48 protein-coding genes (1 of these 48 running past the window's edge) are annotated in these 57,175 nt (G+C 63.4%); 23 read left to right on the top strand and 25 right to left on the bottom strand.

The genetic code is table 11. From position 1 onward, the window contains the following. Positions 1-114: 114 nt before the first annotated feature. From M5C71_RS15835 to M5C71_RS15825, 3 genes are all read left to right on the top strand, one after another. A complete protein-coding gene (locus M5C71_RS15835) occupies positions 115-1,236 on the top strand; it encodes an alkene reductase (RefSeq protein WP_248768205.1) in 1,122 nt (373 codons plus the stop codon). A 94-nt stretch (positions 1,237-1,330) separates the two neighbouring features. Then, complete coding sequence (locus M5C71_RS15830; protein ID WP_103498313.1) at positions 1,331-1,876, top strand: ester cyclase; 546 nt, start codon at positions 1,331-1,333, stop codon at positions 1,874-1,876. A 64-nt stretch (positions 1,877-1,940) separates the two neighbouring features. Next, positions 1,941-2,363: a VOC family protein gene (locus M5C71_RS15825; RefSeq protein ID WP_248768204.1), complete on the top strand. Its 423-nt coding sequence runs from the start codon at positions 1,941-1,943 to the stop codon at positions 2,361-2,363. Positions 2,364-2,430: 67 nt separating this feature from the next. On the opposite strand, the gene M5C71_RS15820 is transcribed toward M5C71_RS15825, so the two are convergent. Beyond that, a complete protein-coding gene (locus tag M5C71_RS15820; protein WP_248768203.1) occupies positions 2,431-3,396 on the bottom strand; it encodes a Dyp-type peroxidase in 966 nt (321 codons plus the stop codon). A 154-nt stretch (positions 3,397-3,550) separates the two neighbouring features. On the opposite strand from M5C71_RS15820, the gene M5C71_RS15815 reads away from it, so the two are divergent. Further along, complete coding sequence (locus M5C71_RS15815) at positions 3,551-3,751, top strand: hypothetical protein (protein WP_103498316.1); 201 nt, start codon at positions 3,551-3,553, stop codon at positions 3,749-3,751. Positions 3,752-3,914: 163 nt separating this feature from the next. On the opposite strand, the gene M5C71_RS15810 is transcribed toward M5C71_RS15815, so the two are convergent. Then, positions 3,915-4,835, bottom strand: a complete 921-nt coding sequence (locus M5C71_RS15810) for a MurR/RpiR family transcriptional regulator (protein ID WP_100941621.1) — start codon at positions 4,833-4,835, stop codon at positions 3,915-3,917. A gap of 280 nt (positions 4,836-5,115) precedes the next feature. On the opposite strand from M5C71_RS15810, the gene iolC reads away from it, so the two are divergent. The 10 genes from iolC (at position 5,116) to M5C71_RS15760 (ending at position 18,097) form a co-directional block, all read left to right on the top strand. Further along, the gene (gene iolC, locus M5C71_RS15805; RefSeq protein WP_103498317.1) at positions 5,116-7,059 is read left to right on the top strand and encodes a 5-dehydro-2-deoxygluconokinase; all 1,944 of its coding nucleotides are present in this window, start codon (positions 5,116-5,118) and stop codon (positions 7,057-7,059) included. Positions 7,060-7,126: 67 nt separating this feature from the next. Continuing rightward, entirely contained in the window at positions 7,127-8,020 is an 894-nt protein-coding gene (gene iolE / locus M5C71_RS15800) for a myo-inosose-2 dehydratase (RefSeq protein WP_248747708.1), read from the top strand. After that, positions 8,017-8,826 carry a 5-deoxy-glucuronate isomerase gene (iolB, locus tag M5C71_RS15795; RefSeq protein WP_103498319.1) on the top strand — a complete coding sequence of 270 codons (810 nt, stop codon included), beginning with the start codon at positions 8,017-8,019 and terminating at the stop codon, positions 8,824-8,826. The genes iolE and iolB overlap by 4 nt, the downstream gene beginning before the upstream one ends. A 40-nt stretch (positions 8,827-8,866) precedes the next feature. Beyond that, positions 8,867-10,369 (top strand): CoA-acylating methylmalonate-semialdehyde dehydrogenase, encoded by a 1,503-nt coding sequence (locus M5C71_RS15790; RefSeq protein WP_248747707.1) that lies wholly within the window; start codon positions 8,867-8,869, stop codon positions 10,367-10,369. A gap of 35 nt (positions 10,370-10,404) precedes the next feature. Continuing rightward, positions 10,405-11,235, top strand: coding sequence for a TIM barrel protein (locus M5C71_RS15785; RefSeq protein WP_103498321.1), 831 nt, complete (start codon positions 10,405-10,407; stop codon positions 11,233-11,235). Next, positions 11,232-13,163 carry a 3D-(3,5/4)-trihydroxycyclohexane-1,2-dione acylhydrolase (decyclizing) gene (iolD, locus tag M5C71_RS15780; protein ID WP_248768202.1) on the top strand — a complete coding sequence of 644 codons (1,932 nt, stop codon included), beginning with the start codon at positions 11,232-11,234 and terminating at the stop codon, positions 13,161-13,163. The genes M5C71_RS15785 and iolD overlap by 4 nt, the downstream gene beginning before the upstream one ends. Positions 13,164-13,205: 42 nt before the next feature. Next, positions 13,206-14,216, top strand: a complete 1,011-nt coding sequence (locus M5C71_RS15775) for a Gfo/Idh/MocA family oxidoreductase (protein ID WP_248768201.1) — start codon at positions 13,206-13,208, stop codon at positions 14,214-14,216. Positions 14,217-14,442: 226 nt separating this feature from the next. Beyond that, positions 14,443-15,369 carry a sugar ABC transporter substrate-binding protein gene (locus tag M5C71_RS15770; RefSeq protein WP_248768200.1) on the top strand — a complete coding sequence of 309 codons (927 nt, stop codon included), beginning with the start codon at positions 14,443-14,445 and terminating at the stop codon, positions 15,367-15,369. A 70-nt stretch (positions 15,370-15,439) separates the two neighbouring features. Further along, on the top strand, positions 15,440-17,008 hold the full coding sequence (locus tag M5C71_RS15765; RefSeq protein WP_248768199.1) for a sugar ABC transporter ATP-binding protein: 1,569 nt from the start codon (positions 15,440-15,442) through the stop codon (positions 17,006-17,008). A 66-nt stretch (positions 17,009-17,074) separates the two neighbouring features. Next, positions 17,075-18,097, top strand: coding sequence for an ABC transporter permease (locus tag M5C71_RS15760; RefSeq protein WP_100941611.1), 1,023 nt, complete (start codon positions 17,075-17,077; stop codon positions 18,095-18,097). A 57-nt stretch (positions 18,098-18,154) separates the two neighbouring features. Here the strand turns inward: M5C71_RS15760 and M5C71_RS15755 are convergent, their stop codons facing one another. Next, a complete protein-coding gene (locus tag M5C71_RS15755; protein ID WP_248768198.1) occupies positions 18,155-19,177 on the bottom strand; it encodes a glycosyltransferase family 9 protein in 1,023 nt (340 codons plus the stop codon). A 225-nt stretch (positions 19,178-19,402) separates the two neighbouring features. Here M5C71_RS15755 and M5C71_RS15750 point away from each other — a divergent pair, with 225 nt between their 5' ends. After that, positions 19,403-21,025 carry a methyl-accepting chemotaxis protein gene (locus M5C71_RS15750; RefSeq protein ID WP_248768197.1) on the top strand — a complete coding sequence of 541 codons (1,623 nt, stop codon included), beginning with the start codon at positions 19,403-19,405 and terminating at the stop codon, positions 21,023-21,025. Positions 21,026-21,037: 12 nt separating this feature from the next. Here the strand turns inward: M5C71_RS15750 and M5C71_RS15745 are convergent, their stop codons facing one another. From M5C71_RS15745 to M5C71_RS15670, 16 genes are all read right to left on the bottom strand, one after another. Further along, positions 21,038-21,907: a DUF6282 family protein gene (locus M5C71_RS15745; RefSeq protein ID WP_103495124.1), complete on the bottom strand. Its 870-nt coding sequence runs from the start codon at positions 21,905-21,907 to the stop codon at positions 21,038-21,040. After that, positions 21,904-22,683, bottom strand: a complete 780-nt coding sequence (locus tag M5C71_RS15740; RefSeq protein ID WP_103495123.1) for an alpha/beta fold hydrolase — start codon at positions 22,681-22,683, stop codon at positions 21,904-21,906. Before M5C71_RS15740 ends, M5C71_RS15745 begins: the two co-directional genes overlap by 4 nt. A gap of 34 nt (positions 22,684-22,717) precedes the next feature. Continuing rightward, positions 22,718-23,692, bottom strand: a complete 975-nt coding sequence (locus M5C71_RS15735; protein WP_349294014.1) for a nitronate monooxygenase — start codon at positions 23,690-23,692, stop codon at positions 22,718-22,720. An 81-nt stretch (positions 23,693-23,773) separates the two neighbouring features. Next, positions 23,774-24,142, bottom strand: coding sequence for an antibiotic biosynthesis monooxygenase (locus M5C71_RS15730; RefSeq protein WP_103495121.1), 369 nt, complete (start codon positions 24,140-24,142; stop codon positions 23,774-23,776). A gap of 35 nt (positions 24,143-24,177) precedes the next feature. After that, complete coding sequence (locus M5C71_RS15725; protein ID WP_103495120.1) at positions 24,178-24,708, bottom strand: flavin reductase family protein; 531 nt, start codon at positions 24,706-24,708, stop codon at positions 24,178-24,180. Next, complete coding sequence (locus tag M5C71_RS15720; protein WP_248768196.1) at positions 24,705-25,880, bottom strand: LLM class flavin-dependent oxidoreductase; 1,176 nt, start codon at positions 25,878-25,880, stop codon at positions 24,705-24,707. Before M5C71_RS15720 ends, M5C71_RS15725 begins: the two co-directional genes overlap by 4 nt. Before the next feature lie 45 nt (positions 25,881-25,925). Further along, on the bottom strand, positions 25,926-26,633 hold the full coding sequence (locus M5C71_RS15715; RefSeq protein ID WP_248768195.1) for an RraA family protein: 708 nt from the start codon (positions 26,631-26,633) through the stop codon (positions 25,926-25,928). Then, a complete protein-coding gene (locus M5C71_RS15710; RefSeq protein WP_248768194.1) occupies positions 26,630-27,832 on the bottom strand; it encodes an isocitrate/isopropylmalate family dehydrogenase in 1,203 nt (400 codons plus the stop codon). Before M5C71_RS15710 ends, M5C71_RS15715 begins: the two co-directional genes overlap by 4 nt. Further along, on the bottom strand, positions 27,832-28,860 hold the full coding sequence (locus M5C71_RS15705; protein WP_103495116.1) for a nucleoid-structuring protein H-NS: 1,029 nt from the start codon (positions 28,858-28,860) through the stop codon (positions 27,832-27,834). The genes M5C71_RS15710 and M5C71_RS15705 overlap by 1 nt, the downstream gene beginning before the upstream one ends. A gap of 459 nt (positions 28,861-29,319) precedes the next feature. Next, entirely contained in the window at positions 29,320-30,249 is a 930-nt protein-coding gene (locus M5C71_RS15700) for a LysR family transcriptional regulator (protein WP_103495115.1), read from the bottom strand. 154 nt (positions 30,250-30,403) lie between these two features. Then, positions 30,404-31,588: an MFS transporter gene (locus tag M5C71_RS15695; protein WP_248768193.1), complete on the bottom strand. Its 1,185-nt coding sequence runs from the start codon at positions 31,586-31,588 to the stop codon at positions 30,404-30,406. After that, positions 31,585-32,586 carry a zinc-dependent alcohol dehydrogenase family protein gene (locus M5C71_RS15690; protein ID WP_248768192.1) on the bottom strand — a complete coding sequence of 334 codons (1,002 nt, stop codon included), beginning with the start codon at positions 32,584-32,586 and terminating at the stop codon, positions 31,585-31,587. Before M5C71_RS15690 ends, M5C71_RS15695 begins: the two co-directional genes overlap by 4 nt. Before the next feature lie 79 nt (positions 32,587-32,665). Beyond that, positions 32,666-35,851: a multidrug efflux RND transporter permease subunit gene (locus tag M5C71_RS15685; protein WP_248768191.1), complete on the bottom strand. Its 3,186-nt coding sequence runs from the start codon at positions 35,849-35,851 to the stop codon at positions 32,666-32,668. Beyond that, positions 35,848-37,032 carry an efflux RND transporter periplasmic adaptor subunit gene (locus M5C71_RS15680; protein WP_248768190.1) on the bottom strand — a complete coding sequence of 395 codons (1,185 nt, stop codon included), beginning with the start codon at positions 37,030-37,032 and terminating at the stop codon, positions 35,848-35,850. Before M5C71_RS15680 ends, M5C71_RS15685 begins: the two co-directional genes overlap by 4 nt. Before the next feature lie 41 nt (positions 37,033-37,073). After that, entirely contained in the window at positions 37,074-38,222 is a 1,149-nt protein-coding gene (locus M5C71_RS15675) for an acyltransferase (RefSeq protein ID WP_248768189.1), read from the bottom strand. Between the two features lie 226 nt (positions 38,223-38,448). Next, a complete protein-coding gene (locus M5C71_RS15670) occupies positions 38,449-39,639 on the bottom strand; it encodes a serine hydrolase domain-containing protein (RefSeq protein ID WP_248768188.1) in 1,191 nt (396 codons plus the stop codon). Positions 39,640-39,764: 125 nt separating this feature from the next. Here M5C71_RS15670 and M5C71_RS15665 point away from each other — a divergent pair, with 125 nt between their 5' ends. Further along, a complete protein-coding gene (locus tag M5C71_RS15665) occupies positions 39,765-40,676 on the top strand; it encodes a LysR family transcriptional regulator (protein ID WP_248768187.1) in 912 nt (303 codons plus the stop codon). Here the strand turns inward: M5C71_RS15665 and M5C71_RS15660 are convergent. Then, on the bottom strand, positions 40,663-41,472 hold the full coding sequence (locus M5C71_RS15660; protein ID WP_103495107.1) for a DUF1460 domain-containing protein: 810 nt from the start codon (positions 41,470-41,472) through the stop codon (positions 40,663-40,665). The genes M5C71_RS15665 and M5C71_RS15660 overlap by 14 nt on opposite strands. 229 nt (positions 41,473-41,701) lie before the next feature. Here M5C71_RS15660 and M5C71_RS15655 point away from each other — a divergent pair, with 229 nt between their 5' ends. Both M5C71_RS15655 and M5C71_RS15650 read left to right on the top strand, forming a co-directional pair. Beyond that, the gene (locus tag M5C71_RS15655) at positions 41,702-41,917 is read left to right on the top strand and encodes a TOBE domain-containing protein (protein ID WP_100941607.1); all 216 of its coding nucleotides are present in this window, start codon (positions 41,702-41,704) and stop codon (positions 41,915-41,917) included. A 17-nt stretch (positions 41,918-41,934) separates the two neighbouring features. Further along, on the top strand, positions 41,935-43,014 hold the full coding sequence (locus M5C71_RS15650; protein WP_152741404.1) for a sigma-54 dependent transcriptional regulator: 1,080 nt from the start codon (positions 41,935-41,937) through the stop codon (positions 43,012-43,014). A gap of 152 nt (positions 43,015-43,166) precedes the next feature. Here the strand turns inward: M5C71_RS15650 and M5C71_RS15645 are convergent, their stop codons facing one another. The 4 genes from M5C71_RS15645 to M5C71_RS15630 form a co-directional block, all read right to left on the bottom strand. Then, complete coding sequence (locus tag M5C71_RS15645) at positions 43,167-44,306, bottom strand: LLM class flavin-dependent oxidoreductase (RefSeq protein ID WP_248768186.1); 1,140 nt, start codon at positions 44,304-44,306, stop codon at positions 43,167-43,169. Next, the gene (locus M5C71_RS15640; RefSeq protein ID WP_248768185.1) at positions 44,296-45,312 is read right to left on the bottom strand and encodes an LLM class flavin-dependent oxidoreductase; all 1,017 of its coding nucleotides are present in this window, start codon (positions 45,310-45,312) and stop codon (positions 44,296-44,298) included. The genes M5C71_RS15645 and M5C71_RS15640 overlap by 11 nt, the downstream gene beginning before the upstream one ends. A gap of 75 nt (positions 45,313-45,387) precedes the next feature. Next, complete coding sequence (locus M5C71_RS15635) at positions 45,388-46,716, bottom strand: LLM class flavin-dependent oxidoreductase (RefSeq protein WP_248768184.1); 1,329 nt, start codon at positions 46,714-46,716, stop codon at positions 45,388-45,390. Positions 46,717-46,780: 64 nt separating this feature from the next. Continuing rightward, on the bottom strand, positions 46,781-49,216 hold the full coding sequence (locus M5C71_RS15630; protein ID WP_248768183.1) for a TonB-dependent receptor: 2,436 nt from the start codon (positions 49,214-49,216) through the stop codon (positions 46,781-46,783). Positions 49,217-49,690: 474 nt separating this feature from the next. Between M5C71_RS15630 and M5C71_RS15625 the strand changes: the two genes are divergently transcribed. Next, positions 49,691-50,701, top strand: a complete 1,011-nt coding sequence (locus tag M5C71_RS15625; protein ID WP_248747685.1) for a P1 family peptidase — start codon at positions 49,691-49,693, stop codon at positions 50,699-50,701. A gap of 68 nt (positions 50,702-50,769) precedes the next feature. On the opposite strand, the gene M5C71_RS15620 is transcribed toward M5C71_RS15625, so the two are convergent. Beyond that, positions 50,770-52,149: a tetratricopeptide repeat protein gene (locus M5C71_RS15620; RefSeq protein ID WP_248768182.1), complete on the bottom strand. Its 1,380-nt coding sequence runs from the start codon at positions 52,147-52,149 to the stop codon at positions 50,770-50,772. A 328-nt stretch (positions 52,150-52,477) separates the two neighbouring features. Here M5C71_RS15620 and M5C71_RS15615 point away from each other — a divergent pair, with 328 nt between their 5' ends. The 4 genes in view from M5C71_RS15615 to M5C71_RS15600 are tightly spaced (each overlapping or abutting the next) and all read left to right on the top strand, a layout consistent with a single transcriptional unit that may run on beyond the window. Then, the gene (locus tag M5C71_RS15615; RefSeq protein ID WP_248768181.1) at positions 52,478-54,088 is read left to right on the top strand and encodes an ABC transporter substrate-binding protein; all 1,611 of its coding nucleotides are present in this window, start codon (positions 52,478-52,480) and stop codon (positions 54,086-54,088) included. Next, entirely contained in the window at positions 54,085-55,074 is a 990-nt protein-coding gene (locus M5C71_RS15610) for an ABC transporter permease (RefSeq protein WP_248747682.1), read from the top strand. The genes M5C71_RS15615 and M5C71_RS15610 overlap by 4 nt, the downstream gene beginning before the upstream one ends. Further along, positions 55,074-55,922 carry an ABC transporter permease gene (locus tag M5C71_RS15605; protein WP_177101819.1) on the top strand — a complete coding sequence of 283 codons (849 nt, stop codon included), beginning with the start codon at positions 55,074-55,076 and terminating at the stop codon, positions 55,920-55,922. Before M5C71_RS15610 ends, M5C71_RS15605 begins: the two co-directional genes overlap by 1 nt. Next, on the top strand, positions 55,919-57,175 hold the 5' portion of the coding sequence (locus M5C71_RS15600) for an ABC transporter ATP-binding protein (RefSeq protein WP_248768180.1). Its footprint extends 387 nt past the window's final position; the window shows 1,257 of its 1,644 coding nt (coding positions 1-1,257); the start codon lies at positions 55,919-55,921; its stop codon lies off the right edge, out of view. The genes M5C71_RS15605 and M5C71_RS15600 overlap by 4 nt, the downstream gene beginning before the upstream one ends.

The following is a 57,175-nucleotide window of genomic DNA, read 5'->3' as shown; positions in this document are numbered from 1 at the left end:
GTTCAATAATCTATCTACCAATAGCCGCATTCTAATCCTAAAGGCAAGAGGCAACACTTCACACACCGGATCAGAAAACCTCTGTTCATCCCATCCCTTGTTTGGAGCCTTGCCATGACTGCTGACTCAGCCCTGTTCACACCGACACTTGTAGGCGAACAATCCGTCCCTCACCGCGTCGTGATGGCGCCGATGACACGCGCCCGCAGCACCCAGCCGGGTGACATCCCCAATGCGCTGAACGCCCGTTACTATGCACAGCGGGCGTCGGCGGCCCTGATCGTCTCGGAGGCGGCGCAGATCTCGCCGCAAGGCAAGGGCTACTCCTTTACTCCGGGGATTCATAGCCAGGATCAGGTGGCCGGATGGCGCTTGATCACCGATGCCGTACATGCCGCGGGTGGGCGCATCTTTCTGCAGCTTTGGCATGTCGGCCGGATATCCCATCCCGATTTCCACAACGGCGAGTTGCCGGTGGCGCCTTCGGCGGTTCCCTTCGAAGCCAAGATCTGGAAGGTGAATCCTGCGACTGGTCTGGGCGAGATGGTGGATTGCCCGACACCGCGTGCGTTGGCCAAAGAAGAAATCCACGGCATCGTCAACGACTTCCGCATCGCCGCGCGCAACGCCATGGACGCGGGCTTCGACGGTGTCGAGATTCACGGTGCGAACGGCTACCTCGTCGACCAGTTTCTGCGCACTACCGCCAATACCCGAACCGATGAATACGGCGGCTCGCGGGAGAACAGGCTGCGTTTCCTCAAGGAAGTGGTCAGTGCCGTTGCAGAGGAAGTGGGGGCTGAACGCACGGCCATTCGCCTGGCTCCCTTCCTGACCGCACGCGGTATGGACTGCCCCGATATTCTGCCGACGATCCTTGAGGCCACTGCGTTCCTGCAAACGCTGGGCATTGCCTACCTGCATCTGGTCGAGGCCGATTGGGAAGACGCGCCGCAGTTCACCGAAGCGTTCCGGGCCGATATCCGGGCGCGTTTCCAACGGCCCATCATCGTTGCCGGCAAGTACGATCTGAAGCGGGCCAATTGGGTCATCGACAAGGGGTACGCCGATCTGGTCGCCTTTGGCCGTCCTTTCGTTGCCAACCCTGACCTGCCAAGACGCCTGCTGGAAAATCTCCCCCTGGCCGAGTTTGCCGGCGACACGCTGTTCGGCGGTGACGAGCGCGGTTACTCGGACTATCCCGCGTGGCCGGCGTACAACGACGCTATTGCCTGATACAGGCACAAAAAAACGCCTCCCGTGGGGGAGCGCGTGAGGGACTGAATCGTCACGGTCTCGCGTGTTTACCCTTTATCAAGGAATCCTGATCATGCAACAACGTTCCAACCTGTTTCGTTTCCGCGTCGCGACCGTGTTCTTCACCCTGGCACTGTCGGGCGCCGTATCTGCCGCGCCCGTGGAGTTGGTGAAGCCCGGCGTCCTGGTCGTAGACAAGAGTCTTGCGCCCGCGCAACTGAAGATCATGGAAACCGCCGCCCGACGTTATGACACGTTCTGGAATACCGGCGACGAAACCTTCGCCCGTGAAGCGCTGGCGGGCAACTTTATCGACAAGACCCCGCCTGCCGGCCGTAAGCAGGGGCCGGAGGGGCCCTTGCTGGCCTCACGGGCGTTTCGTGGCGCGGTGCCTGACCTCCGTTGCGAGGTCGAGCAAATGATCATCGCCGGCGACCGGGTGGTGGCTCACCTGCATTTTCGCGGACACTTCACCGGCACCTTTGGCAAGATCAACGGCAGCGGTCAAACCGTGGATTTCATCGCTACCGATATCTACCAGATTGAAAACGGCAAGATCACCGCAAACTGGCACATCGAAGATAACCTCGCGCTGATGAAGCAACTGGGGGCGTTATGAAGGGCAGAGTGATGGGGGCATCAATGAGCGGAATATTTATCAATCGATCAGCAGGGTGCCGAGCATGACGATTCAACATCTCGATCACTTCACGCTGCGCACCGCCAAAGTCGCTGAGACAGTGGCGTTCTTTCGTGATGCTATCGGGCTCGAGGAGGGCTGGCGTCCTGCATTCCCATTCCCGGGCAGTTGGCTCTACTCGGCGGGCCGCCCACTGTTGCATATTGCCAACCTGGAAAGCCGTGGCGCGGAGCTTGACGCCTATCTTGGAACCCGCGCCGTTGCAGCGGGCTCGGGTGCGCTTGATCACGTCGCGTTCCGCTGCAGCGACCTGCAGAGTCATCGGCAACGCCTGCTTGACCTGGGCTTGCGCTTCAGTGAGCGTGTGGTGCCCGACCTCTTGGAACATCAGGTGTTCGTGGAGGATCCGAATGGCGTAAAAGTCGAGCTGATTTTTGCATGCCCGGCCCATAGCCCTGGGATTTGAGGTTTCCTCTCTCGGGCGGTCGTGATGCATCCTTGAGCGTCGGGTGCAGGATGCATCCTCGCACGGCCTACGGTTTGCGCTCTGCCAGCTCCTCCAGCAGATCGGCGGAAGGCACAAAGAACAGGCCGCCGGTGACCGCAGTGCTGAAATCCAGCAGGCGATCATAGTTGCCCGCCGGCCTGCCGACGAACATGTTCTCGAGCATCTGCTCGACGGGGGCGGGGGAGCGCGCATAGCCGATGAAATAGGTGCCGAACTCGCCCGCGCCAGGCCGGCCAAAGGGCATGTTGTCGCGCAGGATCTTCACTTCCTGGCCGCCTTCGTCGAGGGTGGTCAGTGAACTGTGGGAGCAGCTCGGCTTGACCGACTCATCAAGTTCGATATCGGACAGTTTGGTGCGGCCGATAATACGTTCCTGCGCCTCGACGGTCAGTCCGTTCCACGCCGTCATATTGTGCAGGTACTTTTGCACCAGCACATAACTGCCGTTGGTAAACGCCGGGTCTTCATCGCCGACCATGGTGAAGTCGACCGCCTCGTGACCGGCCGGGTTTTCCGTGCCGTCGACAAAGCCGACCATGCTGCGCATATCGAAATAACGAAAGCCCTGGACTTCATCGACCACCGTGATCGCATCGCCAAGATGGGTGAGCAATTGCGTGGCCAACTCGAAACACAGGTCCATCTGATCGGCGCGGATATGCAGCAGGATATCGCCGGGTGTCGCGACCGCTCGCCGGCCCTCGACGCCCATCTCGCGAAAGGCGTGCAGCGAGGCCGGGCGTGGGCCGCCGAACAAACGGTCCCAGGCGCTGGAGCCAAAACCGCAGACACAGGACAGATTGCCGGCGGGCACACGCTTGCCGACGGACCGCGTCAGGGCGGCGACATCTTCGCACCAGCCGCGCACCTTCTCGGCCGCCTCGCTGCCGGGGGCCAAGGTGGCGACGATGAATATCGCGCTGCTGGTGATGGGGCTATAGACCGCTTGCGGGTCAGGCTTGCGCTCGGCCGATGGCGAAAGGATTGTCATTGAAGGCTCCACAGGCTGCGGGACAGGTTTGAAAGAGTGGAAAATAGCAGATTGCGGTTCTGAGGCTACAATCGAGTGAAGAGCGCGCAAACGCAGTGGAGAAAACCCAGGCGCAGCCGATACACTGCTGTCCTGATTTCTCGAGTGCGTTTCGATGACCCTCACCGACGCTGTCCTCATCCTCCTGCTGGCGGCCCGTATCCATGGTACGGATGAAGCCGTGCGGGCATCGGCCAAGAGCTGTGTAAAGAAACTGCCCCGTGGCAAGCGCGAGTTGATCTACAACGTGATCAACAGCCGCAGCCCGATGGAGATGGTGGCGTTAATGGCCGAGAACCTGCAGCTGGACGACTAGGCTCTGTACGGAAACTGCCTGCGCGACGATCATGCTGCGTTAAAAACAGGCTCGGAATGCTCATTTAGTGGACTAAACTCCGCTTCCTCGCCTGTTTTTGCCTTGCCTGATCGCCGCTCGGCGAGTTTTCGTACAGACCCTAGGCAACCTGGTCGCTGCCGGGCTAGTCGTCGAAGCCGACCTGCTCGTGAATCCCGTCCACCTTCAATTCCAGTCGATAGGCCACGGCGATAAACAGCGCCTGGCACAGGCACAGGCTCGCGCTCAAGGAACGGAAGGCGAACGAGCTGCCCTCATTGACCAGCAGCGCCGTGCTGGCGCGCTTGACCAGCGGCGACAGGTTGCTGTCGGTAATGGTCAGGGTCTTCGCCTGGTGCAATTGCGCGATCCGCAGGCACTGCTGGGTTTCCTTGGCGTACGGCGAGAAGCTGATGGCAATCACCAGGTCGTTGGCGCGCACGCTGCGCATCTGTTCGCGGTAGCTGCCGCCCAGACCCGAAACCAGGTGAATACGCTTGTTGGTGTGCTGCAGGTTGTAGACCAGGTAATCGGCCACCGCGAATGAGCGACGCACTCCCACCACATAGATGTTGTCGGCATTCACCACCAGGTCCACGGCGGCGTCGAATGCCTGGTCGTCCAGTTCCAGGCCCAGGCGTTCGATACCCGACAGCGTGGCATTGATGCATTCGCGCGCCAGGTCGGCGGCGCTGGCTTTCTGCGACTTGTTGTCGATCAGGCTGCGAATCCGCTGCTGGTAGTTCTGTGCCGGTGTGGTCTTGTGGGTATAGGCCTGGCGAAACAACGCCTGCATTTCACTGAAACCGCTGAAACCGAAACGCTGGGAAAAACGCACGATGGCCGAGGGATGCACTTCGCATTCCTGGGCGATATCGCTGATGCGGTCGACCATGATCCGGTCGCTCTGCTGGCTCATATAGGTGGCGATGCGCTTGAGCTGGCGTGGCAGGCTTTCGTATTCCTCGGTGATCAGCTGCAGCAGGCGTTCGGCATTGATCGGAGGGCTGGCGATATCGCCCTCGGGTGCGCTGTCGGTCATGGCCGGCTGATCGGTGCGGGACATAGAAAATCCTTCTGGTGTGTGCTTGTGGCTGGGTAGCTGCGCCTAGTCTACAGGGGCGACGCCAATAAAATCTTGAGTGCGGAGTCAGGTAGAGCGATGCTGAAACGATCCACCTTGTAGGCTCCGTCCCATTCGAGTGTAATGGAAAATATATTCCATATAAAAAATAATAGAAAATATATTGAATCTCGCCCTGAGACGTTCTAGTCTGGCCTCACACCAAAAGTGTTCGTGCCTTCATCGCGGCGAACGCAGGCTGATAAAAATAACAGGAGCCAGCATGGGCCAGACTCGTTTTGCCAGTGGGCGTCAATTGGATCTGATCTGCCTCGGGCGCCTTGGCGTCGACCTCTATGCGCAGCAAGTCGGGGCGCGACTGGAGGATGTCTCGAGCTTTGCCAAATACCTCGGCGGGTCCTCCGCCAACATCGCTTTCGGCACCGCCCGCCTGGGGGTGAAGTCGGCGATGTTGAGTCGGGTAGGGGACGACCATATGGGGCGCTTCCTGGTCGAATCCCTGGCCCGTGAAGGTTGCGACACCCGCGGTATCAAGGTAGACCCGGAACGTCTGACCGCCATGGTGCTGCTCGGTCTCAAGGACCGCGAAACCTTCCCTCTGGTGTTCTACCGCGAGAACTGCGCCGACATGGCCCTGCGCGCCGAAGACATCCGCGAGGACTTCGTTGCCTCCAGCAAGGCCTTGCTGATCACCGGCACTCACTTCTCCACCGCCGGGGTCTACAAGGCCAGTATCCAGGCCCTGGACTACGCGGAAAAACACAACGTCCGGCGCGTGCTCGATATCGATTACCGCCCGGTGCTCTGGGGGCTGACCGGCAAGGCCGACGGCGAAACCCGTTTTGTCGCCGACCAGCAGGTCAGCCAACATGTGCAAGCCATCCTTCCACGCTTCGACCTGATTGTGGGCACTGAAGAGGAGTTCCTGATCGCCGGTGGCAGCCAGGACTTGCTCACGGCACTGCGCACCGTGCGCGGGCTGACCGCCGCGACCCTGGTGGTCAAGCTCGGCGCACAAGGCTGCACGGTGATTCACGGGCCGATTCCGGCGCGGCTCGAAGACGGTGCCATTTATCCGGGCGTACGGGTCGAAGTGCTCAACGTGCTGGGCGCCGGCGATGCCTTTATGTCGGGTTTCCTCTGCGGTTGGCTGGAGGAGGCCAGCGATGAACGCTGCTGCCAACTGGCCAATGCCTGTGGCGGTCTGGTGGTGTCACGGCATGCCTGCGCCCCGGCGATGCCGACCCGCGCCGAACTCGATTACCTGTTCAACAGCCCGGTGCCGATCACCCGGCCCGACCAGGACATGACCCTGCAACGCCTGCATCAGGTCAGTGTGCCGCGCAAAGCCTGGCGGCAACTGTTTATCTTTGCCTTCGACCATCGCGGGCAACTGGTGGAACTGGCCCATAAGGGCGGCCGTGACCTCAATAGCATCGGTGAGCTCAAGCTGCTGTTTATCAAGGCTGTGGAGCGGGTCGAGGCCGAGCTGCGTCAACAGGGGATCGAGGCGGACGTCGGTCTGCTGGCCGATCAGCGCTTTGGCCAGGATTCCTTGAACGCCGCCACCGGTCGTGGCTGGTGGGTGGCGCGTCCGGTGGAAGTCCAGGGTTCCCGGCCGCTGGCCTTCGAACAGGGCCGCTCCATCGGCAGCAACCTGATTGCCTGGCCCCAGGAGCAGATCATCAAGTGCCTGGTGCAATTCCATCCGGATGACGAGCCGATGCTGCGTCTGGAACAGGAAGCGCAGATCAAGGCGCTGTACCAGGCGTCGCAGGTCAGCGGCCATGAGTTGCTGCTGGAAATCATCCCGCCCAAGGATCATCCATCGACCTACCCCGATGTGCTGTATCGCGCCCTCAAGCGCCTCTACAACCTGGATATCTACCCGGCCTGGTGGAAGATCGAAGCGCAAAGCGCCGCCGAATGGGAACAACTCGATGCCCTGATCCAGGAGCGCGATCCCTATTGCCGAGGCGTGGTGCTGCTGGGCCTGAACGCGCCGGCCGCGACCTTGGCGCAAGGTTTCCAGCAGGCCAGCCGGAGCCGGACTTGCCGGGGCTTTGCCGTCGGCCGGACGATTTTCCAGGAACCCAGCCGGGCCTGGATGGCCGGTGAAATCGATGATGAAGCCTTGATCCAGCAGGTGCAGGCGACGTTTGTCGGTCTGATCGACGCTTGGCGTTCGGCGCGTAACGGTTTGTAGGCACCAGGCTTTGACGACAACGGGTGCGATTTTCAACGGTATATAGAAAACAATAAAAGGTGCAGCCATGCCCGCTATCCGAATTGGCATCAACCCGATCTCCTGGAGTAACGACGACCTGCCTTCCCTCGGCGGCGAGACACCGCTGAGCACCGCCCTGAGCGAAGGCAAGGCCATCGGCTACGAAGGGTTCGAGCTCAACGGCAAATTTCCCAAGGACGCCAAGGGCGTCGGCGATGTGCTGCGGCCGTACGACCTGGCACTGGTCTCCGGCTGGTACTCCAGCCGCCTGGCCCGGCGTTCGGCGGCCGAGGAAATCGACGCCATCGCCAGCCATGTCGAGTTGCTTGCCCAGAACGGCGCCAAGGTGCTGGTCTACGGCGAAGTCGCCGACTCCATTCAAGGCCAGCGCATTGCGCTGGTGGAGCGCCCACGGTTTCACAGTGAACAGGCCTGGCAGGAATACGCCGACAAACTCACCGAGCTGGCGCGCTTCACTCTGTCCCATGGCGTGCGCCTGGCCTATCACCACCATATGGGCGCCTACGTCGAGTCGCCGGCCGACATCGATAAATTGATGGCGCTGACCGGCAACGAAGTCGGCCTGCTGTTCGATTCGGGCCATTGCTACATGGGCGGCGGCGAGCCGCTGGAGGTGCTGCGCAAACATATCGGGCGGATCTGCCACGTGCATTTCAAGGACGTGCGCAAACCGGTGGTGCAACTGGCGCGCAACAACCTCTGGAGTTTCCCGGACTGCATCGTCAACGGCACCTTCACCGTGCCCGGCGACGGCGATATCGACTTTGCCGCGCTGCTGGATGTGTTGCTGGCCGCCGATTATCACGGTTGGCTGGTGGTCGAGGCCGAACAGGACCCGGCTGTCGCACCGAGCTATATCTACGCCAAGAAAGGCTTCGACACCTTGCGTGGTTTGCTCGACCGGAGGACCGGACAATGAGCCTGCTGGTCAAGAGTCACGCCAAGGGCCGGACCCTGGTCGAATTGGCGCCCGGTGTCCTGGAATATGTCGGCTTCGCCGCCTATCGCCTGAGCCTGGGGGAAAACCTGCCGGTCAGCGCCGGTGATAAGGAGCTGTGCCTGGTGCTGCTTGGCGGTCGGGTCAGCATCAAGGGCGAAGCGCCGGGGCAGGGCGCCTTTGACTGGGACAATATCGGCGATCGCCAGTCGGTGTTCGAAGATAAGTCCCCCTATGCAGTCTACCTGCCGCCCGGCAGCCAGGCCCAGGTGGTGGCCTTGAGCGATGTGCAGATTGCCGTCTGTGCCGCGCCCGGCTCAACAGCGGCGGGTCATGGCCCACGGCTGATCACCCCGCAGAGCATGAAGCGCAGCGTGCGCGGCAAAGGCGCCAACACCCGTTATGTCTGCGACATCCTGCCGGACACCGAGCCTGCGCACTCGCTGCTGGTGGTGGAAGTGCGCACGCCGTCCGGGCACTCGTCGAGCTACCCGCCGCACAAGCACGACACCGACGACCTGCCGCACCAGAGCTTTCTCGAAGAGACCTATTACCACCAGGTCAATCCGCCCCAGGGCTTCGTCTTTCAGCGTGTCTACACCGATGACCGTTCCATCGACCAGGCCATGGCCGTGGAAAACAGCGACCTGGTGGTGGTGCCCAAGGGGTATCACCCGGTCAGCGTGCCCTACGGCTACGAGTCGTATTACCTGAACGTGATGGCCGGCCCCAAGCGCGTCTGGCAGTTCCATAACGACCCACGGCACAGCTGGTTGCTGGACCTGTAGGTCCGGCGGCATTTCAACTTTCGGATGGAGAATAAAAATAATGAGTGAGGCTCCGGTTTTAGGCCATTACATCAACGGCCAGGTGCGCGACAGCGGTAGCGAGCGTTTCAGCAATGTCTTCAATCCGGCCACCGGCAGCGTGCAGGCGCGGGTCGGGCTGGCCAGCCAGCAGACCGTCGATGACGCCGTCGCCAGTGCCTTGAAGGCGTTCCCGGCCTGGTCCGAGCAGTCGTCCCTGCGCCGCTCGCGGGTAATGTTCAAGTTCAAGGAACTGCTGGATAAACATCACGATGAACTCGCCGAAATCATCTGCCGGGAACATGGCAAGGTGTTTTCCGACGCCAAGGGTGAAGTCACCCGGGGTATCGAGATCGTCGAATACGCCTGCGGCGCGCCGAATCTGCTGAAAACCGATTTCAGCGACAATATCGGCGGTGGCATCGACAACTGGAACCTGCGCCAGCCCCTGGGCGTCTGCGCTGGGGTCACGCCGTTCAACTTCCCGGTGATGGTGCCGTTGTGGATGATCCCGCTGGCACTGGTCACCGGTAACTGCTTTATCCTCAAACCCTCCGAGCGCGACCCGTCGGCCAGTCTGTTGATGGCCCGTCTGTTGACCGAAGCCGGCCTGCCGGACGGCGTATTCAATGTGGTGCAGGGCGACAAACTGGCGGTCGACGCCTTGCTCCAGCACCCGGATATCGAGGCCATTTCCTTTGTCGGCTCGACGCCGATTGCCGAGTACATCCACCAGCAGGCCACGGCGCGGGGCAAGCGGGTCCAGGCCCTGGGCGGGGCGAAGAACCATATGATCGTGATGCCCGACGCCGACCTGGACCAGGCCGCCGATGCCTTGATCGGCGCCGCCTACGGTTCGGCCGGCGAACGCTGCATGGCGATCTCGATTGCCGTGGCGGTGGGCGAGGTCGGCGATGAGCTGATTGCCCGACTGCTGCCGCGTATCGATCAACTGAAGATCGGCAACGGCATGCAGGGCGACAGCGACATGGGGCCGCTGGTGACCGCCGAACACAAGGCCAAGGTCGAAGGCTTTATCGGCGAGGGCGTGGCCCAGGGCGCGCGGCTGATTGTCGACGGTCGCGGCTTCAAGGTGCCGGGTGCGGAAAACGGCTTCTTCGTCGGCGCCACGCTGTTCGACAACGTCACCACCGAAATGAGCATCTACCAGCAGGAAATCTTCGGCCCGGTGCTGGGGATCGTGCGGGTGTCGGACTTTGCCAGCGCCGTGGCGTTGATCAATGCCCACGAGTTCGGCAATGGCGTGTCCTGTTTCACCAGTGACGGCGGGATTGCCCGCTCCTTTGCCCGCAGCATCAAGGTCGGCATGGTCGGCATCAACGTACCGATCCCGGTGCCCATGGCCTGGCACTCGTTCGGCGGCTGGAAGCGCTCGTTGTTCGGCGACCACCATGCCTACGGCGACGAAGGCCTGCGTTTCTACAGCCGGTACAAGAGCGTGATGCAGCGCTGGCCGGACAGCATCGCCAAAGGCCCTGAATTCAGCATGCCCACCGCCAAGTAGGCGATCTTCATCTTTGTCCGCGGAGAACAAGAATAATGAACCAGCCCCTGCGTTTCGCCCTGAACCGTATGGTTGCCCCACGTTTGTCACTGCCGCAATTCATTGAACTGGCGGTGGCCCTGAAGGCCGATGCCATCGAGATCCGCAACGATCTCATGGGTGTCGAGATCGAAGATGGCACACCGGCCGTGCGGGTCCGCGAGTTGTGCGCGGCCCACGGCATCAAGGTGCTGTCGATCAACGCCCTGTACCCCTTTGATGTCTGGAATGCCGAGCGCCGTGCGCAGACCCTGGCGCTGGCGGCCTATGCCCGTGATTGCGGGGCCGAGGGCCTGGTGATGTGCCCGTTCAATGATCGCGACGATCCACGCTCGGAAGCACAACGCAACGCCGGGTTGCGTACGGCCTTGAGCGAACTGGCGCCGATTCTGCGTGAGTACGGGATTCTCGGTTTTATCGAACCCCTGGGTTTCGAAGAGTGCGCATTGCGGCGCAAGCGCACGGCGGTGGAGGCGATCAAGGCGATTGGCGGGCTGGATGTGTTCCGCCTGGTGCATGACACCTTTCATCATCACCTGGCCGGCGAACAGGAATACTTCCCCGAGCTGACCGGCCTGGTGCATATCTCCGGGGTCGAGGACGCGCAAGCTCCGCTGGCGACCATCCGTGACGGCCATCGGGTGCTGGTGGGCGAGGCCGATATCCTCGGCAACGCGGCGCAGATCGAAGCCTTGCGCAGCAGCGGTTACAACGGCTACCTGTCGTTCGAACCCTTTGCCGAAAGCGTGCATGGGCGGGCGGATATCCAGCAGGCCCTGGGCGCGAGCATGGTCCATCTTCAACAGGCATTGGCGGTGCAAGCATGACCACGACCCGACTGACCATGGCCCAGGCGCTGGTGAAATTCCTCGATAACCAGTACGTCGAGGTCGATGGGGTGCAAAGCAAGTTTGTCGCCGGGGTCTTCACCATCTTCGGCCACGGCAATGTGCTCGGCCTCGGTCAGGCCCTGGAGCAGGACAGCGGCGACCTGGTGGTCCACCAGGGCCGCAACGAGCAGGGCATGGCCCATGCGGCCATCGGCTTTGCCAAGCAGCACCTGCGGCGGAAAATCTACGCCTGCACCTCGTCGGTCGGCCCCGGCGCGGCGAATATGCTCACCGCCGCCGCGACGGCGACCGCCAACCGTATTCCCTTGCTGCTGCTGCCCGGCGATGTCTATGCCAGCCGCCAGCCGGACCCGGTGCTGCAACAGATCGAACAGTTCCACGACCTGAGCATCAGCACCAACGATGCGTTCAAGGCCGTCAGCAAATACTGGGACCGCATCAATCGTCCGGAACAGTTGATGAGCGCGGCGATCCACGCCATGCGGGTACTCACTGATCCTGCGGAAACCGGCGCGGTAACCCTGGCCTTGCCCCAGGACGTCCAGGCCGAAGCCTATGACTACCCCGATTATTTCCTGCAAAAGCGCGTGCACCGCATCGACCGCCGTCCGGCCACCGAGGCCATGCTCGGCGACGCCGTGGCGCTGCTCAAGGGCAAGCGCAAACCGCTGATCATCTGTGGTGGCGGGGTTCGGTATTCCGGGGCGAATGCGGCGTTGCAAGCCTTTGCCGAACGCTTCGACATTCCTTTCGCCGAGACCCAGGCCGGCAAGAGCGCGGTGGTCTCCAGCCATCCGCTGAACGTCGGCGGCATCGGTGAAACCGGCTGCCTGGCGGCCAACCTGCTGGCCAAGGAAGCCGACCTGATCATCGGCATCGGCACCCGCTACTCGGACTTCACCACCGCGTCGAAATGGCTGTTCCAGCATCCCGAGGTGCAGTTCCTCAACCTCAATGTCAGCCCTTGCGATGCCCTGAAACTCGATGGCGTGCAGGTGCTGGCCGATGCCCGCTCAGCGTTGCAAGCGTTGGGCGAGGCGCTGGGTGATTACCGCGCCGGTTGGGGCGAGCAAATACGCCAGGCCAAGGCCCAGTTGGACGAGGAGGTCGACCGGGTCTATCAGGTCGAATACCAGGCCAAGGATTTCGTCCCGGAAATCAACGACCACATGGACCCGGCGGTGCTGCGCGAGTTTATCGAGCTGACCGGTTCCTGCCTGACCCAGAGCCGGGTGCTCGGTGTGTTGAACGAAACCCTGGCCGATGACGCGGTGATCGTCGCGGCGGCCGGCAGCCTGCCCGGAGACCTGCAACGCAGTTGGCGCAGCAAGGGCGTGAACACCTACCACGTCGAATACGGCTATTCCTGCATGGGCTACGAGGTCAATGCCGCCCTCGGGGTGAAACTCGCGGAACCGGCGCGGGAGGTCTATGCGCTGGTCGGCGACGGCTCCTACATGATGCTGCATTCGGAGCTGGTTACCTCGATCCAGGAGCGGCGCAAGATCAACGTGATCCTGCTCGACAACATGACCTTCGGCTGCATCAATAACCTGCAGATGGAACACGGCATGGACAGCTTCGGCACCGAGTTCCGTTTCCGCGATCCGGCCACCGGCAAGCTCGACGGCGACTTTGTCCCGGTGGACTTTGCCATGAGCGCGGCGGCCTACGGTTGCAAGACCTACAAGGTCAGCACGATCGAGCAGTTGCAGGCGGCCCTGGCCGATGCGCGGTTGCAGACGGTGTCGACGCTAATCGATATCAAGGTCCTGCCCAAGACCATGATTCACAAATACCTGTCCTGGTGGCGGGTCGGCGTGGCGCAAGTCTCCACCAGCGCGCGCACCGATGCCGTGGCCAAAAACCTTAATGAGCAACTGGCCAAGGCGCGTCAGTACTGAGCCCTTGCACCGAACAACAAATACGCCAACAGGAGTTTTCCCATGTCTTTAAAGCTAGGTGTCATCGGCACCGGTGCCATCGGTCAGGATCACATTCGTCGTTGCAGCAAGACCCTGCTCAACAGCCAGGTGGTGGCGGTGACCGACATCAACCTGCAGCAGGCGGCCAAGGTGGTCGCCGACCTGCGACTGACCGCCGAGGTTTACCTGGACGGTCATACGCTGATCAAGGCGCCGGAAGTCGAGGCGATCCTGGTCACCTCCTGGGGGCCGAGCCACGAGGAATTCGTGCTGGCGGCGATTGCGGCCGGCAAGCCGGTGTTCTGCGAGAAGCCGCTGGCGGTCACCGCCGAAGGCTGCCGCAAGATCGTCGCCGCCGAAGTGGCCCACGGCAAGCGCCTGGTGCAGGTCGGTTTCATGCGTCCCTACGATGAAGGTTACCGCGCCCTCAAGGCGGTGATCGACAGCGGCCAGATCGGCGAGCCGTTGATGCTGCATTGCGCCCATCGCAACCCGACCGTGGGCGAGAATTACAAGACCGACATGGCCATCACCGACACCCTGATCCATGAGCTGGACGTGCTGCGCTGGCTGCTGGCCGATGACTACGTGTCGGTGCAGGTGGTGTTCCCGCGCAAGACCAGCAAGGCCCATGCCCACCTGAAGGACCCGCAGATCGTCCTGCTGGAAACCGCCCGGGGTACGCGGATCGACGTCGAGGTCTTCGTCAACTGCCAGTACGGCTATGACATCCAGTGCGAAGTGGTCGGCGAAACCGGCATTGCCAGGTTGCCGGAGCCCTCGCAAGTGCAACTGCGCAGCGGTGCCAAACTCTCCAACGCGATCCTGATGGATTGGAAAGACCGCTTTATCGCCGCCTATGACGTCGAGCTGCAGGCGTTTATCGATGGCGTGCGTGCCGGTCAGGTCGGCGGCCCGTCGGCGTGGGACGGCCTGGCGGCGGCGGTGGCGGCGGATGCCTGCATCGAAGCCCAGGGCAGCGGGGCGATTGTCCGGATCGGGCTGCCGGAACGCCCGCACTTCTACGGCTAAGGCAACGAATCGAACCGGATGATGCTTGAGCGCGTCGCCCGCGAGCTTTGCCAGTAAGGCCCAAAGATGAAAAAGAAAATAAATTTCTAAAACAGATTGATATGGAAATTATTTTCCAATAAAGTCAATTTCAGGTTGTCGACTGCTGACGATCGTTCGCTTGCCGGTCACTGAAAGAGTCACGTTTGATCCATAAAACCAACAAGAATGTGGAGAAAGACTTTTCATGAAAACCAAGATCCGTTTCACTTCCCTTGCCTTGTCCCTGATGCTCGCCAGCGGTGCCGCCTTCGCCGACATGAAGATTGGCGTGAGCATGTCGCAGTTCGATGACACCTGGCTGACCTACCTGCGTGAATCCATGGACCAGAAAGCCAAGTCCATGCCCGACGGTGTGAAACTGCAGTTCGAAGACGCCCGTGGCGATGTGGTCAAGCAACTGAGCCAGGTGGAAAGCTTCGTCAGCCAGAAGGTCGACGCCATCATCGTCAACCCGGTGGACACTGCCGCCACCAGGAAAATCACCGATGCGGCGGTCAAGGCGGGGATTCCCCTGGTCTACGTCAACCGCCGGCCGGATGATCTGAACCTGCCCAAGGGCGTGACCACCGTCGCTTCCAACGACCTCGAAGCCGGGCAGATGCAGATGCAGTACCTCGCCGAGAAAATGAACGGCAAGGGCGACATCGTGATCCTCCTCGGTGACCTCGCCAACAACTCCACCACCAACCGTACCAAGGGCGTCAAGGACGTCCTGGCCAAGTACCCGAACATCAAGGTCGAGCAGGAGCAGACCGGTACCTGGTCGCGGGACAAAGGCATGACCCTGGTCAACGACTGGCTGACCCAGGGCCGCAAATTCGATGCCGTGGTCGCCAACAACGACGAGATGGCCATCGGCGCGTCCATGGCGCTGGAGCAGGCCGGGGTGAAAAAGGGTAGTGTACTGATTGCCGGTGTCGACGGTACCCCCGATGGCCTGCGTGCGGTGACAAAAGGCGATATGACGGTCTCGGTGTTCCAGGATGCCAAGGGCCAGGCGGTCGGTTCCCTCGACGCCGCGGTGAAGATGGCCAAGCATGAGCCGGTCGAACAGGCGGTGTGGGTGCCGTATCGCCTGATCACTCCGCAAAACGTTGCTCAGTTCAAATAGTCAGTCCGTTCAATAACAACAATAAACAAGCAAGGTCGCACTGCTCGCCTTGCTGATGGAGTACCTGATCATGTTCGCTTCAGCGACTGCTTCGAGCAACCCGCTGGTGGGTATCCAGCCAACCGCCCTACCTGTCGATGAGCCGTACCTGCTGGAGATTGTCAACGTCAGCAAGGGTTTTCCCGGGGTAGTGGCGCTGTCCGATGTACAACTGCGGGTCCGCCCGGGGTCGGTGCTGGCCCTGATGGGCGAGAACGGTGCCGGCAAATCCACCCTGATGAAAATCATCGCCGGCATCTACCAGCCGGACGCTGGTGAGCTGCGCCTGCGCGGCAAGCCGGTGGTCTTCGACACGCCGCTGGCGGCCTTGCAGTCCGGGATCGCGATGATCCACCAGGAACTCAACCTGATGCCGCACATGAGCGTCGCCGAGAACATCTGGATCGGCCGCGAGCAGCTCAACGGCTTCCATATGATCGACCACCGGGAAATGCACCGCTGCACGGCGAAACTGCTGGAACGGCTGCGCATCAACCTCGACCCGGAAGAATATGTCGGCAACCTGAGCATCGCCGAACGGCAGATGGTCGAGATCGCCAAGGCGGTGTCCTACGACTCCGACATCCTGATCATGGATGAACCGACCTCGGCCATCACCGACAAGGAAGTCGCCCACCTGTTCTCGATCATTGCCGACCTCAAGTCCCAGGGTAAGGGCATCATCTACATCACCCACAAAATGAACGAAGTGTTCGCCATCGCCGATGAAGTGGCGGTATTCCGCGACGGTGCCTATATCGGCCTGCAGCGGGCCGACAGCATGGACGGCGACAGCCTGATCTCGATGATGGTCGGGCGTGAACTGAGCCAGTTGTTCCCGGTGCGCGAAAAGCCCATCGGCGATCTGCTGCTGTCGGTGCGCGACCTGCGTCTGGATGGCATCTTCAAAGGGGTGTCGTTCGACCTGCATGCCGGTGAGATCCTCGGCATTGCCGGGTTGATGGGCTCGGGCAGGACCAATGTCGCCGAAGCGTTGTTCGGCATCACCCCCAGCGATGGCGGGGAAATCCGCCTCGACGGCCTGCCGGTGCGGATCAGCGACCCGCACCTGGCGATCGAGAAGGGTTTTGCCCTGCTCACCGAGGACCGCAAGCTCAGTGGCCTGTTCCCGTGCCTCTCGGTCATGGAAAACATGGAAATGGCCGTGCTGCCGCATTACGTCAGCGGTAACGGCTTTATCCAGCAGAAAGCCTTGCGCGCCCTGTGTGAGGAAATGTGCAAGAAGCTGCGGGTGAAAACCCCGTCCCTGGAGCAGTGCATCGACACCTTGTCCGGAGGCAATCAGCAAAAGGCCTTGCTCGCCCGTTGGCTGATGACCAACCCGCGGATCCTGATTCTCGACGAGCCGACCCGGGGCATCGATGTCGGCGCCAAGGCCGAGATCTACCGGTTGATCGCCTACCTCGCCAGCGAAGGCATGGCGGTGATCATGATTTCCTCGGAGCTGCCGGAAGTGCTCGGCATGAGCGACCGGGTGATGGTCATGCACGAGGGCGACCTGATGGGCACCCTCGACCGTGGCGAGGCGACCCAGGAGCGGGTCATGCAACTGGCCTCCGGGATGACCGCGGTTCACTAGTTGTTCAACGAACAGAGGCCGGCGGCGGTGCTCCGCGCCGGTAACGCGATAGAAGGGTGAGTGGTTATGAACGTGATACTGGAAAACAAGCCTGCAACGGTGCCGGTCAAGAGTCGCCGGCGCCTTCCCACCGAACTGAGCATCTTCCTGGTACTGATCGGCATCGGCCTGGTCTTCGAACTGTTCGGCTGGATCGTCCGTGACCAGAGTTTCCTGATGAACTCCCAGCGGTTGGTGCTGATGATCCTGCAGGTGTCGATCATCGGCCTGCTGGCGATCGGGGTCACCCAGGTCATTATCACCACCGGCATCGACCTGTCGTCGGGCTCGGTGCTGGCACTCTCGGCGATGATTGCCGCGAGCCTGGCGCAGACCTCGGACTTCGCCCGGGCGGTGTTTCCGTCGCTGACCGACCTGCCGGTGTGGATCCCGGTCATTGTCGGGCTCGGGGTAGGGCTGCTGGCGGGGGCGATCAACGGCAGCATCATTGCCCTGACCGGGATTCCGCCCTTTATTGCCACCCTCGGCATGATGGTCTCGGCCCGGGGCCTGGCGCGTTACTACACCGAAGGCCAGCCGGTGAGCATGCTCTCGGATTCCTATACGGCCATCGGCCACGGCGCGATGCCGGTGATCATTTTCCTGGTGGTGGCGCTGATCTTCCACATCGCCCTGCGCTACACCAAGTACGGCAAGTACACCTACGCCATCGGCGGCAACATGCAGGCGGCGCGCACTTCCGGGATCAACGTCAAGCGTCATCTGGTGATCGTCTACAGCATCGCCGGGCTCTTGTCGGGACTGGCCGGGGTGGTCGCTTCGGCACGGGCCGCCACCGGGCAGGCGGGTATGGGCATGTCCTACGAACTGGACGCGATTGCGGCGGCGGTGATTGGCGGTACCAGCCTGGCGGGTGGGGTGGGGCGCATTACCGGCACGGTGATCGGCGCGCTGATCCTTGGGGTCATGGCCAGCGGCTTCACCTTTGTCGGGGTCGACGCCTATATCCAGGACATCATCAAGGGGCTGATCATCGTGGTCGCGGTGGTCATCGACCAGTATCGCAACAAGCGCAAGCTCAAGCGCTGAGCGAGATATAAACGACAAGGGCCTTTTCAGGCCCTTGTTGCGTTATCGATCAGAACCTCAGGCCACTGCCGAGGTGATGGGCGCTGAATCCTGTTGCGTCGGTGTCTCCGGTAAATAGCGCACAACAGCCTGATAGACCTCGTCCACCGAAATATTGTCCATCCCGTCTTTTTGAATAATGCTGTGATGGGTGTTTGCGGGATAAGGACCAGTATGCGCCGGATCGGTTTTTCCGCAGAGTAGGACCATCGGTCGTTCCATTGCACAGGCCACATGCATCGGGCCGGTATCACCGGTCAGGAGCAAGTCACAGCGCTTGAGCACCGCCGCGAGTTGGCCGACATTGGTTTTGCCGATGAGATTCAGGATGTTCGGGTTGGCGGTCAGCGCGTCGGCCGCGAAGGCTTCGCTGGGGGAGCCGGTGAGTACGATATGCACAGCAGGGTGTTCTTTTATCAGGCGTTGGATCAGTTGATCAAAGCGCTTGAAGGACCAGCTGCGAGTATCTTTTGCCATCAGGAAAGGAAACAGCTTGTACAGGATCCGCTGACCTTTTTTCGAAATCTGATGGCAGCCCATGTGCAAGGCCAGGATAAACGGCTGTGGGGCGGCTGGAATGGGGCTCAACAGTAAATCGGCCTGCGATTCGTCCTGGGCATTCGTATTGAGCTCATAAGGCCCCAATGGAAATTGCGCCACGTTCGGCATCTGCTGAATCAGGAATCGATAGAAGTTTTCCGAATAATGAAACGCACCGGCATAACGCGGGGGCATCAGGACGCGCGGAATGTCTCCCAGGTATTCGACGACGTGGTTGATATTTTGCAGGGGCAAGATGACATCATATCCGGCGGCCAGTTGCTCGATAGGCTGTTCTTCCGCACGGTAGAGTGTATCGATGCAGGTATTTTTCGACAGCAGCTCATGGGACAGGGCTGATAACGTGACAACATCTATTCGGGCATGCAGTTTTGCAAGGCGCAGTGCACGGATTCCGGGTGTTGCGAACAGGGTATCGCCTAGGCGGTGCGGAGCAACCAGAAGAATTTTTTCTGCGGCCTGTAGCGGGCTGGTTGTCATGCAATGGATCCGGTTCGGGTGTGGAGAGGGCGACGGTTCGCAGGAATGACTGGCCACCTAAAAGGAGCAATCTTATCAATTCTGCGGTTTTTTTCCTACTCTGTGCCCGCTGGTAGGCCTACCTACAGAAAATCGCAACCAAGCCGATAGCCTTATGGCCGGGATCGCCTGCTATCCTGCCGCGGCCTGCTGTCTTCCGTCCCCGTTCAATGCGAGATCCCGCCCATGTTGTTGAGAAATATCCGGATTGCACCCCGAGCGTTTATCGGTTTTGCCGCCATCGCCTTGCTCAGTGTGTTCCTGGGGCTGTTCGCGTTGAAGCAGATTCGCGACGTGCAGGCCCAGGCCGCCGATATCCAGAACAACTGGCTGCAGCGGGTGCGGGTGCTGGCATCGGCGAATGCGTCGCTGGACCGTTACCGCCTGGGCTCCATGGCCCATATCCTGTCTTCCAGTGCCGCGGACATGAAAGTCTACGAGGACAAATCGGCCGGGCGCTTGCAAAGCGTGCATGAGCAGATGTCGATCTACGCGGGCTTGTTGACCAGCGGAGACGACAAAGGGCGGCTGGACGCCTTCAACCGCAGCCTGGAAGCCTATGCCAAGAATCACCTCGAATTGCTCAGGCTGTCGCGGCTGGGGGACAAGGCCGGTGCCAACACCTACCTCTCGACCATCCGTGAGTCCTATGAACAGATGACCAAGAACCTCGATGACCTGATCGAGCATGCCAACCAGGGCGCGGAGCTGGCCGGCAAACAGTCGGCCAGCACCTATGACAGCGCGGTGGCGGGCATCGGCCTGGTGATTCTGCTGGTGGGTATCGGCACCGTGCTGGTGGCCTGGCTGCTGACTCGCAGTATTACCGTACCGATTATCGAGGCGGTGCAGGTTGCGGAAACCATCGCCAAGGGTGACCTGACGCAACCGATCAATCCGGCCGGCAACGACGAAGCCAGTCGCTTGCTCGCGGCCCTGGCGGTGATGCAGGGCAGCCTGCTCACCACCCTCAAGCAGATCACCCATTCATCGACCCAACTGGCCTCGGCGGCCGAAGAGTTGAACGCGGTGACGGCCGAGGGCAGTCGTGACCTGCAACAGCAGCATGGGGAAATCGAACAGGCCGCCACCGCGGTGACCGAGATGACCAGCGCCATTGAAGAGGTGGCCAGGAACGCCTCGTCCACATCGGACCTGTCCCAGGAGTCCCGGACCATTGCACTGAAGGGGCAGCAGCGGATGGTCGAGGCGGTGACGGCGATTGTCGCGCTGACCCGTGGCGTCGAGGTCAGCTCCGAGCAGATCGGCGGTCTGGCGGCTCAGGCCCAGGGCATCGGCAAGGTCCTCGATGTGATTCGTACCATCGCCGAGCAGACCAACCTGCTGGCGCTCAATGCCGCCATTGAAGCGGCGCGCGCCGGTGAGGCCGGTCGTGGCTTTGCGGTGGTGGCGGATGAAGTACGGGCCCTGGCCCATCGGACCGCGCAGTCGACCCGGGAAATCGAGGAGATGATCGGCAGCATCCAGACCGGTACCGCCACTGCCGTGAGTGGCATGCACAACAGCAGCAACATGACCCGGCAGACCCTGGAGCTCGCCGAAGCGGCCAAGACCGCGTTGGCGGAAATCGTCGAGGCGAATGACGAAATCAATAACCGCAACCTGGTTATCACCACCGCCGCCGACGAACAGGCCCATGTCGCCCGCTCGGTGGATCGCAACCTGCTGAATATCCGCGAGTTGTCGATCCAGTCTTCCGAAGGCTCGCACCAGACCACCGCCGCCTCGCAGTCCCTGGCCCACCTGGCCACCGAACTCAATACCCTGGTCAAGCATTTCCAGATATGAGAGCCCGGTCACTCAATGGCTGAGCAGTTGTAGCGGCCAGCCGTGGCTGATGGCCGCGATCCGCTCGGGGCCGAGACCGAATGCCTGGAACCACTGCCGGCTGAGGTCGCGCCACTGACGGATATCCGGCTGGCTGGTCTGGCCCAGGTCGGAGCTGTACACCACCCGTGGCAGTTCACGCAGTACCTGGGCGAAGTCCCCCTCGTCTTGATAACCGAGCAGGTAGGTGAGGGCGGTCTGTTCGATATAGAGCCAGGGCAGGTCGCCGAGTGCTCGCAAGTCCGCGGCATTCATCCCGGTCAGCGGATTGGCCGGCTGGTTGAGCATCAGCCGTGGCACCTGCAAGCGTTCGGCCGCGTCCACCAGCCGCAGCACCTCCTGACGATTGGCATGACCGCTGGAAATCACCACCGGGTAGTCTCGACTCATGCGCAGCAGGTCCAGGGTCGCGGCGTTCAACTGGCCGCTGTCATCGCTGACCGTCAGGGGTTGCACCGGCCGTTCGCTGAGGATCGGATGGCTGAGGGTCCGGGCCAGCCGGCTGGTATGGGAGCGTCCGGTCACGGTGGGCAGGTGCACGATAAAGCGTACGTCGAGGGCGCCGTGCTGGCACAGGGAACGCTCCACCACCCGCCAGTCCAGGCCGCCGGCGATTTCATTGAGGACGATCGAACCGGATACTGGCAAGCCTTGCTCGCGGGCCTCCCAGGCCTGGGCCGCGGTGCAACCCAGGTGATTCTTGAGCACCACCCAACCCTCCTGGGCCGCGTAGTGGCTGCCAGCTTGCATGGCACTGTGGCGTCGCAGATAGGCGTCGGGGCCGGCGTGGTAATGCACATCGATAAACTTGGACTGTGCGGGTTGGGTCGTGGAAGCATTCATGCGGGGCGCTCCAGATCGATGCCCAGATGGCTGCGCACGCTGTTTTCTACCCGTGCCAGATCGTCCTGCAAGGGGCGCATGCCCGCACCGGGCACGCTGACCGCCAGGTGCCGCGCGGTGGGGCTGAAGCTGACATTGGCAGCCCTGACCAATTGCGAGTCTTCACCGAAAAGGCTCAGCAGGCGGCCAGGCCAGGCACTCACCTGGGATTCCAGGTTGAGTTTGCTCAGCAGCCGGAAGCCTCGGTCCAGGCGGCGGCCGGCCTGCTTGTCGTCGGGGCTGCCCTGGGCGGGCGGGCGGGAGATCGGCGGACGCCGGGCCGGCAGCACCCACTGTTCGAGCAGCAGCAGTGCCTTGTCTACATCGCCGGCTCCGGCGAGCTCGGCCATCGCCCCCAGCCTGCGGTCGAGGATAGTGTCGGCCCGGGTGGGCGAGGAAATCAGCAGGGCCTTGGCCGTCTGCTCGCCGACGGCGGTGGCCAGCAGGCCCTGCACCAATGCGCCGCCCAGGGCCGATCCGGCCAGCAGGGCAATGGGGCCCAGTGGTTCGAGCACTGCCGCCCAGCGTCGGGTGAAGTGGGCCAGATCCTCATCCGCGTCATCGCTCAGCAGCGACAGCGTGTCGAAGATCAGCACGCGGTAACCCTTGGCCACCAGGGCCCGGGTCAAGGGCGCGAAAAACTGCCCCTCGTCCCAGGCCGGCATGACCGGGGAGAGCACCACCACCAACTCCGGCCCTTCGCCGAACTGCACATGCACCGGTACTTGAGTATTCATATCGATTCCTTTCCTGTAGGGCGTGCAGGTTGTGTCAGGCAAACAGTTTGCGGGCATCGCGCAGGGCCTGTTCGGCACCGCGCAGGGTCTGCTCGACGATGGTGGTTGCCGGCAACACATCATTGACCAGGTCGGCGACTTCACCGGCCCAGATAGCGCGGACATCGGTGTTGTCGTTGCGCAGGGCCTGGGCGTAGTCCTCGCCGACGCTGGCCGGCGCCTGCAGCAGTTCCTGCTCGAAGCCGAGCCAGCGGGCCGTGAAGTCGTTGGCCAGCGCGCGGCCGCTGTATTGCTCGGGCCACTCGATGCCGCGCACCAGGTCGAAGGCCCGGGTGCGTACGGTATCGCCGGCGCGGGCCTGGACCAGCCGTTGCTTGACCTTGTTGGACGGCAGCGCTTCTTCGCTGGCCAGGAAGCGCGTGCCCATCATCGCCCCGTCGGCCCCCAGCAGCAGGGCGGCGGCCAGGCCCCGGCCGTCGGCGATGCCCCCGGCGGCAATCAGCACCGTCTCTTTGGCGACGGCATCACGTACCGCCGGAAGCAGCGGAAACGAGGCCCGGCGCAGGCTGTGGCCGCCGGCTTCGGCCCCTTGCACGATCAGCGCATCGGCCCCCGCGTCGAGTGCGGCCAGGGCCTGGTCGACCTCGTGCACCTGGACAATGGCCAGGGCACCGCTGTCCTTGATCGGTTCGATGAAGGCACGTGCGTCGCCAAACGACAAGGCGACCACATGGGGTCGATAGGACAGGGCCAGGTCCAGCAGTTCGAAGCGCCGGGCCACGGTGAACATCACCAGGCCCACGCCCCAGGGTTCCTTGACGTCGTTCATCAGCGCCAGTTCGGTCTTCATCCAGTCCGGGTCGCCATAGCTGGCTCCCACCAGGCCCAGGCCGCCGGCCCGTGACACGGCGGCGGCCAGGCGTCCGCCCGAGGCCCCTCCCATGGGAGCCAGGACCAACGGGTTGGCGGTGTTGAGCAGGCGGGTCAGCGGGGTAGCAAAAGTGCTCACGGTGTCTCTCCTTGATAGACCGATTTGAAAAATGCCGCTCGACAGGCCCGCGCGATCCGGCAATGGCGGGCCGTCGACGGTTCAGGCGAGCGCGGCGGCTGGAAGGGTGGCGGCGGGGATGTAGTCGCTGACCTGATACAGGTGGAACTCCCAGGTGCCGGTCTCTTTCAGGCGCGAATAACGCGACATGAACTGCTCGTCGGAAAACAGCGAGTCGAATTCCTCCTTGCTGCTCCATTGCGCCTGGTTGATCACGGTCTTGCCGTCGATGCTCTTGAACAGGCGGCTCCACTGGAACGACGGATAGGTCTGGGCCACATAGCCCACGGCCGAGCGCAGCACATCGAGGGCGGCGTCCTGCTGGCCGTCAAAGACATGCACGACATTGACCAGGAAGATCGCCTGGCTTTCATCATGGCCGGGTGCGTTGAAAGGGATCGGGTTGCTCATGTTGCCTCCAGGTAATCCAGGGTATGAAAAGGGGTTCAGTGATTCAGTGCGTGGGAACGTGCCGGTTGCCCGTCCTGCCAGAGCAGTGGGGAGATGCGCTCGCCGACCAGGGACTTTTCAACCCGGCCGACAATCACTTCATGGGTGGCGTAGCTCAGCCGCGCATCAACCCGGCAGAACAAGGTTGCCTGGGCGTCGAGCAGGTACGGCAACCCGTCGGCGTGGTCCCAGTCTCCGTGCTCGAAGCGCGCCGGGCCCTTGAGTCGGCCGGCGAAGATGCCCACCAGGGCGCTCTGCGTGGCGTCGAGCAGGTTGACGCTGAAGCGTTGATTGCTCAGCAGCGGCTGATAGAGGCTGGCGGAGTGGTTGATGCAGATCAGCAGCGAGGGTGGTTCGGTGCACAACGAACTGACCGCGGTGGCGACCATGCCGCAGCGGGCGCTGCCGACGCCGGTGGCGATGATCGAGACGGTGCTGGTCAGGCGTCGCATGGCCCGTTTGAAGTCTTCGGCCGTCTCCTCCAGGGAGCGCTCGGGGGCCCGCGCCAATGCGCCGGCGGCACTCATGCGACGGCACCGATGAGCAACCGCGAGCGCAGGTGCGACTGGCGCAGACCGGCGTCCTCCATGCGCGGCAGCACCTCCTCGAGGAACTCGTCGAGGCCGCTTTGATAGTCCAGCCAGGTCAGGCAGATACCGTCGATGCCCAGGTCGCTGTAGCGCTGGAACTGGTCGGTGATCATCTCGGCGGTGCCCACCAGCGGGACTCCGGCGAAACCGGCCTTGAAGTGGAAGCGGAAACGTTCGGCGTCCTCGGTATTGGCGAACATGCCGCTCTGGATGCCGATCTCCGAGGTGACATTGTCCAATGCCACTTCATCACCGTGCTGGTTGACGTAGTAGTCGAGGTATTTCTCGGCCTCTTCCAAGCTGTCCTTCTGTACCACATAGGCGTAGACCCAGATCTGCAGCTCGCGGCCGTACTCCAGGCGCGCCAGGTCGCGATAGGCTTTGATCTGGGCGGCGATGGTGGCATCGTCATCCTCGTGCTTGAGGATCAGGAACGCCGCATCGCAATGTTCGGCGCAGAACCGCCGCCCGCGCTCGGAGCCGCCGGCGTTCATCAGGAACGGTGTGTTGAGCGGCTTGGGCTGGGCAAAGCCCTGGGCGATATTGAAGAAGTCGCCCTTGAAGTCGAAGTTGCCCGGTTCGCTCCAGGCCTTGCGGGCGACGTTCAGCCATTCATCGGCATGGTCGTAGCGGCGATCATGCTCCAGCTGCACGCCACCGTTGAACATGCCCATTTCCTTGCCATACCAGCCGCAGATCATGTTCAGGCCGAAGCGGCCGCCGCTGATATGGTCGATGGTCGCCGCCTGCTTGGCCGCGAACAGCGGGTGCACGGTGGACAGATGCGAGGTGGTGAACAAGGCGATCTGTTCGGTGACCGAGGCCAGCCCGGCGGCCCAGGTATAGGTCTCGAAGGACACGCCCATCGGGTCGCTGGCACCGCCCCAGCCGCGCCAGCGGCCCACCGGCAGGAGCAGTTCGAGGCCGGCCTTGTCGGCTTTTTTGGCGATCTCCAGGTTGCCGCTCCAGTCGGCGGCCTTCAACCGCTCCGGTGCCGTGGTCAGGGTGCAGCCGCCTTCGATATTGAGGGCGAACACCCCCAGCTTGATCTTGTTGGTACTGGTGCGCATCGGGTTGGTCTTGATAACGCTGGTATTGTTCGAAGTCATGGGGTCTCTCCTGGATGAGGGGCGTGACAGGCGTCGTGGGTGGGCTCAGGCGGCGCTCGGGGCCTTGGCCTCGGCGGCCAGCCAGGGTTGGTCATAGCGGTGCAGGCGCCGCGCTTCGGCCAGTGACAGGCCCTGACCGACGGATTCGATGATGTCGCGTTCGGTCTTTTCCACGGCGATGGCGCGCTTGATGACTTCCTCCGCGTGGGCGATGGGGATCACCAGGCAGCCGCTGGCGTCGCCGACGATCAGGTCGCCGGGCTGGATCGTCACGCCGCCGATCTGCACCGGAACCTGGGTGGCCTTGAGCTGCACGCGGTTCTTGCCCGACTGCATGAAGCGGCCACGACTGAACAACGGGTAACCGAGCCGGATCACCGTGTCGATGTCCCGTGCGGCCCCATCGATCAGCGTGCCGCGAATATTCCGGCTCACCGCCACATGGGTGAGGATGTCGCCCCAGACGGTGGCGTCGAGCCGGCCGGCGTTGCTGGAAACGATGACCGAGCCGGGCGGCACGTCGTCGATGTAGTTGGCGGCGTTCTTGAAACCGTCACCGGACTCCACCGGTTCGTACAGCACGGTGAAGGCGAACCCGCTGCAGCGCGTGCCGGGCACTTGCTGGACGATGCCCAGCAGGCCGGCATCGATGCCGAGACTGTCGAGGGCATCGCTCAGCGATGCGGTATCGAGTGTGGCGCTGTGTTCCAGCAGCCAGACGCGTTGTGACGCCGAGAGGGAAGACTGGCTCATGCATGACTCCTTGTCAGGGCCGGGCCCTTGTCGAGGGAAGCGGTGAGGGAATGAAGGTTGAGGACGCTGCGTTGGATGATGGCCGCCGCGCATTGGCCGGTGCTGGCCTGGCCACCGCTGTCGTAGGTCTGGCAGTCGTGCCTGACCACCTGGGTGACGGCCTGTTCGATGGCCCAGGCCTCGGCGCCGTAGCCCAGGTGTTCGAGCAACAGGGCCAGGGACAGGAACATCGCGCTGGGATTGGCCTTGTCCTGGCCGACATGGGCCGGCGCGCTGCCATGCACCGGTTCGAAGTAGGCCCCGGCATCGCCGATGTTGGCGCTGGGGGCAAAGCCCAGGCCGCCCATGACCCCGGCCCCGAGGTCGGAGAGAATGTCGCCGAACATGTTCTCCGCGACGATCACGCCAAAGCGTTCCGGACGACGGATCATCCACAGCGCCACGGCATCGACGTTGTCGATATTCCAGGCGATATCCGGATACTGCGCGGCCACGTTTTCGAGGATTTCCCGGGCGAATGCGCCGCTGTAGCGCAGCACGTTGGGTTTGTCCGCCAGGGTGACGCGCTGATAGTCGTGCCGACGGGCGTACTCGAAGGCGAATTTGAACAGGCGGGTCAGGCCGGCGCGGGTCTGTAGCCGCACCGTCATGGTCGCGTCGTCGGCGCTGGCGCGGGTCCAGGGCGCGCCCGCCAGTTCCTTGGCCTTGAGCAAGGGTTCGAACTCGGCGGGGATGCTGGCGAAGTCGAGTCCCGCGTACAGCCCCTCGGTGTTTTCGCGGATCACCGTGAAGCGGAAGCGGTTGTCACCGAGCACATCGGTCATCGGACGCACATTGGCGTAGAGGCTCAGCCGCTGGCGCAACTGAATCACCGGCGACACGTAGGTCCGCCCCGTGTCGCGCAAGGCCGCAGGTAACTCGGCCTCGGCTTCGTGCAAGCCCTTGCTGGTGATGGCGCCGAGCAGGGTGGCGTCGGCGGCGGCGATTTTCGCCCAGGTTTCGGCGGGCACGGGGTCGCCGTTCTGGCGCCAGCATTCCCAGCCGATCTGGCCGAAATCCAGTTCGATGGGCAGTTGCAGGGCGTCGAAGATCGGCAGCAGGGCGTTGACCACTTCGACGCCGACGCCGTCGCCGGGCAGTACGCAGACCCGGTGCCGCGCCGGTCGGGGTGGGGATGTCGTTGGAGGCAGGGTGTTCATCACATTTTTCCTTCTGCGGACAGGTGCGTCGGGAAACTGGGTCGGGAAATCACCGTCGGGCGCAGGGCATGACGCTGGAACAGGTCCTGCTCGTGCATGGCCCGCAGGGCCTGGAAGGTCGAGCTGATCTGCAATCGGGACATGGTGTCTTCCAGCCGCTGCTGGACATCGAAGGGCAGGTTGTAGGCGCCCAGCATCACGTCCATCAGCGGTGCGGGCAGGCTGCTCAGCGGTACGCTTTGCGCGGTGTACTCGGAGAGTTGCAGGGCCTTGACCAGGTCATAATCCCGGCCGCTGCCGATGCGCTCCAGATAGGCGATAAACATGCCCAGGTGCAGATTGCCGGCGCCCTTGCCCATGCCGCAGATCGAGGTGTCGATGTACTCGGCCCCGGCATCGATGGCGGCGATGGCATTGGAAAGGGCCAGGGACAGGTTGTTGTGGGCGTGGAAACCCAGGGGCGCATGGACCCGGCGGGAAATCCGGCTGATCAGGCGTTCCACGTCATCGGGAATCATGTTGCCGTTGGAGTCGGCGAAACAGATGATATCGGCCCCGGCGCCCTCGGACCGCAAGGCCATCTCAGTGATGATGCCCGGTGTCTGGGTGGTGATATGGGTGATGTTGGCACTGACTTGGAAGTTGAATGACTTGGCCAGTTTGAGGGTCGCCAGGCCCGGTTCGAGTTGTTCGTTGCGCAGGCACACCCGGATCATCCCTATGCCCTGTTCGGCGAGCATTTCAAAGTCGGCTTCGGTGACGTTGCGCGGATGCACCATGACGCAGAGTCCCAACTGGCCATGGGCCGCGCGGCGCAGCGAATCGATATACAAGGGGCTGACCGAGCTACTCAGGCCGTGCTCTTTCTTGCGCACGAAAGAGCCATTGCAATAGCCAATTTCCGCATGGTTGACACCCACGTCCGCCAAATGCCCCACGGCATTGGCTGCATAGTCGGTAGTAAAGGCGAAGTTATTACGATAACCACCATCACGGAGCGTTACATCAATGATCTTTACTTGGCTCATGATTCAATTCCTTCTGTGGGTTCTCTGTAAAACTCCAGAGGCGCACGCAAGCGCATCCTGGGTTTGTCAGTCGTAACAGTCCCGTCATTCTGGGGTTCTTGGGCAAGTTTTTTTAAACGGCAAACGTCATGGGCCATGAAGGCCTGAACGGAAAAAATCAAGGGTGTATTCCGCGTCGGACACTTCCGCACGCATCGCTTATTCGCGATGAGTCTGGGAAGTTGGCGCTTTTTTATTATTAAATTATTGCCCGGCCGGAGAGGTGTGTACCGTGTCCGGAGGGCGAGTCACGAAAACCTTGGCATGGGTTTCGGCGCTCGGGGAAATCTGTTTCTTGTTCTTGGCGTTGATACTGGAATCTACGGGATTGTTTGTAAACTCCCCGTGTTCGCCCCAGGGTGTTAAAAAATTCACCTTGTGTTAATTGCAAATTGCACTACTGAGGCACACAAAAGGCAATTAAAAGAATGCCTCGGTCGGAAAACAGCTGACCAGGAAGTCCATCAGTGACCGAATAGGCGCTTCTTTGCGCATATCTTCGTGGACCACCAGCCAGATATCAATCATCAAGTCCGAACAATTCAGCTGGGCTTTCTCCAGTATCGGGTCCTTGCGGGCATAGAAGTTGGGCAACAAGGCCATGCCGATGCCCGCCCGCGCCGCCGATGCCTGTACCTCCAGGCTGCGGGCCCGCAGGACCACGGGGCGCTCAGCGGCGATTTCGCGCAGCCACACCTGTTGCCGCGAATGTTCCATGCTTTCGTCGTAAAGGATGTATTCGTACTGCTCGCGGGTATGGGTGGCCAGGTAGTGCGAACTGCCATAGAGACCAAAGGAGACGGTGCCGAACTTGCGCGCCACCAGGTCCATCTGGGTCGGCCGGCACAGGCGGATCATCAGGTCCGGTTCCGGGTTGCCGCCGTTGCCGATATCGTCCTGCATCAGCAGGCTGACATTGATCGAGGGATGTTCCTGGCGCAGGCGTCCCAGGTGTGGCGCGATGAATTCCGAGGTCAGCAGGGGCGGGGCGCTGACGCTCAGGTCGGCGACCATTTCGGTGCGTACCGACAGGGCCATCTTGGCAATGGCCTTGGCGTCCTTCTGCATCCGGCCGGCGATTTCGGCGATGCGATGGCCAAAGGGGGTCATCTCGTAATTGCGCTTGCGTCGGTCCACCAGCTTGAGGTTCAGCGAGGACTCCAGCGCGGCGATGCGCCGCGCCACGGTTGCATGTTCGACCCCCAGTTCCCTGGCGGCGCTGCTCAGTGATTGGGTGCGGGCGAAGGTGACGTAATGACGCAGGTTCTCCCAGTCGAACAGGGCTGCGTCCGGGGTGTCCAGGCGTTCGGACCAATCACAGGAAGAGGGTTGCACAGGAAAGGTAGTCATGCCGCCTCGATCGATTCTCGATGGAAGTTTCATCCCGGCGGTCGCCCCAAAGGCTTCCATCCTGGAGATCCTTGTTTGGGAAGATGGATTCGAAACGGCCGCGCACGGATAAGAAACAACCCCCATCCGTGCGGGCCATATTGAATCGAGTCAGTCAGTCTGCTGCGACGGGGGCGCTTTCCTTGTCGGAAGCGCCGCTGAAGAACAGCACTTTTACCGCAATGACCAATACGGCCAGCGCGGCAAACAGGAAACCACTGTACAGGGTGCCCTGCAAGCCCAGGCGCGCAAGGAACCAGCCGCCGGTGGTGGAACCGATGGTCACGCCCAGGTTGATAAAGGAAATGTAGATACCGGTGGCGAACTCCGGAGCCTCCGGTGCCTCGGACGTGAGCCAGATTTGCGTGACGATCAGCCCGCTGGTATGGGTCGCGCCCCAGATCAGCACGATCAGCAGCATGGTCGGCAGGGACGGACTGGCGAACATGTACAGCAGGCCATAGGCGCCGGCCAGCAGGATCGGATGGAGCAGGGTGGTGCGTACCATGTTCTGGCCGATCAGCTTGCCAGCATACAAGTTGCCGGCGACCCCACCGATACCGAACACCACCAGCAGGATACTGATCCACTGCGCGCTCATTCCTGCTTCCTTGGCCAGGTACTCGGCCGAGTAGCTGTACACGGAAAACATCGCGGCAAAGATCAGGGTCGAGGCGGTGATATTCAGCCACAGCGGGAACTTGCGCAGGATCGCCAGTTGTTCCTTGTAGGACGCGTTCGCCTTGCCCGGGGCATCCGGCAATTGCGCAATGATCCCCAGGCCGGCGATGCAGTTGACCGCCGCGCAAAATAGGAACGAAGTCTCATAGGAAAACTGCGCGGCGATCAGGGTGGTCAGCGGCACCCCCAGGACCATGCCCATGCTGGTGCCGACAAACGCCTTGGCCGCGGCCCGCGTCGATTCCTCGGGCGGGTACAGCGCGGTGGCGGCGACGAACGCCAGCGAGAAGTACACCGGGTGAAACAGCGCCGGGATGATACGCAGGACCATCAGCGATTCGAAGTTCGGTGCATAGGCCGACAGCACGCTGGTGCCGGCGAACACGAACAGCGCCAGGGTGAGCATTTTCTTGCGGTTGAAGCGCGAGAGCAGCAAGACCATCACCGGGCCGAACACCGCGATGATCAGCGCGAACAGTCCCACCAGCAGGCCGGCCTGGGAGGCGCTGATGGCGAAGCGCTCGATAATCACCGGGAGGATGCCCACCACGCCGAATTCGATGGTGTAGACGCCGAACAGGCCCAGGGCCAGGAAGTAGATCGGATGGAGGATTTTCATGATCCGGACTCCAGTGAAACCACCACCTTGCCCAGTTGCTCGCCGGACTCCAGGTAGCGGTGGGCGTCCACGATCTGCTCGAAGTCGAAGGTCCTGGCGATCAGTGGTTTCAGCGTCCCGGCTTCGAGACCGGCGATGACATAGGCCTTCGCCGCGTCCAGCAGGTCGGGCCGGGAGCTGATCTCGTGCAACAGATAACCGCGCAAGGCCAGGCTCTTGCCCAATACCTTGAACAGCGGGAAAGGCGTCGGCGCCGAGCTCAACGCACCATAGATCAGAACGATCGCGCTTTCGCCGGCGGCGTCCACCAGTGTCTCCAGGAAGGGACCGCCCACCGGATCGAAGATCACCCGGGCGCCCTTGCCGTCGGTAATCCGCTCGACCTGCCGGAGGAAGTCCTCCTGTTCGCTGGCCAGTACGTGGGCCGCGCCGGCGTCGAGCAACGCCTGGCCCTTGGCCCGTGTACGACTGACGGCAATGGGGATCGCACCGAGCTGGTTGGCGATCTGGATCGCGGCCAGGCCGACGCTGCTCGAGGCCGCGGTGATCAGAACGAACTCGCCCGCTTGCAGCTTCGCGACATGCACCAGCGCGCCCCAGGCGGTGACGTATTGCATCCAGACCGCGGCGGCCTGGACAAAGGACAGTGAGGCGGGGTGCCGGACCAGCATGGCGGCGGGTACCACGGCCAACTCGGCATAGGTTCCCCAACGTGCGATCGAGGAGGGTGGGATCAGGCTGACGTGCTCGCCCACGGCGAACTGTCCGGCATGGGTACCCACCGACTCGACGATGCCCGCCGCTTCATAGCCCAGGCGCGAGGGGAACTCGGCCTGCTCCAGGTATTGGCCGCTGCGGAACATCGATTCCGCCCGGTTCAGGCCGATGGCCTTGACCCGGATAAGGACCTCGTCGGGCCCGGGGGCAGGAACATCGATGTCATCGATCTTCAGCACCTCGGGGCCACCGTATTGATAAAAGCGCACGGCGCGTGTCATGGGGTGTTCTCACGTTTCATGGATGGGAAATAACTGTAGGGCGGGCGCGAACGCCGAAAAACAGGCTGCTGGTCCCTTCTTAGCGGACCTCGGGTTCCGCAATACCCGGCACGGATCGCTGTATTGGCGGCGCGGCCCGACGGCTCGCCAGCAGGCGTAATCCGACATAGAACAGGGGCGTGAAGAGCAAGCCGAACAGGGTCACCCCGAGCATCCCGAAGAACACCGCGATGCCCATGGCATGGCGCATCTCGGCCCCCGCGCCGGTGGACAGCACCAGGGGCACGACGCCCATGATGAAAGCGATCGAGGTCATCAGGATCGGCCGCAAACGCAACTGGCTGGCCTGGATGGCCGCGCGGACGATACCGTGCCCCTGTTGTTCGAGTTCGCGGGCGAATTCGACGATCAGAATGGCGTTCTTGCTGGCCAGGCCCACCAGCACCATCAGGCCGATCTGGGTAAAGATGTTGTTGTCGCCCTGGGTCAGCCAGACCCCGAGCAGCGCGGACATGATGCCCATGGGCACGATGAGCAGGATCGCCACCGGCAGCAGCAGGCTTTCATAGAGGGCGGCGAGTACGAGGTACACCAGCAGCATGCAGATCAGCAGGATCCACAGGGTGGCGTCGCCGGAGATGATCTGTTGGTAGGTCAACTCGGTCCATTCGTACTTGACTCCCTTGGGCAACGTCTGCGCGGCGATGCGTTCCACCGCGGTCTGGGCCTGGCCCGAGGAATAGCCGGGGGCGGGCCCGCCATTGAGGTCGGCGGCGGTGTAGCCGTTGTAGCGCACGACCATTTCCGGCCCGTAGGTGGGGTGGACCTCCACCAGGCTGGCCAGCGGCACCATGCGCCCCTCGGCGTTGCGGGTCTTGAGCTGGCCGATGTCGTCGGCGTGGGCGCGGAACTCCGAGTCGGCCTGCACCCGTACCTGGTAGACCCGGCCCAGCAGGTTGAAGTCGTTGACATAGAGCGAGCCCAGGTAGATCTGCAGGGTCTCGAACACATCGGTCAGGGAGACTTGCGACTGCTTGGCCTTGATCCGGTCCAGGTCGACCTTCAACTGTGGCACGTCGATCTGGTAGCTGGAGAACATCGGCCCCAGCTCCGGCGCCTGCGCGGCCTGCTTGAGGAACGCGTGAACCGCATCATTGAGTTGTTCGAAACCCAGCGCGCCGCGGTCTTCCAGTTGCAGTTTGAAGCCGCCCAGGGTCCCTAGCCCGAGCACCGGGGGCGGCGGGAATACGCCGGTAAAGGCCTCCTTGATGCCGGCGAACTCCTGGTTCAGCGCGGCGGCGATGGCGCCGGCGCTCATCTGCGGGTCATGTCGCTTGGCGAAGGGTTCGAGGATGACGAAAATAATCCCGGCGCTCGACGAGTTCATCAGGCCGTTGACCGACATCCCCGGGAACTCCAGGGTATGGGCGACGCCGGGTTGCTTGAGGGCGATCTCGTTCATCCGCTGGATCACCTGTTCGGAACGCTCCAGCGAGGCACCATTGGGCAATTGCGCCAGGCCGACGAGGAACTCCTTGTCCTGGGCCGGGACGAAGCCGCCCGGTAACGAATGCCCGAGCCAGGCCGTCAGGCCGAGCAGCAGTGCGTACAGGCCGAGGGTCATGCTCTTGCGCTGGATGACTCGGCCCAGGCGGTTGCCATAGGCGCGTTCGGCCCACGCCGAGAACCGGTTGAAACGGTTGAACAGCGGCCCCAGCAGTCGGTCGATGCCACGGCTGAGGCGGTCCTTGGGGCTGTCATGAGCCTGCAGCAGCAGGGCGCAGAGGGCGGGGGACAAGGTCAGGGAGTTGAACGCCGAGATCAACGTGGAAATGGCGATGGTCATCGCGAACTGCTGGTAGAACTGCCCGGTCAGCCCAGGCATGAAGGCCAGCGGCACGAACACGCTGACCAGGGTCAGGGTGATGGCGATGATCGGTTTGCTGACCTCGTCCATGGCCTTGTAGGCGGCGGCCTTGGGCTTGAGTCCGGCGGCGATGTTGCGTTCGACGTTTTCCACCACGACTATGGCGTCGTCCACCACGATGCCGATGGCCAGCACCATGCCGAACAACGACAGGGCGTTGATCGAAAAGCCGCAGGCGAGCATCAGCGACAGGGTGCCGATGATCGAGACCGGCATGGCCAGCAGCGGAATGATCGAGGCGCGCCAGGTCTGCAGGAACAGGATCACCACCAGCACCACCAGCAGCGTCGATTCGAGCAGGGTCTGGATCACCGCCAGGATGCTGGAGCGCACGAACTGGGTCGGGTCGAAGACGATCCGATAATCGACCCCGCTGGGCATGTCGGCCTTGGCCTGGCGCATGATTTCCCGCGCCTGGTCGGAGATCGCCAGGGCATTGCCGCCGGCCATCTGGAACACCCCGAAGCCCACCGCCGGCTTGCCGTCGACCAGCGAGCGCAAACCGTAGTCCGACGCGGCTAGTTCGATCCGCGCGACATCGCGCAGAAAGGTCACGGCGGCGCCCGGCGAGGTCTTGACGATGATATCGCCGAATTCCTTTTCGGTTTTCAGCCGGCCTTGGGTGTTGACCGAAAGTTGCTGGGCGACGTCGGTGCGCATGGGTTGCCCGCCGATCACCCCGGCGGCGACCTGGACGTTCTGTTCGCGGATCGCGGCAACGATCTCACTGGCGCTCAGGCCGCGCTGGGCGACTTTCTGCGGGTCCAGCCAGATGCGCATCGCATAGTCGCCGCCGCCCCAGATACGCACTTCGCCGACCCCGGGAATGCGCTCCAGCTGGTTCTTGATATTGAGAATGCCGTAGTTGCGCAGGTAGGTGGCGTTGTACTGGTCATCCGGCGAGACCAGGTGGATGGCCAGGGTCTGGGTCGACGACGACTTCATGGTCACCACCCCCAGGCGCCGGACATCCTCCGGCAGGCGCGGCAGCGCCTGGGAGACGCGGTTCTGCACCAGTTGCTGGGCCTGGTCCGGGTCTGTGCCGACCTTGAAGGTGACGCTGAGGGTGAGGTTGCCGTCGCTGTTGGCCTGGGACTGCATGTACAGCATGTTCTCGACGCCGTTGATCTGCTCCTCCAGTGGCGCGGCCACGGTCTGCGCCACCACCGCCGGATTGGCGCCGGGGTACTGGGCGTTGACCACGATCAGCGGCGGCACCACATCAGGGTATTCCGAGACGGGCAGGCGAAACAGCGCGATGATCCCGGCGAGCAGGATCAGGGTCGAGAGCGCGCCGGCGAAGATCGGCCGGTCAATGAAAAAGCGCGAAAACCTCATTGTCCGCTCCCTGCGTCCGCACGTTGCGCCAGCAGCGGCTTGACGGTATCGCCGGGGCGCGCCCGGTGCAGGCCGTTGACCACCACCCGTTCGCCGGCCTGCAGGCCGGCGTCGACGACCCGCAGGTTGCCCACCCGGTTGCCGGGGTTGATACGTCGATACTCGACCCGGTCGTTGGCGCCGACCACCAGCACGAACTTCTTGTCCTGGTCGGTGCCGATCGCGCTGTCGTCGATCAGCACCGCCTGGTGCGGCGGCCCGCCGCCGAGCTTGATCCTGGCGAGCATGCCGGGGCGCAGCAGGCCGTCGGTGTTGTCGAAGCTGGCCCGTACCCGCAGGGTCGCCGACTGCACGTCCAGCTGGTTGTCCAGCGAGGCCAGGTTGCCCTGGCGCGGATAGTCGGTTTCATTGGCGAGGCCGAGCATCACCGGTACCGCTGCCGTGGTGCCAGGGCCGGTGCCGTGGTTGAGGTAGCGCAGGAAGGTCTGCTCGTCGACATCGAAGGCCGCATAGATCGGCGACAACGACACCAGGGTGCTCAGCGGCGCGGCGTTTTCACCGGCGCTGACGATATTGCCCGCCGTGACCAGGGCCCGCGACATGCGCCCGCTGACCGGCGCGCTGATCCGGGTATGGGCGAGGTTCAGGCGGGCATTGTCGAGCTGGGCCTGGGCCTGCCGGACCTCGGCCGCGGCTTCGCTGGCGGCGTTCTGCTTCTGGTCCAGCTCGCGCAGGGCTACCGCATTGGCGCTGATCAGGCGCTGCACCCGGCCCAGATCGGTGCTGGTGTAGACGGCGCGCGACCTGGCCGCCGCCAGTTGCGCCTGGGCCCGCTCCACTTCGGCGGTGTAGGGCCGGGCGTCGATCTCGAAGAGCAGGTCGCCGGCCTTGACCAGGGCTCCGTCCTTGAAGTGCACGGCGACCACGGTGCCCGAGACCAGCGGACGGATCACCACCTTTTCCACGGCCTCCAGGCGGCCTGAATACTCCTGCCAGTCCGTCACCGCTTGCGAAAGGGCCATGGCCACGTCGACCTCGGCGGCCGGTGGTGCCACGGCGGCCTTGGCGAGGGTCGAGGGGCTGCCGCGCAGCACGACCACCAGTGCGGCGACGATGGTGCAGGCAAGGCTGGCGCGCAGCAGGAGAGGGCGGCCCGAGCGCCGGGGTCTGATCGAGTCCATGAGCATGGCTTCCTGTTGAAAGTGTGAATGACGACCCGGGTTCAGGCCTGCGCCATGCTGCCCAGTGCCTTGGTGTTGCCGGGCCTGCCCCAGCGCTGCATGACCGGTCGCTCGATGAAGTTGAACAGCAGCCAGCCACCCAGTACGGAGAGGGCGAACGTCGCCGCGACGATCAGGCTGGCGGTCCCGTTGTCGAACAGGCGCCCGCCGAGCAATTGGGTGATGACGGTCATGATCAGCAGGTGAATCATGTAGAAACCGAAAGAGATTTCCCCCAGCCAGACCATCCAGGCGCTGTTGAGCAGGCTCTTGTGGCCTTTGAGGTCACTGGCGGCGATGGCGGTGATCAACGCGGCCACCGGCACCAGGGTGACCAGGTTCAGGCTGTACTGGAACGGTACCCACATGCCTGCCACATAGCCGGCGGCCAGCAGCGCGAAGGCCTGGGGCACGCCGAGGTCGATCCAGCGCCCGGCCATCAGGATGCGCGCCATGAGCATTCCCAGGACGAACTCGAACAGGCGTGCCGGCGGGAAGTAGTAGGCCCACCACCACTGAATCAGTGAGATCGGGTACTCATTGATCAGCGGCGCGGCCGCGGCCCACTGGCGTATCGCGAGCTGGGTCAGGGCCAGGCCGGCGACCATCGCCCAGGCCCAGTACCACAGGCGCTCCTCGGCGATCTTCCAGACCAGCTTGAGCGCCAATGGGAACAGCAGGTAGAAGAGCAGTTCGCAGCACAGCGACCAGGACGGGCCGTTGACGCTGAGGAAGGTGTCCATCCGCGGAATCCAGGCATGCACCAGCAACAGGTTGGGCAGCCAGATCGCCACGCTGGCGGTCGGTACGGCGAACAGGACCATGGCCAGCAACCAGGTGGCGATATGGTTGGGAAAGATTTTCAGCAGCCGGCGTCGCCAGAAACTGCCCAGGCTGTCGCCCTTGCGCGCCGACCAGGCGATGACAAAGCCGCTGAGCACGAAGAAGAACGACACCCCCAGCCATCCGCCGCCGCTGAAGGTGCGCTGGAAGACCTCGATCACCTGCGTGTCGGCATAGGGGTTGAAACCGATGATCCGCGTCAGGGACGCGTGGAACAGGAACACCATCGCCGCGGCGAGAAAGCGTATTCCGGTCAGTGAGTCGAGCTTGCTGTGTACATGCGTGTGGTAGAGCTCTGCTTTGTTCATGATCCGATCCCCATCCCATAAAGTCATGGCGCGCTCGACAACGCTTGCGCGTTTCGGGCGTGCTCCCTTGTCAAAACACACTCGTCAATGGCGTAGCGAACTGGCAGGCAATGTTGCGAGGGGTACGGCTATGCAGACATTGTTGGTCGCGGGGTGCTGGGCAAACCGTCTTTATTGGGTATGAACCGGTGCATCCCGGCCCCCGCGAACAGGGGCCGGCACAGTGTTACTGGCCGTAGACCGCGTTGCAGAGGTCGACGGTGAATTGCCCGAACATGCCTTCGAAGGCGGTGTTGGTAAACGCCACCACCGTCAACTCCTGGGCCGGGTCGACGAACCAGGAGTGTCCGTAGGCACCGCCCAGGCGCCAGGTGCCGACGGATTCGGCGGTCTGCGCGGCAGACGGGTCCTTGAGTACCGTGAAGCCGAGGCCGAAGCCGCGTCCCGGCCAGTTGGCCAGCTCCAGGTCGCCGGTCTGGCTGCTGCCCATTTCCGCCACCAGGTGCTTGGGCAGTAGCGGCGCGCCGCCTTTGCGCAGGGTTTCCAGAAGCTGGAGAAACTCCCCGGCGCTGCCGACCATGCCCGAACCGCCGGAGTCATAGGCCTGGGTGTCCAGGGCGCGGTCCGGGTCCAGGCGGATGCCGGCGGTGCCTTCAAACACCGGGACCACTTCCAGCCCCTGCATGCGTCGTGGCTGTGGCTGGTCATTGAGATAGGCCGGGCTCAGGCGGTCGACGTCGGTCACCCGGAACCCGCTATCGCGCCAGCCCAGCGGGCGGGCGACCAACTGCTCCACCGCCTCGGCCAGCGAGGTGCCGTGGGCGGCGGCGATTACCCCGCCCAGCACATCGGTGGCAATCGAGTAGCCCCACTGACTCCCCGGTTTGTAGAGCAGCGGGGCCTGGCCCAGGCGATGCAGGTTTTCTTCCAGCGAGAGTTCGGTACGGTCCATGCCGTCGGAGACGCCGGCCTCGAGATAAGGGCCGCCTTGATCGCTCTCCAGGAAACCGTAGGTGAAACCGGCGGTGTGGGTCAGCAATTGGCGTACGGTGATCAACGCCGGCGTGCCGTCGGCCAGGGTCGGCTTGAAGTGCGGCAGCCAGTGGGTGATGTTGTCGTCCAGGTTGATACGGCCCTGGGCGATCAACGCCAGGGCCGCCACCGAGGTGATCGGCTTGGAGACCGAGGACAGGCGAAACAGGGCGTCCAGGTGCATTGGCAGCCTGGCCTCACGGTCGGCCAGGCCGGCCGCGCGCTGATAGACCAACTGTCCGCGATGGGCGACCAGGACTACGGCACCGACCAGGCGCCGGTCATGCAGGGTCTGTTCGAGCACGGCGTCGATGCGCGACGCCAGGCGGGTTGTCTCGACAGGACGAAGGGATTGCAGTGAGCGTAGTGGTTCGTTGACGGTCATATCGGGCCCCGGGTGGTGGATGGGTCAAGCTGATGGATCGATGGTAGGGCGGGGCCGATCAGGGAAAAAGAAGTTACAATTCCGGGCTACACGGACCTTTTTGTCCTTAATCAAGGGAATGAGTGATGGATAAGCTCAATGGCATCACCGTGTTCGTGCAGGTCGCCGAAAGTCGCAGCTTTGTCGCCGCCGGCCGCTTGCTCGGGGTGTCCGCCTCGGCCGTGGGCAAAAGCATCGCCCGCCTGGAACACAAGCTCAGTGCGCGGCTGTTCCATCGCAATACCCGCAGCCTCAACCTGACCGCTGAAGGCGCGCTGTTTCTGGAGCGCTGCCGGCGGGTGCTCAACGAACTGGAGGCGGCCGAGCAGGAACTGTCCAGCTCCAGCGATGCGCCACGGGGCAAGTTGCGCATCAGCCTGCCGTTGCAGGGCAATGTGCTGTTTATGCAGCTGTCGTCGTTCATGCGCGAGTACCCGGAAATCCGCCTGGAGCTGGACTTCACCGATCGCCTGGTGGACGTGGTCGAGGAGAGCTTTGATGCCGTGGTGCGTACCGGGCAACTGCACGATTCGCGGTTAATGGCGCGGAAGCTGGGCAGTTTCGCGTTTCATCTGGTCGGCGCACCGGGGTATTTCGCCGCCAGGGGCTATCCGCAGGCGATGGAGCAACTGCTGGAGCACCAGTGCCTGCATTATCGGATGCCCTCCACCGGCAAGCTGGAGAAGTGGCCGTTGGAGGGACTGGTCGCGGGGGCCGAGCTGAAGGTGCCGGAGACCATGGTCTGCAACAACCTGGACATGCTGATCCATAGCGCCCGGCAGGGCCTGGGCATTGCCTGCGTGCCCGAGTTCGCCGTGCGCGAGGCCCTGGCGGCCGGAGAGCTGGAGTCGATACTGCCGGGACGGATCCTGCGTACCCTACAGATGCAGGTGGTCTGGCCGTCGAGTCGCTACCTGACACCCAAGCTGCGCGCGTTCATCGATTTTATCTGCGCCAGTGGCCTGACGTCGTCGGGCGAGGTGGTCAGATCGCCCTGAGGACTACGATGCCCGGGGTTTTCTTGACGTAATCCATGAACGGCGAATCCACCACCTTGTGGTTGGCTTCGCGGGCGGAGGCATTGCGCAGCACCGGGCCTTTGTCGGTCATGATGAAGATGCCGGTGTGGGTGACGTCGAGCCCTTCGGCCGGGGTGTAGATGCCGATGTAGTCACCGGTTTTCAGGCGGCTGACCACGGCGTCGTCGATCCACTCGCTGGGGATGTAGGTGATGGCGCGCTTGACCGTGCCCACCGACGGGATCAGCGTGCCGCCGCTGCCGTCCCCTTGCGCATTGAGGATCTTGGTGACGGTGGTCGCCCTGGGGCTCGCCTGGGTCGTCACATCCCGGGCATTGAGGGGCTGGGTGTGGGCCCAGTCGGTGAAGAAGTGCCTGCGCTCGGTGTAGCTGACCTTGCCCTCGGCGTAACGGGTGCGCACCAGGTTTTCGACGAAGCGCGGCAGGCTGTCGGATTTGCGCAGGGCCTCGACGTAATCCAGATAGGTGAAGCAATCCAGGCCGCGGAAGTCGATCACCAGTTGTTCCGGCGCGGTCGCGGAGCCGACCAGCATATGCGCCACATAAGGCGTGCCGAGGAAGTTGGCGGAGATATTCTTGATCCGTTCGCCCTGCTCATGGCCGGCGTGCTTGAGGATCCGGGTTTCGATGAACTCGATCTTGTGGCGTGTGTAGTCGTCCAGCGTGACCTGGTCGCCTGGGTGTTGCCGGGTGGTAAAACCACTCAGCGCCAGCATCAGGGGCAAGCCCGATACCAACGCGATAACCTTCTTCATGCGCTCTCCGCAGGGGCGCAGGGGACTTTAATGGGCCGCCGCGCTGGGATATCGATTTTACACCTCTGGGGTGACGACTCAATGAAACCTGCGGGCTTTCCCTTTCTTATATCTTAATCGAATAAAATCATGATTATTAATTCCTTTTATAAGTTGCAGGGCTGGCGCATTTTAGCCTCCAGCACCTGAAGCCCAGGTGCACCGCCTACCACGAAAAGGAAACAACCCCATGACGATCAAAGCGATCAACGTTCGTAACCAATTCCGCGGCGTCATCAAGGAAATCCTCATTGGCGAGGTGCTGTCCGAGATCGACGTGCAGACCGCGTCGGGGATTGTCACCTCGGTGATCACCACGCGTTCGGTACGCGACCTCGAATTGGCGGTAGGCAGTGAAGTAATCGCCTTCGTCAAATCCACCGAAGTCTCGATCGCCAAGCTCTGACGTCGCGGTGCATTTTCATGAGCACGCTTGAAGGGCTGCCCAGTCCGATCCTGACCTTGCCCCGGGGCGACAAGGATTCCCTGTCGATACGGGCCAAGGCGCTGGTCTTCGCCGATCCGCGCTCGCGGCAGTTGCTCGACTATCTGCAGCGCGTCGGTCCCAGTGACGCACCGGTGCTGATCAATGGCGAAACCGGCACCGGCAAGGAACTGGTGGCGCGCTATATCCATTCCTCCAGCGGGCGGACCGGGGCTTTTGTCGCGGTGAACTGCGGCGCCATCAGCGAAACCCTCGCCGAAAGCGAATTCTTCGGCCACGAAGCCGGGGCGTTTTCCGGTGCGGTGGGGCGTCGGGTCGGCTGGTTTGAAGAGGCCGATGGCGGCACCTTGTTTCTCGACGAGATCGGCGATCTGCCGTTGCCGTTGCAGGTCAAGCTGCTGCGTGCCCTGCAGGAGCAGGAGATCGTGCGTGTCGGTTCGCGCAAGCCGATCAAGATCAATATCCGCCTGGTGACGGCGACCAATATCGACCTGGAGCAGGCGGTGGAGGCGGGTAATTTCCGTCTCGACCTGTTTTATCGGATCAACGTGGCCCAGGTGCAGGTCCTGCCCTTGCGCGAGCGCCCGTTGGATATCCTGCCGCTGGTTGAACATTTTCGAAAACTCTACAGCCAACGGCTGAAGATTGCCGAGCCGATGCTCTCCGAGGCGGCCACCCAGGCACTGCTCGAGTATCCCTGGCCGGGGAATATCCGCGAGCTGGAAAACGTCGTGCACCTGGCCTTGCTGGTGGCCGGCGACAAGCCGATCCGGCCTGAACACCTGAAGTTTTCCGCAGGTTTGAGTGGCCGGCATGTGGCGAGCAGTACAGGCGTGTCGCGGGTCCCCCAGGAAGTGATTCGCGAGCAGTTGCTGCGCCTGTTCGAAGTGCCGGGGGAAACCCTGTTACATGATATCGAGGACCTGCTGGTGCGCGAGGCGTTTGCCTTTTGCGGCTTCAACCAGCTGCGCACCGCCGAACTGCTGGGCATTACCCGTAATGCCATGCGCACCTTGCTGGTCAATCACGGCATGCTCAAGGGCCGCGCCAAGCCCTGATCCCCTTTTTGAAAACACCACAAACCTGTAGGAGCCGGGCTTGCCCGCGAAGCTTGTGGCGATCTCAAGGCCCTCTTCGCTGGCAAGCCCGGCTCCTACAGGACGGTGTCGAACCGAGAGTTTGCATACGACCGAAGATCCAATCAGGGCGCCTACAGGACCGTGCGCTGCTCGACGCTCCTGCTTGAGATACGCCGCAATAGCGGCAACAACTCAGCCCCCAGATGAATCGCCTCTTCCAGATGTGGAAAGCCCGACAGGATAAAACTGTCGACGCCCAACTGGTGATACTCCTCGATCCGTTCCGCCACCTGTTCATAGCTCCCCACCAGGGCCGTTCCGGCACCGCCACGCACCAGACCCACACCAGCCCACAGATTGGCCGACACCTCCAGCTCCCGGGCACCGCGCCCGCGACCTTCGGCCAAGCGCGTCTGGCGCGTCTGCCCGACGGACTCATACGCGGCCATCTGTACTTGGGCGCGGTCGATGGCGTCCTTGGGAATCTCCGCCAGCAACCGTTCGACATGGGCCCAGGCCGCATCGTCGGTGGGCGCGGCGAAAATATGCAGGCGCAAACCAAAGCGCAAGGTCCGCCCCTGGGCCGCCGCCAGTTCGCGCATCCGGCGGATACGCTCGGCAATCAGCAAGGGCGGCTCGCACCACATCAGGTGGGTCTGTGCATGGGCCGCGCCGACCCGTTCCGCGGCCTCGGACGCGCCGCCGAAATAGATCGCCGGGGCGGGCGCCGCAGGGGCAATCGGCGAGGCGTTGACGCTGCGGTAGTAGCGTCCGTGATGGGGCTGGCCGTTGCCCGCCCAGACTGCCTGGAACACTTCGAGAAACTCGGCGGTCCGCGCATAACGTTCATCGTGCTCCAGAAAATCCCCCAGCGAACGCTGCTCGAAACGGCTGGAGCCGCTGACCACATGCAGAGCCAGGCGGTTATCGCTGAGCAACTGCAGGGTCGCGGCGCGATGGGCGGTGTAGGCGGGCAGCTCCAGGCCCGGGCGCAAGGTCAGCAGGAATTTCAGCCGCCGCACTTCCTGGGCCAGCACCGCGGTGATCAGCCAGGGATCTTCGAAGCCGCTGGCGGTGGGCACCATGATCGCGTCGAAGCCGCCGTATTCGGCGGCGCGGACGATCTGGCGCAGGTAGTCGAGGGTCGGCGCTCGTTCGCCCTGCTGGAACAACCCGACTTTGGGCAGGCCGCTGCTGGTCAGGTGGCGACCGTCGCCGTTGGTGGGCAGGAACCAGTCGATCTCGATGTTCTGGCGTGGATCATTCTGCATGCTGGGTGCGCTCCTTGCGCAGGCCTTGGGCGGTAAGCAACGGCAGGATCTGTTCGCCGAAGCGCAGGACTTCATGCACTGCCGGCTGACCGACCAGGATGATCTGTTCGATGCCCAGGCCGTGCAGCTCCTGTAGCCGGGTAGCGACCTGATGCGGCGTGCCGACGATAAACACCGGCTGATCGGCACGTGGTTGCCAGAGATTGGGGTGCAGCTCGAAGTGCCGCACCGGCTGGTGCTCGCGGGTGAGCCGGAGCAACGACGGGGCGCTGTCCGGGGGCTTGATCCCCAGGGTTTCCAGGTGGGCGGCCGCCGCTTCCCAGGCTTCCTCCTCGGTGTCCCTGAACAGCAGGCCGAAGGAGCAGACGAAGCCAAGGCCCGGGGCATCGGCGCGCAAGCGCTGGATCTCCTGTTGCAGTGGGTTCGGCACCCGGCTGCGCAGCAGGCAGGTTCGGGCATGGCCGGCGATCAGCGCGCTGTCCTGAGAGTCGTCGAGGATGATCGGGGGGGCCGGGAGCTGGCGCCGCGCGACGCCAGCGCTCTCCAGCTGGAAGTAGCGTCCGTTGTAGTGGAACTCGCTGCCGGCGGGGGCCAGCAGCTGCGTGAGGATGTCCAGGTACTCGCCGATACGTTCATGGCGCTGGTCACGGTTGAGCCATTCACCGAACACCTGGCGCAGGCTGCCTTGTTCGCCGTCGGGCAGGTGCAGGCGCACGCGATTGGCGCTGATCGATTGCAGGCTTTGTACGGTGGCGGCGAGGGCCGCCGGCAACATGACTTCGGGCGGTACGCTGACCGTCAGGTGGACCCGACGGGTGTGGGCGCACAAGGTCGCCGCCACGCCGAGGCTGTCAGCGCACTGCGCGCCACCGGGCACCCAGAGCCCATCAAGGCCGGCGTATTCCACGGCCTGGGCCAGTTGAATCCACTGCGCGGGATGGCGCGCCCAGGAGGTGGTACCGTCGGTGTCGCACAAGGGCAACTGCCAGCTGAACTCAAGGGCCATGCACGGGCTCCGTCAAAGGGGCGCAGACCCGCCGCCCGAATTCACTCATCCTACCCTCGATGGGGCGCTCGCCGCTCATGATCGGCTGAACCGGTTGGCCGGACGCGGCAGCCCGAGGTTTTCCCGCAGGGTGCGGCCTTCGTATTCGCGGCGGAACAGCCCGCGTTCCTGCAACAACGGGATCACCTGGTCGACAAACACTTCGATGGCGCCCGGGTAGTAGGGGAAGAACACATTGAAGCCGTCGCAGGCCCGGGCCTGGAACCAGGCCTCGAAACTGTCGGCGATATCGACCGGGGTACCGATCACCGGGTTGCCGCCGGCCAAGCGCAGGTACAGCTGGCGGATGCTGAGGTTTTCCTGGCGGGCCAGCTCCAGCACCTTGTCCCGGCGACTGCCGCGTTGGCCGACCGGGGTCTCCGGTAATGGGCCGTCGAGGTCGTAGCCGCTCAGGTCGATATCGTCACCGAGGGTATCGGCCAGCAGGCGCAGGCCGAGGACCGGGTCGATCAGCGCCTGGAACGCTTCGAACAGGGCCTGGGCCTGCTCGCGGGTATCGGCGATAAAGGGCGTGATACCGGGAAGGATCTTGATATGGTCCGGGTCGCGGTCGAAGTCGGCGGCCCGGGCCTTGATATCCTGGTAGAACGCCTGGGCCCCGGCCAGGTCGTGGTGGGCGGCGAAGATCACTTCGGCCACCCGCGCCGCCAGGGTTTTGCCGGCTTCCGAAGCCCCAGCCTGGACCAGCACCGGATGGCCCTGGGGTGGGCGGGCGACGTTCAGCGGGCCGCGCACCGAGAAGTGTTCGCCGCGGTGGTTCAGGGTGTGCAGCTTGCTTGGATCGAAGTACTGGCCACTGGCCTTGTCGCGGACGAACGCGTCATCGTCCCAACTGTCCCACAGGCCCTTGACCACATCGTGGAATTCCTCGGCGCGCTGATAGCGGTCGCCGTGGTCGATATGGCTTTCCCGGCCGAAATTCCAGGCCTCGTCGGAGACCACCGAAGTCACCAGGTTCCAGGCCGCGCGGCCCTTGGACAGGTGGTCGAGGGAGGCGAACTTGCGGGCGATATGGTAGGGCTCGTTGTAGCTGGTGGTCGCGGTGGCGATCAGGCCGATATGGCGGGTGACGGCCGCGAGGGCGGACATCAGGGTCAGCGGTTCGAAGTGTTCGGCCCGGGCGCAGCGGCTCAGGGCATCGTGATGATGACCCCAGAGCGCAACCACATCGGCGACGAACAGCGCGTCGAACTTGCCGCGTTCGGCGGTTTCGGCAATCGCCTTGAAGTGCTCGAAATCCAGGCTGGCATCGGCCTGGCCCAGGGGATGACGCCAGGCGGCGAGATGATGGCCGCTGTTGGCGAGAAAGGCGCCGAGCTTGAGTTGATCGGTACGACGGGTCATTGCAGGCTCCCGGTAAACAAGGCGGCAGCGCCGGGCCATCGGGCCGCGCGTGCCGCCAGGACGGTCAGAAGTTGTAGGTCAGGCCGGTGTACCAGTAGCCGCCCGTGGTGCCGTAGGGCGAGAAGTTGCCGTAGGGGTAGGCCCCCGAGGCACTGGGCAGGTTGGTGCGTTCCGGGTACAGGTTGAAGACGTTGTTGGCCCCGGCATTGAGGGTCAGGCTCTTGGTCAGGTGGTAGTCGACGTTCAGGTCGGTGATCCAGGCCGCCGAGAAACTGCGGTCGTAGATCGCCGCGGTGCCGTACTGGGTGTACTCGCCATAGCGGGTCAGGTTCAGGCCGATCTCGAACTTGTCGATGCTCCAGACGGTGCCCAGCAACAGCTTGGAATCCGGCAGGCCGTGCTTGAGGTTGCCCTGGCGCTGGCGGTCGTAACCGCCGTCCGGGCCCAAGGCCTGCTGGGCGGCGTCGGAGGCGTGGATGGCATCGATCGCGGTGGTGTTCCAGTTGAAGCCCAGGGTGTAGCGCAGGTTGCCGTAGGCACCGATGTCCTGCCGGTAGTCGCCGACCAGGTCGACGCCGCGGGTGGTGGTGTCGAGGGCGTTGGTGAAGTAGGTCACCGCCTGGTTGGTCGGCAGCCCGGCCGCCGCGAGGATCGCCTCGATCTGCGGGGTGCCGCCCAGGTAGCCGGTCTGGGCGATGCGGTCCTTGATCTTGATCTGGTAGGCATCCAGGGTGACGCTGGCGTTGTCGATCGGTTGCAGGGTCAGGCCGAAGCTGATGTTGGTCGACTTCTCCGGTTTCAGGGTGGTGGCGCCGAGGGCCTTGGCCACCGTCGAATCCACCGCGACATTGCGGTAGTCGAACAGGTTGCCGTTGACGCTGGTCTGCGAGGTCGAGCTGTAGATCTGCTGCGACAGCGACGGCGCGCGGAAGCCGGTGCTGAAGGTGCCGCGCACGGCGAGGATCGGGGTCAACTGGTAACGGGTGGAGAACTTGCCGTTGGTGGTGGTGCCCGAACCGTCGTTGTAGTGCTCGTAGCGCCCGGCGAGGTCGACGTGCCACTTGTCGGTCAGGTCCTGGCCGATCTCGCCATAGCCGGCCACGCTGGTGCGGCTTTTCTCCGCGGCGTCGGCCGGAGTGGTGCCGGCACCGGAAATGGTTCCCGGCGCAATCGGCGCGCCGCTGGCACCGGTGCTGAAGTCGCCGAGGGCATAGGAGTCATAGTCGCCCTTGCCGATCTTGTAGCTCTCGAAGCGTTGTTCCAGGCCCCAGGAAATCTGAGTCGGCTTGGCCAGGCCGAGGTCGAAGGCGCGGGTCAGGTCGAGGTTGTTGGTCCATTGGCTGAAGGTCTTGGCCCCGGTGTCCACCGAGGTCGGCGAGTCCGGGCCGAAGCTCAGGTTATAGGTGTGGCGCAGGGTGGCCTCGGCATGATCCTGGCCGTAGGTGCTGGACAGGTCGTAGTCCCAGCCGGCGGCCTTGCCCTTGCCGCCGAAGGCCACCTGGAAGTCGTTTTCGATAAACCGCAGGGTGTCTTCGATGCCCTCCGGGAACGGCGTGGCGATCCCGTCGAAGCTCGCCGGCTGGTGGAAGGCCAGGGGTTTTTCCGAGTTGCGCCGGGTGTAGGTGGAGAACGAGTAGAGGGTCAGGGCATCGTCCACCGGCAGTTCGGCGTTGTAGCCGAAGCTGAAGTTGCGCGCCTGGGGCAGGCCGGTGCCGTAGTAGGTATGGCGCTCGCTGGTGTTGCCGGCGCTGTCGGTGTAGGGCGCGTCGTCGGAGCGGTCGGAGGTGTTCTGTTTCTTCACGCCCAGGGCCAGGTTGATAAAGCCGTCGTTGGGCAGTGACAGCCCCAGGTCGCCGGTTTGTCGGGTGGTGGCGCCGTCGCCGTTTTCAAAGTTCTGGCCGTAGCGGGTGCTGAGGCTGCCGCCATGGTCGGTCTGCTTGAGCACGATATTGATCACGCCGCCGATGGCGTCCGAGCCGTATTGCGCGGAGGCGCCGTCGCGCAGCACTTCGACATGGTCCACCAGGGCGGTGGGGATCATGTCCAGGTCCACCGGTTGCGAGCCGGAGTTGAGGTAGGTGCCGTTGTTCAGCAGTGCGCTGTTGTGGCGGCGCTTGCCGTTGACCAGCACCAGCACCTGGTCGCCGTTGAGGCCGCGCAGGCTGATGGGGCGCACCACCGAGGTCGAGCCGAAGCCGGAGGAGGTCGGCTGGTTCAGCGAGGGCAGTACCTTGTTCAGGGCGGCGGTGAGATCGCCCTGGCCGGTGGCGAGCAACTGCTTGGAGGAAATCACGTCCACCGGCGCCGGGCTGTCGGCCAGGGTGCGGGCCTGGCCACGGTTGCCGATGACCACCACGGTGTCCAGGGGGTTATCGCTGGTGGTGTCGGCGGCCAGGGTCAGGCTGCTGTAGCTCAGTGCCTCGCACACGGCCAGGAACAGCAGGCTGTGGGTGAAGGTGTTGCGGGTGGGGCGCCGGTTGGCGGCACGTGTTGAACTCATGATGTGAATCGCTCCAGTGTGGTCCCCGCTCTGCGCCCTGGTGGGGGGCGATCGTGGCGGGTGAGGCGACGGGTGTGTGGGGCGTCGCCAGTGAGGTCAGTGGCGGCTTGTTGCCGGGCCGGGGGGGGGCGGCCTGCGGTCTCAAGCTCTGGTCAGGGCTGTAGAGCAAAGCCTGTGCCATTCTTTAAAAGCCTTTTTAAACAAGTAGTTAGCTCGTTTGTCGGGCAATGGCTGGTGTTTTTCTAGCAGCGGCGATTCAGGCTGTTGGTTTTTCTACAGCGCGCCCGTGGCGGGAGGTTCGGGGGTGTGGGTTGTTGGTTTTCCAGCAGTCGCCCGGGGGTGCTGGTGGGTTAGCAACAGTGGTACGGGAGGGGGCGCTAATGAAGTCGGGTGCGGGAGTGGTGGCACAGGCTTTGCTGGACCGTTGCGATCACGCTCCACTATGGAAGCCAACCACTTGTCAGGAAGTTTTTTATGCCACAACCGGGTTCCCGCAATCTGCTCACCGATGTGCCGGGCGTGTCTGTCGGGCATGCCACCGATGAGCATGTCGACACTGGTGTGACGGTGATTCGTACCGACGGCGCCTGGACGGCGAGCATCGATATTCGCGGCGGTGGTCCGGGTGGTCGCGAGTCGGCGGCCCTGGAGCCGGAAAACATGGTCGGGCAACTGCATGCGCTGGTGTTTGCCGGCGGCTCGGTGTTCGGCCTGGGGGCGGCGGATGCGGTGGCGGCGGCGTTGTCGCAGCAGGCAGTGGGTTTGCATCTCAAGCCTGGTGCGCCAGCGATTCCCATTGTTCCTGCGGCGGTGTTGCACGATCTGGCCAACGGCGGGGACAAGGACTGGGGATTGGAGCCGCCTTATCGCCGGCTGGGTTTCGAGGCGCTGCAAAGCGCCTCGCAAGACTTTGCCCAGGGCTCGGTGGGAGCGGGGCGGGGGGCTATGGCCGGGGTGCTCAAGGGCGGACTGGGTTCGGCATCGCTGGTGCTGGGTGATGGTTGGGTGGTGGCGGCGCTGGTGGTCGCCAATCCGATCGGCTCCGTCTATATGCCGGATGGCGAGACGTTCTGGGCCTGGCCCTGGGAGATCGCCGGGGAGTTTGGTGGTGTGCGTCCGGGGGCACCGATGGACGCCAGCGATCCGATGCCGGAACTGTCCCGGCTGGATTCCATGGGGCGGTTGCAGGCCGGGGCCAATACCACCTTGGTGGCGGTGGCCTGCAATGCCCGGTTGACCACCGCCGAGTGCAAGCGCGTGGCGATCATGGCCCAGGACGGCATTGCCCGCGCGGTGCGCCCGGCGCATCTGCCGTTTGATGGCGACACGGTGTTTGCCATGGCTTCCGGCGCGGTCGAGCTGGTGGACGGGCCGCGTCGCCAGGTGCAGATCGGCTGCCTCGGCAGCGCCGCCGCCGATTGCGTGGCGCGGGCGATTGCCCGGGGTGTTTTCGAAGCCCGGCGCGAGGCGCCGAATGGCCTGTAGGTCTGGGATCTTGAGCATGTCACGAACCTTGTGGGAGCTGGCAAGCCAGCTCCCACAGTGGATCGCGTTCAGCCAGGAATTACTTGTGTTGCCATTACCTGCTTGATTCGCTCTCGGGCCTGGCTGGCTTGCACAGGCAGCCCGAGTTCGGTGTAAACCTGTTCCAGATGGCGGTTGGTCGGGACATCCAGCGGGTCGTAGCCACGGCGCAGTTCCAACGTCTGCTGTGCCGCCCGCCAGTCCCCGCCGCGCAGGCGGGCGTCGAGTTCGATTTGCGCGAACAGATCTCGCTGTGCGTGACTGCCGCCGATATCGTTGAGCCGTGGCAGCACACCACTCAGCCGCTGCACAGCCAGTTCCCAATCACCCCGGGCCTGGGCCAGCAAGCCTTGCGCCAATGGCACCGTCACCTCGGCCCAGGTCGTGCGGCTGAACGCCGGCGCCCTGGAGGCGTGGGCCAGCAGTGACTTAAGCAGATGATCGGCTTCAGGTTTTCCGGCTCTGGCCAGGCCGTACAGATACTGCACGCTGAGGAAGGGTTGCACCGTATCCTCCGTGCGTTTCTGCAGATAGGGCGCCAGCGCCTGCCAGCGTTCACCGATATCGATGCCGGTCAGCTCCAGGCGGGTCAGCAGCGATACCGCGCCGACCTGATCCTGGGAGTACTCCGGCAGGATGCCCCAGACATGTCGGTCATAAATCTCCAGGGCGCGTTGCTCATGGCCGCGGGCCAGGTAGAACAGCGCCAGATGCCACCAGTTGTGGGTGTACATGAAGGAGTTGAGGCCCTGCCAATGGTCCTTCACGTTTTCCATGAAGTCGATGCCTTCCTCGATCCGGCCCCGGGTCAGCAGCACATGGGCCAGGGCGTGTTGGGCCCAGGGCTCGTCGGCTTGCAGGGCAAGGGCCTGGCGGGCGGCGGCTTCGGCGTCGTCCAGCAGGTGGCATTGTTCATAGGCGAAGGCCAGCAGGCCGTGGCTATGGGCGATATCCGGCGCCGCGTCGCGGGCCTTGAGGGCGATGCGCAACAACGCCGGCCAGTTGCCGCGATTGAACTCCACGTATTGGGTGAGCTTGGCGGCGAACAGGTCCCGGGGAAAGCGTTCCAGCAGTTGTTCGCCGAGGCCGAGCACTTGCCCCAGGTCGTCGGCGATCCAGGCGCGCAGCAGGGCCAGGTATAGGTCGGCCCGGGCATGTCCGGCGGGGGTGGCGCTTGCCCGCTGCCGGTAGCGTTCGGCCAGGACCGGGCCTTCGGGGGATTCGCTGAACATCAGCAGGATGCCGGCGAAGGCATTGGCCAGGCGTGACTGCGGATCGGCGTCGGCGGTGGCGAGGATCGACTCGGCGCGAGGGTGGTAGCCGAGAAAACCGCCGATGAACGCGTCGATGCCTTCGCGGGTCGCGGTGTGCTCGGTGTCGAGGGGGTTGCCCAGGTAATCCAGTGACATGCTCTTGAGACTCGGTGGTTCGAAGGCAGCGGGTCTCGCAAGGCTTGTGCCAGTCCTGCACAGGAGGCGTATCCCTCAAGTCATGCATCGTCAGGACTGACGTCTTCGCGGGCAAGATGGCTCCTACAGGATCGTGACGGCTGCTGCTTTTTCCACAGCCGGGCCAGTGGCTGTGGTTTTTTCATCAGCGCCAGCGCCCTCGAAAACCGCTCAAAGCCCGCAAAAGACCGCCTTCCAGGCCCTGGCACAGGCCTTGCTAAACCGCTTCAAAGGGCCGGGCGCCTGTCCGTGGTTGCCTGCCTGATGAATCTTTTCTGCGGAGCCCGCCATGCCTGATCTCACCCCGACCCATTCGTCTCACACCCGGCCCCTGCGCCGGGTGTTGCTCGGCCTTGCGGCTGGTGCGTTGATCCTGGCCGGCAGCGTCCAGGCCGAGCCCCGGGAGGGCGGCGTACTGAACCTGGTGGCCCAGCCGGAGCCGCCGTCGTTGATGCATGGGGTGGTCAGCCACGTCTCGACCCAGTACGTCAGCGGCAAGATCCTCCAGAGTCTGCTCACCTACGACACCGCGCTCCAGCCCGAGCCGGTGCTGGCAAAAAGCTGGACGATTGCCCCCGACGGCCTGACCTACACCTTCGACCTGCAGGACGGCGTGCATTGGCATGACGGCCAGCCCTTCACCTCGGCCGACGTGGTGTTCAGCTTCCAGACCTTCTACCCGGAGGTGGACAAACGTCTGGGCGGGATCTTTACCGACTATGTGACCTCCATCGAGGCCACGGGGCCGTTGCAGGTGGTCTTCCACCTGAAGAAACCCTTCGCCCCCTTGCTCTCTTCCCTGGGCAGCGGCCTGCGCCCCGTGGTGCCCCGGCACCTCTACGAGGGCTCGGATTTTCGCAACAACCCCTACAACCTCAAGCCCGTGGGCACCGGGCCGTTTGTCTTCGAAGAATGGAAACGCGGCGCCTATATCAAGCTGGGGAAGAACAAGGACTACTGGAAAAAAGGCCTGCCGCACCTCGATGGCATCGTCTTCCACGTGATTCCCGATGCCTCGTCCCGGGCCGCCGCGTTCGAACGCGGGGATATCCAGGCACTGCGCAGCGGCGATGCGGACTACTCCGATCTCAAGCGCCTGACCGCCTTGCCCGGCGTGCAGTCTTCGGAGAAAGGCTGGGAGCTGTATGCCGGCCTGGCCTTTCTGCAGATCAACACCCGCAAGCCACCGCTGAACAATCCCAAGGTGCGCCAGGCGATCCTCTATGCGCTGAACCGGCAGTTTATCGTCGACAATATTTTCTTCGGTTCCGGCAAGGTCGCCCAGGGGCTGTTTGTTTCCACCACGCCGTATCACGACCCGAACCTGCCGCAGTACAGCTATGACCTGAAGAAGGCCAAGGCGCTGATCGCCGAGTCCGGCGTGGATGTCGGCGCGGTGCGTATCCGCCTGCTCAACGGTGAGAAGGGCGGCGCCTGGGAGCGCCTGGCCGAATACACCAAGCAGGCCCTGCAACCCCTGGGCTTCAAAGTCCAGGTAGTCACCTCGGATGCCGCCACCTGGTTCCAGCGGGTCAGCGACTGGGACTTCGACCTGACCTACAACTTCATCTTCCAGATCGGCGACCCTTACCTGACCACCGCCTACCTCTATCGCTCGGACTACATCCTCAAGACCTCACCGTTTGCCAATGTCAGCGGTTACAACAGCCCGCAGGCCGATGCCTTGTGGAATCAGGTCGCCGACACCCCGGAAGGCGAGCAGCGTCGCCAGGTCTACAGCCGCCTGGAAAACCAGCTGAACATCGACCTGCCCATCGCGCCGATCTTCGAAATGCGCTACCCGACGCTGTTCCACAGCCAGGTCAAGAACCTGCTGCAAACCGCCACCAGCCTCAACGAGGACGATGAAAGCGTCTACCTCGACGGCCCGGCGCCATGAACCTGTTGCGCTTCCTCGGCGCCCGCTTGAGTCGGGCGCTGCTGATGATCCTCGGGGTGCTGGTGCTGAGCTTCCTGCTGATCCGCCTGACCCCTGGCGATCCGGCCTTGCTGATGGCCGGCGAGGCCGGCGTCGACGATGTGCACTATATCGACAACCTGCGGCATGACATGGGCCTGGACCAGCCGCTGGCCCGGCAACTGTTGATCTACCTGGGGCAGGTCGCGCACCTGGACCTGGGGTATTCCTACCGCAACCAGACCTCGGTCTGGTCGCTGATCGCCGAGCGCCTGCCCGCCACCCTGGCGCTGATGGGCTCGGCGTTCCTGCTCTCGTCCCTGGCGGGGATCGCCCTCGGCGTGCTCGCGGCCCGTAGCCGGGAGCGCCGGCCCTGGTTGGACGGGCTGATTTCCCAAGGCGCTTTGCTGCTCTACGCCGTGCCGACCTTCTGGCTGGCGATGCTGCTGATCCTGTTGTTTTCCGTACACCTTGACTGGTTGCCGGCCTTTGGCCTGGAGACCGTGGCCGCGGACTTCCACGGCTGGGCCTGGCTGGCGGACCGGCTGCGTCATCTGCTGCTGCCGTGCCTGTCCCTGAGTTTTCTGTTCCTGGCCCTGTATATCCATCTGACCCGCGCCGCGACCCTTGAAGCGCTGGGCCAGGAATATGTCTACACCGCCCGGGCCAAGGGCCTGACCCCACGGCGCATTCTCTGGGCCCATGTCCTGCGTAATGGGCTGCTGCCGGTGGTGACCTTTGCCGGCCTGCAACTGGGACAACTGGCCAGCGGCGCCTTGCTGGTGGAGGTGGTCTATTCCTGGCCGGGCATCGGTCGGCTGATGTACGACGCCCTCGCGCAACGTGACTACGGCGTGTTGATGGGCGGCTTCCTGGTGATCTCGACGCTGGTGGTCGGTTTCAACCTGTTGACCGATCTGGCCTGCCGGCTGCTGGACCCGCGTATCGGCGCCCAGGGTCAGTCCTGATGAATGAGGTTTCAGTGATTCGACGTTTTCTCGCACAACCTTCGGCGCTGATCGGCGCCGGTTTCCTGCTGTTGCTGAGCCTGCTGGCGCTGGCCGCGCCCTGGCTGACCGACAGTACGCCCTGGGAGATGAACACCACGCCGCTGTTGGCACCGTTCCAGGACCCGGCCCATTGGCTGGGCAGCGATATGCTTGGGCGCGATCTCGGCAGCGGCTTGTTGTACGGCGCCCGGGTGTCCCTGGCGGTGGCCGTCCTTTCGAGCCTGGCGACCTTGCTGGTGGGCGCCCTGGTGGGCGCGGTCGCCGGCTATTTCGGCGGCTGGCTCGATGGTGTGCTGATGCGTATCGCGGAGTTCTTCCAGATCATTCCGCAACTGGTGCTGGCGGTGATCCTGGTGGCGGTACTGGAACCGTCGCTGGGCTCCATTGTGCTGGCGATCACCCTGGTGGCCTGGCCAGGAGTAGCGCGCCTGGTACGTGGCGAATTCCTCAGCCTGCGCCAGCGCGAGTTTGTCCAGGCGGCCCAGGTTCTGGGGCAGTCGCCGCTGGCGATCATCACCCGGCAGATCCTGCCCAATGCCCTGGCGCCTTTGCTGGTGACCCTGACCTTTGTGATGGCGACGGCGATTCTCACCGAGGCCGCGTTGGCGTTTCTCGGCCTCGGCGATCCCGATGCCATGAGTTGGGGCTACATGATCAATGCCTCGCGCGGGCTGCTGCGCGAAGCCTGGTGGATGAGCTTGCTGCCGGGGCTGGCAATCCTGCTCTGCGTGCTGGCGGTCAATCGCGTGGGCGAAGGACTGCGGGTGGCCTTTGAGCCGACCCGTCGGCAGGGAGTCAACCCATGAGCCAGGACCGCACACCGTTGTTGAGCATCGAGCGACTGCGTATCGCTTTGCCCGCGGGCGCCGATCGCAGCCATGCGCTATATGACCTGTCGTTGTCGCTGGTGGCGGGGGAGTGCCTGTGCCTGGTGGGGGAGTCGGGTTCCGGAAAATCCATGCTGGCCAAGGCGTTGTTGCGCCTGCTGCCAGCCCCCTTGCGTGTCGAGAGCGGAACCTTGCGTTTTCGCGGCGAGGACCTGGCCGGCCGTGACGAGGAGGGGATGCGTCAGTTGCGCGGCCGGACCCTCAGTATGGTGTTCCAGGAGCCGATGAGTGCGCTTAATCCCTTGTTGAGCATCGGCCGACAGATCGATGAAACCCTGCGTGCCCATGGCGAGCGCTCGGCCCGGGTGCGCGAGCGGCGGGTGCTCGACCTGCTCGGTTATGTCGGCCTGCCTGATCCGATCCGGCTACGGCGGGCCTATCCCTTCGAGCTGTCCGGCGGTCAGCGCCAGCGGGTGGTGATCGCCATGGCCCTGGTCTTCGATCCGGACCTGCTGATCGCCGACGAACCGACCTCGGCGCTGGATGTGACCACCCAGGCGCAGATCCTCGACCTGTTGCGTCGTATCCAGCGTGACAAGGGCATGGCGATAGTGTTTATCACCCACGATTTTGCCGTGGTGCGGGCGATTGCCGACCGCGTGCTGGTGCTGGAGCGCGGCCATGTGATCGAGCAGGGGTCGGCCCGACAGGTGCTCGAGGCGCCCCGCGAAGCGTATACCCAGCGTCTATTGGCGGCGGTCACGGCGCAGCCGCTGGCGCCGCGCCCGTTATTGGCCGAGGCGCCCGAGGTCCTTGGCGCGCGACAGTTGGAAAAGCACTTCGTCGGTCGTGGCGGTTGGTGGAGTCGCCGCCAGACCCAGGCCTTGGCCGGGCTCGACCTGCACCTGCGTGAAGGCGAGACCCTGGGCATCGTCGGCGAGTCGGGTTCCGGCAAGTCGACCCTGGGTCGCTGCCTGGTACGCTTGCTACAGCCGGACAGCGGCAGCCTGGAGTGGCAGGGGCATGAGGTGGCGAACCTGTCCCAGGGCCGGCTGCGGCCGATGCGCGGTGAGATCCAGATGATTTTCCAGGACCCCTTTGCCTCGCTCAACCCACGCCAGACAGTGGGGCAGATCGTTATGACCGGCCCCTTGGCCCAGGGCGTTTCCCGGGCGGAGTCGGCCCGGCGGGCCCGCGAGTTGCTGGAGCAGGTCGGTTTGCCCGCCGTAGCG

Origin of the sequence: Pseudomonas sp. MWU12-2345, from assembly GCF_023242385.1 — a bacterium.
Taxonomy (GTDB): domain Bacteria; phylum Pseudomonadota; class Gammaproteobacteria; order Pseudomonadales; family Pseudomonadaceae; genus Aquipseudomonas; species Aquipseudomonas gingeri_D.
Note: the sequence above shows the minus strand (reverse complement) of the source record. Positions and strands in the feature narration are given on the sequence as shown.

Excerpts from the sequence above, each read along its gene's own strand:
- M5C71_RS15725 (WP_103495120.1), bottom strand. The coding sequence starts at position 24,708 with ATGAGTGCCGCCGGCGCATTGGCGCGGGCCCCCGAGCGCTCCCTGGAG.
- M5C71_RS15700 (WP_103495115.1), bottom strand. The coding sequence starts at position 30,249 with ATGACTACCTTTCCTGTGCAACCCTCTTCCTGTGATTGGTCCGAACGC.
- M5C71_RS15785 (WP_103498321.1), top strand. The coding sequence starts at position 10,405 with ATGAACCAGCCCCTGCGTTTCGCCCTGAACCGTATGGTTGCCCCACGT.
- M5C71_RS15675 (WP_248768189.1), bottom strand. The coding sequence starts at position 38,222 with ATGAACAAAGCAGAGCTCTACCACACGCATGTACACAGCAAGCTCGAC.
- M5C71_RS15745 (WP_103495124.1), bottom strand. The coding sequence starts at position 21,907 with ATGAATGCTTCCACGACCCAACCCGCACAGTCCAAGTTTATCGATGTG.
- M5C71_RS15670 (WP_248768188.1), bottom strand. The coding sequence starts at position 39,639 with ATGACCGTCAACGAACCACTACGCTCACTGCAATCCCTTCGTCCTGTC.
- M5C71_RS15665 (WP_248768187.1), top strand. The coding sequence starts at position 39,765 with ATGGATAAGCTCAATGGCATCACCGTGTTCGTGCAGGTCGCCGAAAGT.
- M5C71_RS15775 (WP_248768201.1), top strand. The coding sequence starts at position 13,206 with ATGTCTTTAAAGCTAGGTGTCATCGGCACCGGTGCCATCGGTCAGGAT.
- M5C71_RS15720 (WP_248768196.1), bottom strand. The coding sequence starts at position 25,880 with ATGACTTCGAACAATACCAGCGTTATCAAGACCAACCCGATGCGCACC.
- M5C71_RS15660 (WP_103495107.1), bottom strand. The coding sequence starts at position 41,472 with ATGAAGAAGGTTATCGCGTTGGTATCGGGCTTGCCCCTGATGCTGGCG.
- M5C71_RS15820 (WP_248768203.1), bottom strand. The coding sequence starts at position 3,396 with ATGACAATCCTTTCGCCATCGGCCGAGCGCAAGCCTGACCCGCAAGCG.
- M5C71_RS15630 (WP_248768183.1), bottom strand. The coding sequence starts at position 49,216 with ATGAGTTCAACACGTGCCGCCAACCGGCGCCCCACCCGCAACACCTTC.
- M5C71_RS15605 (WP_177101819.1), top strand. The coding sequence starts at position 55,074 with ATGAATGAGGTTTCAGTGATTCGACGTTTTCTCGCACAACCTTCGGCG.
- M5C71_RS15650 (WP_152741404.1), top strand. The coding sequence starts at position 41,935 with ATGAGCACGCTTGAAGGGCTGCCCAGTCCGATCCTGACCTTGCCCCGG.
- M5C71_RS15705 (WP_103495116.1), bottom strand. The coding sequence starts at position 28,860 with ATGAGCCAAGTAAAGATCATTGATGTAACGCTCCGTGATGGTGGTTAT.
- M5C71_RS15710 (WP_248768194.1), bottom strand. The coding sequence starts at position 27,832 with ATGAACACCCTGCCTCCAACGACATCCCCACCCCGACCGGCGCGGCAC.
- M5C71_RS15715 (WP_248768195.1), bottom strand. The coding sequence starts at position 26,633 with ATGAGCCAGTCTTCCCTCTCGGCGTCACAACGCGTCTGGCTGCTGGAA.
- M5C71_RS15610 (WP_248747682.1), top strand. The coding sequence starts at position 54,085 with ATGAACCTGTTGCGCTTCCTCGGCGCCCGCTTGAGTCGGGCGCTGCTG.
- iolD (WP_248768202.1), top strand. The coding sequence starts at position 11,232 with ATGACCACGACCCGACTGACCATGGCCCAGGCGCTGGTGAAATTCCTC.
- M5C71_RS15730 (WP_103495121.1), bottom strand. The coding sequence starts at position 24,142 with ATGAGCAACCCGATCCCTTTCAACGCACCCGGCCATGATGAAAGCCAG.
- M5C71_RS15655 (WP_100941607.1), top strand. The coding sequence starts at position 41,702 with ATGACGATCAAAGCGATCAACGTTCGTAACCAATTCCGCGGCGTCATC.
- M5C71_RS15835 (WP_248768205.1), top strand. The coding sequence starts at position 115 with ATGACTGCTGACTCAGCCCTGTTCACACCGACACTTGTAGGCGAACAA.
- M5C71_RS15770 (WP_248768200.1), top strand. The coding sequence starts at position 14,443 with ATGAAAACCAAGATCCGTTTCACTTCCCTTGCCTTGTCCCTGATGCTC.
- M5C71_RS15825 (WP_248768204.1), top strand. The coding sequence starts at position 1,941 with ATGACGATTCAACATCTCGATCACTTCACGCTGCGCACCGCCAAAGTC.
- M5C71_RS15810 (WP_100941621.1), bottom strand. The coding sequence starts at position 4,835 with ATGTCCCGCACCGATCAGCCGGCCATGACCGACAGCGCACCCGAGGGC.
- iolB (WP_103498319.1), top strand. The coding sequence starts at position 8,017 with ATGAGCCTGCTGGTCAAGAGTCACGCCAAGGGCCGGACCCTGGTCGAA.
- M5C71_RS15695 (WP_248768193.1), bottom strand. The coding sequence starts at position 31,588 with ATGAAAATCCTCCATCCGATCTACTTCCTGGCCCTGGGCCTGTTCGGC.
- M5C71_RS15620 (WP_248768182.1), bottom strand. The coding sequence starts at position 52,149 with ATGTCACTGGATTACCTGGGCAACCCCCTCGACACCGAGCACACCGCG.
- iolC (WP_103498317.1), top strand. The coding sequence starts at position 5,116 with ATGGGCCAGACTCGTTTTGCCAGTGGGCGTCAATTGGATCTGATCTGC.
- M5C71_RS15740 (WP_103495123.1), bottom strand. The coding sequence starts at position 22,683 with ATGAATACTCAAGTACCGGTGCATGTGCAGTTCGGCGAAGGGCCGGAG.
- M5C71_RS15645 (WP_248768186.1), bottom strand. The coding sequence starts at position 44,306 with ATGCAGAATGATCCACGCCAGAACATCGAGATCGACTGGTTCCTGCCC.
- M5C71_RS15635 (WP_248768184.1), bottom strand. The coding sequence starts at position 46,716 with ATGACCCGTCGTACCGATCAACTCAAGCTCGGCGCCTTTCTCGCCAAC.
- M5C71_RS15830 (WP_103498313.1), top strand. The coding sequence starts at position 1,331 with ATGCAACAACGTTCCAACCTGTTTCGTTTCCGCGTCGCGACCGTGTTC.
- M5C71_RS15615 (WP_248768181.1), top strand. The coding sequence starts at position 52,478 with ATGCCTGATCTCACCCCGACCCATTCGTCTCACACCCGGCCCCTGCGC.
- M5C71_RS15760 (WP_100941611.1), top strand. The coding sequence starts at position 17,075 with ATGAACGTGATACTGGAAAACAAGCCTGCAACGGTGCCGGTCAAGAGT.
- M5C71_RS15815 (WP_103498316.1), top strand. The coding sequence starts at position 3,551 with ATGACCCTCACCGACGCTGTCCTCATCCTCCTGCTGGCGGCCCGTATC.
- M5C71_RS15640 (WP_248768185.1), bottom strand. The coding sequence starts at position 45,312 with ATGGCCCTTGAGTTCAGCTGGCAGTTGCCCTTGTGCGACACCGACGGT.
- M5C71_RS15750 (WP_248768197.1), top strand. The coding sequence starts at position 19,403 with ATGTTGTTGAGAAATATCCGGATTGCACCCCGAGCGTTTATCGGTTTT.
- M5C71_RS15790 (WP_248747707.1), top strand. The coding sequence starts at position 8,867 with ATGAGTGAGGCTCCGGTTTTAGGCCATTACATCAACGGCCAGGTGCGC.
- M5C71_RS15680 (WP_248768190.1), bottom strand. The coding sequence starts at position 37,032 with ATGGACTCGATCAGACCCCGGCGCTCGGGCCGCCCTCTCCTGCTGCGC.
- M5C71_RS15690 (WP_248768192.1), bottom strand. The coding sequence starts at position 32,586 with ATGACACGCGCCGTGCGCTTTTATCAATACGGTGGCCCCGAGGTGCTG.
- iolE (WP_248747708.1), top strand. The coding sequence starts at position 7,127 with ATGCCCGCTATCCGAATTGGCATCAACCCGATCTCCTGGAGTAACGAC.
- M5C71_RS15685 (WP_248768191.1), bottom strand. The coding sequence starts at position 35,851 with ATGAGGTTTTCGCGCTTTTTCATTGACCGGCCGATCTTCGCCGGCGCG.
- M5C71_RS15765 (WP_248768199.1), top strand. The coding sequence starts at position 15,440 with ATGTTCGCTTCAGCGACTGCTTCGAGCAACCCGCTGGTGGGTATCCAG.
- M5C71_RS15625 (WP_248747685.1), top strand. The coding sequence starts at position 49,691 with ATGCCACAACCGGGTTCCCGCAATCTGCTCACCGATGTGCCGGGCGTG.
- M5C71_RS15755 (WP_248768198.1), bottom strand. The coding sequence starts at position 19,177 with ATGACAACCAGCCCGCTACAGGCCGCAGAAAAAATTCTTCTGGTTGCT.